Raw genomic sequence first — 57671 nt, 5'->3', positions numbered from 1 at the left:
CTGATGGTTCTCCTTGCAAATCTTTCACAATTCCTCGTCCAAAACGATCGTGAACAACAACTTGACCAACTTGCAAACCTTGTGCATTTGCTGTTGATGAAGCGTTACTTTTTGTTTGATTTACTGGTTTGAAATTTGACCTTGGTTGAGCTGGTTCTACACGAGCTCTTGGATTTGGTCTTGCAACTGATTTTTCTCGTTGTTGATAGTTTTGTGGTGTTGGTTCATCTCCAAATAAATCAGCCGATAATCCACTATTATTAGAAGCTCTTGCAGAAATATTCAGATTTTTCCATTCTAAGAAACTATCATCAATTTCTTCTAAGAAACGAGAAGGTTCACAATCGATAATTTTTCCCCAACGAAAACGTGAAACAGAATAGGTCATATAAGCCACTTTCTCAGCGCGTGTTAAGGCAACATAAAATAAGCGACGTTCTTCTTCTAATTCAGCGCGCGTGTTAACACTCATCATAGAAGGGAAAAGATTTTCTTCTAAACCTGCAATAAATACAACAGGGAATTCTAAACCTTTTGCTAAGTGGACCGTCATCAAATTGACCTTATTATCGTCATCTTCTTCGTTATCCGCATCAGTTGCCAAAGCAATATTTTCTAAGAAACCACCTAAAGAAGCATCTCCTTCGTCTAATTGTTGTTGTTCTTCGACATAACCTTGGATCGAATTTAACAACTCTTGAACGTTCTCTAAGCGAGAAACACCTTCTGGTGTAGAATCTTCTTTCAACGCATTCAACAATTGTGTTCTTTTAGCCATTTCCATTGTTACTTCATACACATCATGTGATTTTAGCATCACTTGGAAACGCTTAATCATCAACACAAAATCATTCAATTTGTTTGATGTTCCTGCATTTATTCCAATGGTTGGAGCATACATCGCAATATTTTCAATCAAAGAAAATAAACTAATTTGATGTTGATCTGCCGCAACCAAAAGTTTTGAAATAGTCGTTTGACCAATTCCACGTGCCGGATAATTGATTGTTCGCAATAAAGCTTCTTCATCATTTTGATTAATCAATAATCGCATATAACCAACCATATCCTTAATCTCTTTGCGTTGATAGAAAGATGTTCCGCCATAAACACGGTACTGAATTCCTCTTTTTCTCAAGGCTTCTTCTAACGCACGAGATTGTGCATTGGTACGATAAAGAATAGCAAAATCTTTTGGTTGAAGATGTTCATTTATCTGTCTTTCCCATATCTGCGTTGCAATATAACGCGCTTCATCAGCATCAGAAAGTCCACGATAAACGGCTATTTTTTCACCAGTTTCATTCGCAGTCCAAACATTTTTTTCTAATTGATCTTGATTTTGTTTGATAATCTGATTCGCAGCTTCCACAATCATTTGCGTCGAACGGTAATTTTGTTCCAATGGATACAATTTCGCATCAGGATAATCGGATTTGAATGATAAAATATTTCGAATATTTGCACCACGGAAAGCATAAATAGATTGCGCATCATCACCAACTACACATAGGTTTTCGTAACGAGAAGCCAATGCTTTTACAATCAAATATTGAGAATGATTGGTATCTTGGTACTCATCTACCATAATGTATTTGAAACGTTCTTGATATTTTGCTAAAACCTCAGGAAAACGCGTCAAAATTTCGTTGGTACGCAACAATAAATCATCAAAATCCATTGCACCAGATTTGAAACAACGATCTACATAAGCTCTGTAAATATCACCCATTCGAGGGCGCATTGCTTCATTATCTGCTTCAATTAAAGCTTGATTATTGTGATAAGCTCTAACTGTAATCAAGTTATTTTTGTATTGAGAAATACGTCCCAAAACTTGTTTTGCTTTGTAAATATCTTTATCTAAATGCATTTCGTTAATAATCTTTGTCATTACAGAAACTGCATCTTGTTGATCGTAAATTGTAAAATCTGATGGATAACCTAAAAGCGGAGCTTCAACACGTAGAATACGCGCAAAAACAGAGTGGAAGGTTCCCATCCAAAGTGCTTTTGCATTCGCTTCACCAACCACATGTCCGATACGTTCTTTCATTTCTCGGGCAGCTTTATTGGTAAATGTTAAAGACAATATATTGAAAGCATCAACTCCTTTATTTAGTAAATGAGCAATGCGATAAGTTAACACTCTCGTCTTTCCAGAACCCGCACCCGCAATTACCATTACTGGACCTTCGGTAGCTTCTACAGCCAAACGCTGTGGTTCGTTCAGTTTTTCTAAATAATTTTCTTCCATCGTGTGCAAAGTTAACCTTTGTGGTGTAAAGGATAAAATAATTTTGAAAGATTATACGTTTTCTTATATAGATATATTGTTAATTATACGTTGTTATAAAGATTTACTATCAAGAGATAGAAAAAACGTACGAATTGAAAGTTGTTTCGTTACATTGATAAGGAAATATTCTGTATATTTACACAAATTTTTTATATGACAGACGAATCAGTAAAATCAAGTAATTACGAAATAGTAAAGCAAGTGTTTACGAATTTTTTGGAAGACAATGGACATCGTAAGACACCTGAACGTTATGCTATTTTAGAGGAAATTTATTTTACAGATGATCATTTTGATATTGATATGTTGTATATCAAAATGAAAAATAAGAAATACCGCGTTAGTCGTGCTACTTTATACAATACTATCGAGCTTTTGATGGAAGCAAAATTGGTGCGTAAACATCAGTTTGGAGATCAACAAGCGCATTACGAAAAATCATATTTCGACAAAAATCATGACCATATTATTTTGTCTGATACAGGAGAAGTATTGGAGTTTTGTGATCCAAGAATCCAATCTATCAAACAAACGATAGAAGATATTTTTGATATCAAAATTGATAATCATTCATTATATTTTTACGGAACTCGTAAGAATAAATAACCTTGATTTTATAAAATCAAAAGACCTTTTACGATTTCGTAAAAGGTCTTTTTTGTTATTTTTAATTAGAAAATTGATCTAACAAATCAAAAGAAGGAACAAAAAATAAAGTTCCAGTTTTAGCTTTACTAAAATCTAATATTCGATCATAGTTTCCGATAGGTTCACCAACAAACATGCGTTCTAACATTTCTTCTACAATGCTAAACTTTCTAGCATAAGCAATAAAATAGGTTCCCATTTCATTTGTCGACATATTTCCAAAAGGCATATTATCGCGAACAATTTTTTTGTCATCTCCAACATTTGCTAATGCAGAATGTGAATTCGAGGGTTTTTCATCGTCATTCATTTCAATATCATCAACTTTAGATCTTCCAATTACTTTTTCTTGTTCAGAAATTGGTAAATCTTTCCAAGCTTGCATATCATGAATGTATTTTTGCACAAATAAATAACTTCCATTTGTATAAGCAGAATCTTCATTGCCAATCAAACCAAAATTTATTCTTTCGTTACCTTGTGGATTTTCAGTTCCATCAACAAAACCTAAAATACTACGACCATCCCAATATCTAAAACCATGAATTTCTTCTTGACAAGTAGCAACATCATTCAATAAATCAGTCAAATTAGAAACAATATCAACGCAATAGCTTTGTTGCGTAGAGCGGATATGAAAATGAATATCGCCTTTTGTAGAAACGGCTTCATGCTTTTCTCCTTTAATGGCAACAAAAGGTTTTAATTCTTTCGGCAAAGGTTTTGGTAAATTTAATTTTATCCAAGCATCGTAACTAATTCCTAAAATAACGCTCGATTGCGTTTTCGGAAAACGTGTATTGGCTGAATGATTGAGATTGATAATTAAAGCGCAAAGCTTTTTGAAAGCATCTTTGTAAGCAGTATTTTCCTTAAAATTCCAAACCATAAAAATAGTATTGGTGTTTGGACTGTCTAATACATTTTGATATTGAGGCATTTAATAGATTTATAAAATTGAATATGAAGTTAAGAATTTTAAAACTGAATTTGATGAATAATCGTTATTTTTTTAATTAAATTAAGACTTGAAAATCTATCATATTGATTAAAATATTATGAAAATTTTAAGTATTAAAGCACGTTTTAACGTAATAATTAATTTTTAGGACTAAAAAAATAATACTAATTTTGGCTAGCACTTTTTTGAAGTGAAATAGAGATTAAATAAAAATAATAAGTAATTGTTAATTAATTATATAAATAGAAATAAAACAGGCTTGAAAGTTGCTTTTTTACTTTCATGTTTTATGACGATAAGTGCTTTTGCGCAACAGAAACCTAAAAAAGAAAAAGTTAATCTAAGGCATGCTGATTTAGTAGAACATGATCCGAAACGTTTTGAGGGAAATGATTTTTTATCAGGAAATGTTGTAATCGAATATAAAGGTGATGTAATTTCGGCTGATAGTGCGGTTTTGTATCGTGATAAAAACTTGGCTGTTGTTTGGTCGAATGCACGTTTGGTGAGCAAAGACAAAACAATTACGGCGCATAAAATGGAGTATGACGGAAACACAACAATTGCAAAAGCTTTCAAAGATGTGGTGTTGACTGATCCAAGTTCTCGTATTACGGCAGATTATATGGATTATAATCGTACAACCGAGATTGCGACTGGTATTGGGAAAGTAGAAGTGAAGACACCTACGCAACAAATAAGTTCTGAGAAAATGATTTACGAACGATTGACAGGAAATATTATTGTAAATGATACTTACAAAACAATTGGTTCTGATGGAACTTTAGTCGAAGGACGAAATGTTGTGTATAATGTAAAGTCTAAATCGGCAAATTTTGGTTCAGAAGTTTTTATTACGAATAAAGATTATACGATTTATTCAAGAAAAATGACGACGAATGATATTACGGGAATTACAACTTTCCGCGATTATTCTAAAATTACACGTCGAAATGATCCATCACAATATATCATTACTTCGGATGGAGATTTTAATAAAAAAACAGGTGAAGCTTGGTTAAGAGGAAATTCAAAAGTTTATTATCAAAACAAAACGTTGACGGCTAAAAAACTTTATTTCAACGATAAAACAGGTTTTGGTAAAGGTGAAGGCGATGTTTTTTTGGATGATCCATTAGAAAAAAGATTTTTGAAAGGTGATTACGGAGAAGCTTTTAAATACTTAGATTCGGCTTTTGTAACGAAGAACGCGTATGCTGTGAAAGCGTTTGATAAAGATTCGCTTTACATAAGTGCTGATACTTTGTTGGCGGTAAAACGTCACGATGTTGATTCGACTTCATTGGTGAAAGCCTTTCATAAAGTGCGTTTTTACAAATCGAATGCGAATGGAAAAGCAGATTCTTTGGTGTACAATCAAACTAAAGGATTGATGCAATTTTACAAAGATCCAATTTTATTTTCTGGTGATAACCAAGTTACAGGAGATTATATCGAAGCGTATACAAATGCGAAAACAGAAAAATTAGACTCGATGAAAGTGTTTAATAATGCTTTTGTGATTGCTAAAGTGGATTCGCTTGTGGAAAATGAATATCATCAAATCAAAGGAAAATATTTAACTGTTCTTTTTCAGGATGATAAAATTGATTTTATAAATGTAGAAGAAAATGCTGTTGCGTTGACGTACATGGATGATACGGATCAAAAAACGAAAGTGAAAGAACGTTATGGAGTTAATATTTCTTATTGCGGAATTATAGAAGTTGATGTTGTAGGAAAAGATGTTGAATTGGTTGCATGTCGCATAAAATCGGACGGAAAAATGTATCCATTGTCTAAATTTCCTGAAGAAATGCGTTATTTACCCGATTTTAAATGGCGAATTTCTGAGCGATTAAATACTTGGCGAGATATTTTTATCGAATCGAAATAATCTTTTCATAAATTAATCGTTTAATTTCTAAAACTATAAATGAAAACTACATCTATCATATTATCTATTCTATTATTATCAAGTTGTTATACATACAAAGCTTTTGATCCTGAGGAATATGCTTTGGAAATGTCTAAAGGCAATAATCAGACGGCTAACTCTAATGAAAGAAGTCGTTCCAGAGCTGATATTGTTGAATTGAGAAGAGAACGCAAAAGTGCTAATGAAAATGCAATTAGTTCATCTCTTTCAGAAAGTAAAGAAGAATTAGCTGCATTAAAAGCTAAAAAACAAGAGAATAAAGAAGAGAAAGTAGTGATAGATCCTTCTACAATTAAAATTTCGGATGTTATCAAACCCGATCAATTTTATAAAGTAGATGCGCAAGGAAAAGAATATACAATAGAGGCAAAGCAATGGAAAGCTGATACCTTATATGCTGTTGTAAAAGGAACAGAAAAAGAATTGAAGTTTCATAAAAATGATATTTCATCGTTCAAAATAAGAAAATTTTCGAAAGGTAAATCAGATGCTCTTACTGTTGCAGCGTATGCAATGGGCGGTGCAGCTGTGCTTTTTTTATTAAAATAAAATGGGAACATTAAAAGAAGGATTTTTCAAATATCAGGCGCAAACAACAAATTTTGCATCTGGTTTTGAAGTCGATTACGCAAAGGGCTCTTATATCTATGGAAAGGATGGAAGAGCCTATCTTGATTTTGTGGCTGGCGTTTCGGTGAATACACTTGGACATAGCCATCCGCGTATCAATCAAGCGATTATAGATCAGGTAAACAAATATATGCATGTCGCTGTTTATGGTGAATATGCGCAAGAAAAACCAGTCGAATTATGCAAGCGATTGGTTGATTTAACACCAGAAGGATTGGATCAAGTTTATTTGGTGAATTCTGGAACAGAAGCGATTGAAGCTTCGCTTAAATTAGCGAAACGTTTTACAGGTCGTCGTCAATTGATTTCTTTTCGTAATGCCTATCATGGGAATACACATGGTTCATTAAGTGTTTCGGGTGATGAACGTAAGAAAGCTGCTTTCCGACCATTGTTACCAGAAGTTTATTTCATCGATTTTAATAACGAAGAAGATTTACAAAAAATTACCAAAGAAACGGCTGGTGTTATTGTAGAAAGTATTCGTGGTGCTTCTGGTTTTAGATTACCAGAAAATGATTTCTTTATCAAGTTGAAAAAGCGTTGCGAAGAAGTTGGTGCATTATTGATTATGGACGAAATTCAGCCAGGATTTGGACGTACAGGGAAATTGTTTGGTTTCGAGCATTTTGGTGTTGTGCCAGATATTGTGGCAATGGGAAAAGGTATGGCAAGTGGTTTACCTGTTGGTGCGTTTATGACTTCTGATAAAATTATGAGTTCTCTTAAGCAAAATCCTCAATTGGGACATATTACGACTTTCGGAGGAAATCCTGTGATTGCAGCTGCAGCTTTAGAATTACTAAATGTTATAGAAGAAGAGAAATTAATGGATGATATTGATCGTAAAGAACAATTATTCAGAGAAAATCTTCAGCATCCAAAAATTAAGAAAATTCACGGAAAAGGTTTGATGTTAGCTCCTGAGTTATCATCGCCAGAATATACGTTGCGCGTTCAGCAAGAATGTATGAATAGAGGCTTGATTCTTTTCTTTTTAATGTATAGCATCGAGAATTTACGAATTACACCGCCAATTAATATTTCGGATGAAGATATTATAAAAGGTTGTGATATCTTAAAATCTGTATTAGACGATTTAGATTAAATTGTATAAACAAAAGAGAATCATAATTGATTCTCTTTTTGTTTAACTCTTTCTTCCATACAACAATATTCTCTTAAAGGAATAAATTGCAGGAAAAGTCTTATAATATTTCTTAATTCTCGTTTTAAATTCTGTCGTAAATAATTCTTGTTGTTCAGTCGTTAAACGTTCCATATAAGGAATCAAGGCAGAACCAGAAATGAAATTATAAAATTCTGTTTCGTCATTTCCGTAAATTGGATAAACTTTCATGTTTATGCTCAAATCCTTCAATCCATTATCAAACATGATTTTCGCATAATCATCTATCGTTAACATAGGTGAATCTCGATGAAAATTATTCAAATAATCCGCAAAAGGTTTTTCTCGTGCTAAATCACTCAAAATAACATTCAATACATTATCTTTTTGACAAGGCATTTGCACTGCAAATTGTCCATTAACATTCAGTTTTGAGATTAATTTAGGAAACAATTCTTCATGATTATCCGACCATTGTAACGCTGCATTACTAAAAATTAAATCCTAAGTTGTATCTGAATTTGCAAAATTTTCAATCGTTTGTTGTTGAAATGTAAGATTGGCTAAATCAAATTCTTTTGACTTTTCAAGCATTTCCTTAGAAGAATCAATTCCTAAAAAATTAGCGTGTTCAAATTTATTAGCAAGAATTGCTGTTTGTTCGCCAGTTACACAACCTACATCTATGCAATTTTTCAAATTATTAGTAGAAATTAAATCCGCTAAATCATAAAAAGGTTGATAACGAATATTTTTGAATTGATTATATCGTTCGGGATTCCAAGGCATTTTATTAAGTTTTGAATGTGATTAAAGTTAATGAAATTTTATAATATTTATGATTAATATAGATTTTAACATATAATTATTCTAAAATGTCGTTTATTTGAATTTTGTAAGAATAAAGATGAGTCAAGAATTAGAAACTATTGCAGATTATTATAATAAAATTAGTTTAGAACAAGCCGAATTGATGAATTCTGCTAACTTTGAACACGATAAAGCGCATTTTAATATTTCTTTGCGCAAATATTGTAGTTTTAAAAGTCCATATAGTCGGCGAGATTATTACAAAATCAGTTTGTTGATTGGTGAAGGAATTTTTAAATATGGAAATAATGAAAGATATATTTCTAAACCAGTTTTATTTCTTCCATCTCCGCATATTTCTTATACTTGGGAATGTAAATCGAGTTTGCAAGAAGGTTATTTTTGTTTATTCAATCAACAATTTTTTTCTGAAAATAAAGAGTTTGACGTCTTCAAAAAAACATCTTTGTTTAAAGATTGGAGTTCTCCTTTTATTGAGATTTCGGATGAACAATTGCCTTTGATTTTGTCTTATTTTCAGGAAATGTATCGTCTTAATCAATCCAATTATCAATTGAGATATTTTAGTATTCGTAATCATTTATCTGCTATTTTTCATTATGTTCTAGAACAAAAAGTTGATGAAATACATGCGGTTGAATTGCCATCAAATGTGAGATTGTATAAGAAGTTTGATGAATTATTATATAAACAATTTCCACTAGATTCACCTGCTCATCCACTTATTTTGAAAACACCAGCTGATTTTGCAACGAAATTAAATATTCATGTAAATCATCTCAACTCATCTGTGAAATCTGTAACAAAACAAACAACGACACAAATTATTAAACAGAAAATAGTTGAAGAAGCTAAAAACCTGTTGTTGTACACTGATTGGGATATTGCGCAAGTTGGTTATACATTAGGTTTTGAGGAACCTGCTCATTTTAATAATTTTTTTAAAAAACATACTTTAACTTCTCCATTAAAATTTAAACAATAAAATTAATTTATTTGATTTTTGTAATTTTTTATTTGTCTTTTTTAATTCCTCAATTTCACATTCATTTTACTTTTGCATAGTAAAAAATGATTTATGTTGAGAGAAGCATCAGAAAAAAGGAAAAAAATTATAAGTATACTTGGTTTCTTTTCGATTCCAATTTCGGGATTTGTAACAGATATCTATTTGCCGTCATTTCCGTCGATGGCAAAATCGTTGATAGTTCCAGAAAGTAGTATTCAATTAACTCTGACTTGTTTTTTATTGAGTTATGGTTTATCTCAATTGTTTATTGGAAGTATTTTGGATGCAATTGGACGATATTATCCAAAAATTGTAGCATTATTTGTCGTATTAATCACAAGTTTAGTTATCGCGAGTACAGATAGTATTCTGTTGATTTGTTTTCTTCGAATTATTCAAGGAATTTCAGTTGCGATTATTGTTATTGCAACTCGAGCACTTTTTATTGATATTCATACACCAGAAAAGGCGAAACATTATTTAGGTTATTTTACAATTGTTTGGTCATGCGGACCTATTTTGGCTCCATTTTTAGGCGGATATTTAGAAAAGTTGTTCAATTGGCATGCAAATTTCTATTTTTTAGCAATTTATGCAGCTTTAATTTTAATTTTTGAATTGGTTTTTAGTGGAGAAAGTATTATTGAAAAGACTAAATTAAATATTAAAAACGTCATCGATACTTATAGAATGATGCTTAAAAATCAATTATTTATAGTTGGAATAATGATACAAGCAGTTGCTTATTCTATTGTGATGATTTTCAATATTATTGGTCCGTTTTTAATTGAAAATACTTACCATTTTAATTCTATTGTGATTGGTTATTCAACTTTAATTTTAGGCTTTTCGTGGATGATTGGCGGATTTGTCGGAAAGAAAAGAATGCATCTTGACTTTAAAGAAAGTATAGCTTTACCTATTATTGTACAATTAATTTTGATTTCTCTTTTGATTATCGCAGGTTTCTTTGTTCAAAATCTATTTGTTTTATTATTCTTTGCGTTTTTCATTCATATTTGTTCGGGAATTTTATTCACATCATTCTTTACTTCAAATATGATGGCTTTTCCTAAAAATGCTGGTGTTGCTGGTGGTTTGATGGGAGGAATGACGTATATTATTACTTCGCTTACAAGTTTTATTATCTCAAGTACTGGTAAAGTTGATACTCAAAATGGGTTAGCAATCCGATACTTTATTTTTTCATTTCTATTATCTGTAATTATTTACGTTATGTATAGAATGAAGAAATCTACACGAAAAAAAGCTATAATCGTATAATTAAATCCGAGCGAATGCTCGGATTTTTAACATATTATTTTCTTTAAATACTCTTTTAAATCTTAAAACCAAATTCTTAAGGTTTATTAAACGTTTAAATTTCTTGTAACTATTACCTTTTTTATGACTTTTAGTTAAAGCTTTCTTAATTATTAAGTAACACCATATTGTGAGGTAAAAAATAATTTTGGGTTTCAAATAAAACATATACATGAAACTTAATTTATTTCAACTATCAGCAGTTGTTTTTGTGATGGGAGCAACTACTGCAGTTTATGCACAGGGAGATTTAGCAGGTATATCGGGAAAAATTACTGATGCTAATGGTTCGGATTTGCACAATGTAACCATTGTTGTGAAAAATGAATCGACAGGATTTACAGCTTCTACGAAAACGAATGAAAAAGGAGAGTATAACTTAAAGCAGTTGCCATTAGGTTCTCCTTATACAGTTACTATTATTTCGGAAGAACATGGTGAGGAGATCTTAGAAGGATATAGTTTGAATCAAGGAGATTTAATTTGGGTTCCGTTCAAATTTACAAATGGAACGACTGAATTGAATGAAGTGATGGTAAGTGGGCAAACTTTAAAAAGTTCTATTAAACAAGTTGGTGCGTCTACTTCTGTATCGGCAAAAGATTTACAAACTTTACCTGTAAATGGACGAAATTTCACTTCTTTAATAGATTTATCTCCGTTGAGCAATGGAACAAGTATTGGTGGTCAATTATCTTCGTCTGTTGATTATACGATAGATGGAATGTCTAATAGAGGTACTATTGCAGGAGGTTCTACTTCGTCTTCTTATTCTATTTCGATGGAAGCGATTCGTGAGTTTAAAGTGGTAACAAATGAATATGATGTAACAAACGGGCGTGCTGGTGGTGGAACAATTAGTACTGTTACAAAGTCTGGGACGAATAAAATGCAAGGAAGTGCATTTTTGTATGGTCGTACAGATTGGCTTTCGAGTCCGTATGATATTCGTGGAAATAAACGAGATAATGAGTTCTCTACTTATCAATATGGTTTTTCTTTGGGAGGACCAATTAAGAAAGATAAAGCGCACTTTTTTGTTGCTTGGGATAGACAAGTTGATAAACGTCCATTATTCATTGCAAATATTAATAATGAAAGTGATGAAGCTTTATTTAATGTAACGCAATCTACTTTAGATCAATTTTTGAGCATTGCGCGTGAAAAATATGGTGTTTCGAATAATCCTCAGTTTGGATCATTTAATAAGAATAAAGATACAAATGCTGCATTTTTACGTTTAGATTGGCAGATTAATGCGAGAAATTTATTAACGCTTCGTAATAATTTTGTACATGAAAAAGATTTATTATCAGAAGGAGATAATACAACAATCAATATGTACGAATCGTATATTGATCGTAAGAAAACTGATAATAGTTTGATGTTATCGTTGAGAACTGATATTAATGATGATATTACAAATGAATTAAAAGTTCAGTATTTTTTAGAGAACCAATCTGTATTAGCATCAAAGGAATTACCAACTGCATCTATTCCGCGTGCGATTGTAGAAGGAATTAGTTCTACGATTAATGGTAAAAATCAGTTTACAAATATTCAGTTAGGTGGACAACGCTTTTCTCCAGAATGGTTTAAAGGAGATGTTGTGCAATTGGTGAATAATATTTATATCAACCGAAATAATATCAAATATACTTTTGGTGGAGATTTCTCGTATTACAGAATGGTAAATGTGTATGGTAGTGAAATGAACGGACGTTTTTATTTTACTGGTATGGACAATTTTAAGAACATGACACCTTATCGTTATGCAAGAGAGATTAGATTGACGGATGATCCTTCTACAGTTATTAATCAACTAAGTTCTGCGGTTTATGGACAAATGGAAACAGAGCTTTCTCCTGGTTTAGACTTAATGGCTGGTTTGCGTGTAGAGAATATGCAATACTTGAATGGTGCAAACTACAATGAAATTGCTGATAAACAATTGGGTGTTAGAACTGATAATAAGATTAATACGTGGCAAATTCAACCTCGTTTTCAATTGACTTGGGATGTTAATCAAAATAGAAAAGATTTCGTAAAATTTGGTGGAGGTATTTTTGGTTCTTCACTTAATCCTTATTCTATGATTAATAATATGTTGTTTGATGGGACCAAGGTTGCTGCGGTAGATATTGAAGGTGCTTTAGTGCCAACGCCAGATTTTATTGGTTATAGACAAAATCCTGATACTGCTCCGGGAAAAGATTTGTTCAATAATCCTAATATTGAAAAATTAATCACAATAAATGCGAATAGTAAAGATGCGAAAGTGCCAACGGTGTATAAGTTAAATGCTTCTTATAACCATTTTTTTAGTGATCGTTTGCGTGTAGGAATTAGTGCTTATGCTAACTGGGCGCGTAACAACTATATGTATGTGGATCGTAATATGGTTGATGAACCATTTTTTAGAATTGCAGAAGAGGCGAATCGTGGTGTTTATGTGCCAGCGTCAACAATAAACCCTACAAATGGAGCTGCCAATTGGGTAAATGGACGTAAAACGAAAGACTTGGGTCGTGTTTTAGAATTAATTAGTGATGGTAAAAAAGATCAATATGCATTTGTGTTAGATGGTACGTATCGTTATTTCAAGGATGGACAGATTTCTGTTTCATATACTTGGAATGATTCGAAAGATAATACTTCTTACAATGGTAATGTTGCGAATACAGCAACGTTGAGTTTGATGGTTGCAGAAGATCCTCGAAATTTAAGTAAAATGAATTATTCTGATACACATTTCCGTCATAAACTGGTTGTGTATGGACAATCACCAACTTTTTGGGGAATGACTGCTGGTATTCGTTTTAGTGGAATAGGAGGAACTCGTTATTCGTTGGCAGTGAATGGTAACATGAATGGAGATTTTGTGAATTCGAATGATTTGGCTTATATCTATGATCCAAATAGTGCATCAACACCAGATTATTTAAAGAAAGGAATTCAGGCAATTTTAGATAATCCAGAAGTAGAAAAACATACAAAAGATTATATCCGCAAAAGTTTTGGAAAAATAGCAGAAAGAAATGGAGGTATTAATGGGTTTGCTGGAACGTTTGATTTGCGTTTAACAAAGAAGTTCAATATTGTTGAGAAGCATAAATTTGAAGTTGGTTTTGATATTTTCAATGTAGCGAATTTATTGAGTAAAGATTGGGGTGTTGGTCCTCGTATTGGAAAGCAAAATATTTATTCAATTAAAAGTTTTGATGCGACAGAGAAGCATTTTGTATATAATGTAAATACTAATACAGGAAAAACAAGTTATGCGTTTAGTCCTTATCAAATTCAGATAGGATTTAGATATAGTTTTTAATTATCATTTTTATGAAAAGAATAATTAGTTTATTGAGTGTTTTAGCCACAGTTGCTGTGGCTAATGCTCAGTTGCATACGGTTGATATTAAGAGTTTTGATGAGTTGAAATCATATTTTGAACAAGATGAAAATAAACCTGTTATTATTTCGGGACATAGAGGAGGTATGATGCCTGGTTATCCTGAAAATAGTATTGAGGCTTTTGAGAAAACCTTGTCTATTATGCCTTCTTTTTTTGAGATAGATCCTCAACTTACAAAAGATTCTGTTCTTATTTTGATGCACGATGATACCTTGAATCGTACGACAAATATGCAAGGAAAGGTAAAAGATTATACCTATGCTGAAATAAAACATGCGAAATTAAAAGATAGGGAAGGAAAGTTGACTGATTTTAAAATTCCGACACTAAAAGAAGCTTTGGATTGGAGTCAAGGAAAAACTATTTTTCAATTGGATAATAAAGGTGTTCCGTATGCAACTTATGTGAAATTTCTGAAAGAAAATCCTTATCCTAATGTAGTTTTAGGTTTGCGAAAAGATGATGAGGTTGCTTATTATGCAAAACATCTTGAGTATGTAATGTTTATGAAACCTTTTCATTCGATGAAAGATGTTGAAAGTTTTGAGAAACTAAATGTTTCGTATGATAGAATGATTGCTTGGATTGGTTTGGAAGTGAAAGAAGAACAAAAAGAAATGATAGCTTATTTGCGTAAAAAAGGTGTTATGGTGATGATTGCCATTGCGCCTTTTACGGATAAATTGCCAACCGATATAGAAAGGGCAAGGGGTTATATTCAGCATTTAATTTCTCGACCAGATATTATTGAAACAGATTATCCTTCGCAATTCATTAACTACAAGTAATTTTATTAAAATATTTAGCAGAATACATCCTATTTGTTTCGAATAGGATTTTTTTTTGGTTAACTAAATTTATTTCAGTTGTGCATTTTTCATGTAAAAAGATTCTTTTCATTTTGTGATTTTAGAGTCTTGGATGATTACAGCCTTATTATCTTCTTGAGAGGCTATTTTCTTCATTTATACAACAAGCTTTGTGAGTTAAATGCTTAATATATGGTATTATATTTTATTTATTTGTAAATTAGTCATTATTAAACAATTACCAATGTGTATTGTTTTTATAAAAGCTGTAGTATGAAGGAAACAGAATTTACATTTTTGGAACTTCAGCAAATCTATGCGGAGTTTGTAGAACGTTATAGTACAAAGGATTTTAAATTGACTAAAGATGATTTGATGACGGATCAAGAGGTTGCTGAATTGTTTGGTATATCTGAAAAGACTCTGGATAGGTGTCGCAAAAAAGGTGAGATTAAGTTTTTTAGATTAGGTTCTAAGAACTACTATTTGAGGAGTTTATTGTTTTTGGATATTTTGAAGAGGTATAATGATTGACAATTTTATGTGGGTCATTTAACTTTAATATTCCTAAGGCTAAATATGATTAGATTATTTTAGCCTTAGGAATATGTTTTTAAGTACTAATGGCACCTAAATAAACTGAGTTTGACACTTGGTCTTCTGTTTGTGAACGGAAGGCAATCCAAAAGTGTAGGGTTTTACCTATTTGAAAGTTGGATAGGCTTAAAGTGTAAGTTTCGTTCATTCGTTCTGTTGCATTTTCAATAAAAAATGTATTGTTTTCGTTTTCTACTGCTACTAATATTTGCAACATATCTGTAGCTGTGTCTGATGTGGGTGAAGCATTGTTCTGCCAGTTTATCTCGACCATTGCGGCTGATACTAAAGTAATAGATAATGGAATGGCGGCTAATAATGCACCTTTGGAGAAACAAATATTTTGGTAATTTGGTGTTATAGTGGCTGTTGAATAGTCTATTACAAGGTTTGTTGTGATGTTGGTAAACGCTTGATTGTAAGAAGATCGCATGCCTGTACGATAACCATAGTGTTTGCAAGCATAGGCTCTGTATGAGGTCATAAAGTCTATGGCAAGTTTCATTCTTTGCTGAACGAGTAATTGTTTTTCTGATGGTGCTTTGGTTCTTTTTTTAGGTCTGATTCTTGAAATCTCGTGACCATTTACATTTGCTACAACTATACGCCCTGTGCGTCCTGAAGAGCCTGCTAAAAGTGAATCATAAATTTTTCCCATTGTTTTATTTTTTTAGGGGTTATTATGCTAAAGTTCAGCAATATATATTGACAAAAATTCTATTTTCTTAAAATTTCTCTAATTGTCAGGTTTTTTCCTTATTTTTCTTTCTTTTTCCTTGGTTATCTGTTTTTGTCTTTTCTATTAATTGATTATCAATTGATTATAAGTTATGTACTGTTTTTATGTGTTTGTTTTTTCGATGATTCTTCGATAGTTCTTCGATGGTTTTATATCTATTCTATATTTGTTCTTCGATGTTTGTTCGATGTTTGTTCGATGAAGTGGAGTAGAAGTTTTTATGTAGAAAATATGTAGAAAATTTTCATAAAGTTTGTTTTGATTGGCTTTGTTTACAAAAAAATATAAGTGCAAATGATGTTATATTGACAAAAAAGGTGCTGCTATATAACTAAAAAATCCGAGCTATGAGCTCGGATTTTTTATGTGTGAATGTATAATTATTTTGCTTGTTTATCAATTTCGTTTTGAATTATTTGCCAATCATAGATTTGGAATGTTTTTCCATTGCTCATAGCAACAAAGAAACCTTTTGGGAATTTAGTTCCAAAATTGAAGTTTATAGCATCAGCTCCGTCACATTCGATAGTAGAAACTGGGATTTTAGCAATCAATTTGTGTTCATTCGGATTTGAAGCTTCACCTTGTCGTTTGTATACATTAAAATAATTTGCTTGTTGATCCGAAATTAAGATATAGCCATCTGTTGCATTGGTTTTATAAATTGCAATTCCTTCGTGGTCGCGTTTAAAATCTTTTTGCCCAAAAAATGCAATTTCTTCGTTTCCTTTTTCTGGATCAGCATAATATTTTCTAATTCCTGCTGTTTCGTCAGCATAATAAATAAAGCCTAATTCTTCGTCAACTGCAATGGCTTCAATCTCTTTATTACCCGAATAATTTCCAAATTTGCGTACTAAAGTTGCTTCTATTTTTCCGTTCTTGTTTTCTAATGCATATTGATGTAGGTATTCGCCACTTACACCGTCTTTACGACCAACGATTGCATAAAACTTGTTGTTTTTGCTTTTGTAGAGCGCAATTCCCATTGGGTCTCGTAATGTTTCGTCTTTGAAAACTTCGACTCCGCCATTGTCAATCAATTTAAAATCTGGAAGCGAAACAATTCTAATTTTATTGTTTGCACGTTCGGTAAGCACTGCAATGTCAATGTTTTTTCCATTCAGAGGAAAACCGTACATTACATCTACATTATTTGGACGATTAAGTGGAACGATTTGGTTTACGATTTTACCATTCAAATCATAGGCATATAAACCGCCCGTCTCTTCTTGTTTGTCTGTTCCAATAATAAGTGATTTTTCTGGATTCTGATAATTGATCCAAATTGCAGGATCATCAGTATCATTTGGTGTTTGCTGTGTTGTAACAGTTGGTTTTACTGCATTTGTAGGAATTGGAGCCAGTTTAGAGGATTCACAAGAAAATAGAATAGTGAAGAGTGATAATGTGATGAATATTTTTTTCATAATTGTTTAGAAATCAAATTTTAGACCTAAAGTAAAACGTGGTTGATAATATTCGAGTTGCATTGTTTGACTCGAAACTCCTTGGTAGTAACGTAAAGGTTGATTTGTTAAATTGTTTGCTTCTGCAAAAATTCGTAATTGCTTCGTGAATTTATACGACGCATTTGCATCTAAAAATAATTGTTTGTCATAGTAACTATCCTCGAAAGCATTTCCACCAATCTCGTCTAAATAAGCGGCAGTATAATTAACCGAAACACGTGCAGAAAACTTTTTGTTCTCGAATGCTAACGAACCATTGAACATGTGTGGAGCTGTTTTAGGTAAATCAAGATCTTTTCTCAAATCACCATCTTCATTGGTAATTCCTTTCGCTTTTGAATCGGTGTATGTATAGTTAAGATAAATTCCCAAATGTTTGAAAAATTCGCCTGGAATAAAATCTAATTGACGCTGAAATGCTACCTCAAATCCGAAAACATTCACGTGATCTCCATTTCTAGCTTGTGTCATTTTCCAATTTTCTCCAGCAGGAACTGGGTTTGCTATGTCAGGAAAAAGCGTTTGGAAATCATTTGTTGTAAATGTATTGTTTTTGTAGGTATAGATGAAATCGTTTAATTTTTTGTAGAAAAATCCTCCCGAAACAATTCCGATATTTTCGAAATAGTTTTCAACCATCAAATCATAATTCATGGCATAGGTCGCTTTCAGATTTGGGTTACCTGCAAAAAGCTCTGCATCTTCTTTCAAAACACTTACAAAAGGCGCTAAACTGTAATAATTTGGTCGTGCAATACTTGTTGTGAAAGCTGCTCTCAGAATAAAATCATTTGTAAATTTATGTTTCAAAGAAAGACTTGGTAAAACATTGGTATAATCGTTTTTGTGCTTGATTTCTCCAATTAAATCTTCTTCATCTTGTACATAATTCCCTGTATAATCTATCGAAGTATTTTCGATACGAACACCAACTATTAAAGATGTTTTAGATGATAAATCTTGATCCCAACGAATATATCCTGCCGAAATATATTCTTTCGCTTTATAGTTAGAGGCTAGATATTCAGAAGGCTCTAAGTTAGATTTGAATAGATTTGTATTGTTTAAATCTAAATTTCCTAATTGATGATTTGAATAGAAATATCCAGCTTGATATTTTTTACCAGCATTGAAACGATTGCTTGACCAATTTACAGGATTTTGAGTACTCAAATTTCCCATTTCATCAATGCTTTCGTACGAATAGAAAATATTTTCGCGCACTTTGTCTTTCAATCGAAGGCGACCACCAAAACGTAAACGTCCTTTCTGATTTGGAATAAGACTTAAGGGAACTCTGAAATTAAGCTTTGCACCAAATTCTGTTTCATCTGTATAATCGTGTTGTTCTGATAATGATCCAACTTTGAATTTGGTCAAATCTTCTGCAGAAGTTGTTGTTACATTTGGATATTTTGCATCAGATAAATCTTCATTAAACGTAACACCTTTTGCACGATAATCAATGTAGCGCTCATTTGGTCTGTCTTCGCTCGCTTTTGAGTAAGAAACAGCCCAATCCATATCGATTTTTGGTGATAATAAATGCTCTCCTCGTAACGAAACATTGTAAACACGTTGATCTTCTAAACGCGTATTTTTATTGCGGTTATTATCAATTCCACCTTTTGTTTGGCGACGTATATTTCCTTTGTAAGTTCCTGTTTTATCATCAAATTCTAAATCGCGATAAGTTACTCTATAACGATTTTCTCGGTCGTCACGCCAATTGTAAATAGCAGAAAGATCAATTCTATTGTTTTCATTAAACTTATAATCTGCCGAAAAAGACGCACTTCTTCTTACGCGTTGAATGTCATATTTACGAATCTGAAATTGTGACAAATAGGTTTTATTTTCATCTTTGTCCCAAACTGCTTCGATATTATCCGAACCAAAATTTTGAACCTGATAACTTCCTGAAACAACCACACCTAATTTCTTGTCAAAGAATCTATTTCCATATAAAAAAGCTGAATTGTACAAGCCTTTTTCGCGAATTGGTGCATAACCACCAGAAGCCGTTATAGAAATACGCTCTTTGTTTGGAACAGCACGCGTAATCAAATTTACAGCTCCACCAATTGCGTCTGCATCCATATCTGGTGTCAAAGTTTTGTTCACTTCGATAGATGAAATCATTTCCGCAGGAATCAAATCCATTTGTACATTTCGGTTATCACCTTCGGCAGATGGAATACGATCTCCATTTAACATGACCGAATTTAATTCAGGCGATAAACCTCTAATGATAATGTTTCTGGCTTCACCTTGATCGTTTTGCATTGTAACTCCAGTCACACGTTTTAACGCATCTCCGATGTTAGAATCTGGAAAACGACCAACTTGATCTGAAGAAATAATATTGGTAATATTTCCGTTATTTTTTTGTTGATTCAATGCTTTTGCTTGCCCTTTTAAATAATCTCCAACTATAACAACTTCATTTAGTTCATTGTAACCTGCGTTTAGAGAAAAATCAATAACGGCTGTTTTATTTTCGGTAACTTCTATTTGTTTTGAAATGGTTTCGTATCCCAAATAATCAATATAAATGGTATAAATACCAGGCGTAAGATTTAGAAATTGATAATTACCATTTTGGTCAGATACAGTATATTTATTGGAATTCTCGATGCGAATTGTAGCTCCTGGTAACGAAAATTGATCGTTAGAATCTATAACTTTTCCTGAGATAACGCCGCTTTGAGCCAAAACGAATGGACCTAGAATGAATAAGGAGAGTTTTAAAAGATGTTTCATTAGAAATTAAATTTCGTCAAAAATACACTTGCTATATATCTTAATTGTTAAATATTTATTAAGAAATATTTAACAATTATAAAATTACTTCAATGATTAGTATGTAATTTGATATTTAATCTAGCTTTTTACTAATTTTAGATGCGTAGTAATTGTTACTTTTGCATGAAATAAAACTTCTGATGTCGATTGCTGAATATTTAAAATTCAATCAAAAAATAAATTATAAAAACGAAATATTAGCCGGCTTAACTGTTGCTATGACAATGATTCCTGAATCGCTTTCGTTTGCAATTTTAGCTGGTTTATCACCTTTAATAGGTTTATATGGTGCATTTATCATGGGAATTGTAACGGCGGTTTTTGGAGGAAGACCAGCGATGGTTGCGGGTGGAGCAGGTGCTACCGTTATCACTTTAATCGCGTTGAATGCTACGTATGGTGAGCAATATATTTTTGCTGCGGTTGCTTTAGCAGGAGTTTTCCAGATAGTAGTTGGTGTTTTCAAATTAGGAAGATTTGTTCGTTTAATTCCTCAACCTGTTATGTATGGCTTTCTAAATGGTTTGGCGGTTGTTATTTTTATGTCACAAATAGAACAATTCAAATCAACTACGAATGGAATAACGAGTTGGTTGAGTGGTACACCTTTTTATACGATGGCTGGATTGACGCTAATTACAGTTCTGATAGTTTATTTCTTTCCGAAATTAACGAAAATTATTCCAGCTTCTTTGGTTGCAATTCTTGTGACTTTTCTATTGGTAATTGGATTTCATATTGATACAAAGACTGTTGGTGATATTGCGAGTATCAAAGGAGAATTGCCAAGTTTTCATATTCCGAGTGTTCCGTTTACGTTAGAAACCTTGAAAATTATTTTGCCTTATTCGATTATTATGGGTTCGGTTGGGTTAATTGAAACTTTGCTAACGCTTACTTTGGTGGATGAGGTGACTGAAACGAAAGGTTCGTCGAATAAAGAATGTTTGGCGCAAGGTGCTGCAAATATTACAAATGGTTTTTTCGGTGGAATGGGAGGTTGTGCAATGATTGCTCAGACGTTTGTTAATTTAGATGCAGGATCTCGCTCGAGATTAGGACCAGCAATTGGCGCAATAACAATCTTGATTATTATTCTAATTGGCGCTCCAGTGATTGAGAAAATCCCAATGGCAGCACTTGTTGGTGTAATGATGATGGTTGCAATTTCGACTTTTAAATGGGGCTTTTTTAAATTAATAACAAAAATGCCAAAATCGGATGTGTTTGTGAGTTTTTTGGTGGCGATTATCACGATTGTGTTACATAATCTTGCTTTGGCTGTTTTTGTTGGTGTTATCGTTTCAGCTTTGGTTTTTGCTTGGGATAATGCAAAACGTATTCGAGCACGTAAATTTGTTGATGAAAATGGACGAAAAATATATGAGATTTATGGACCTCTTTTCTTTGGTTCGACTTCTACTTTTTTAGAGAAATTTGAAATTAATTCTGATCCAAGAATAATTGTTATAGATTTGAAAGAGAGTAGAATAGTTGATATGAGTGCAATTGAAGCTTTAAATATTATTACATCTAAATATGCACAACAAGATAAAATTGTAATTTTGCGACATTTGAGTAAAGATTCTATTCGATTATTAGAAAATGCTAAAAGCGTTATCGAAGTTAATATCGAAGAAGATCCGACTTATAATGTGATGCCAAAATAAAAAAATCAGCTTCTTAGAAGCTGACTTTTTTATAAATATCGTTCATTAATCACATTCATATGATGGATGGAATGACCAGCCATAACATAACCAATTTTCTCAACAGAAAACTCTCGATCACCAACTTTTCCTATTTTGTTTAATGTTTCATCATTAAAAGATTCAAACTGAAAGTAAGTTGCTTTCATCAAATTTGTCCATTCTTTTATCAACTCTTCAGGCTTTCTTTCATTTGCGTTCGAATTCAACACATAGGCATTTTCATCAAAGAAATTCAACGTTTGAGAATCTTCTCTCGCAATATGTTGCGCACGATAAGAAAAAATACGTTCACAATCTATACAATGTTGTATCATTTCTTTGATAGTCCATTTTCCATCTGCGTACGCATAATCCCATTTATCTAATTCTGTTACAATTATTAATGTTTTCTTGATATCAGCAATACGTGTCTGTAAAGCATCTACAACTTCTATTCCATCGTAAATAGAAGTATAATTGTCGTGGTTTATTGTATTCAATTTTCAGTAATTTTTTACAATTTAAGGATAATTTGACTGAGTTATTTTAAGTATTTGTTAAAAATAAACCTTCATTTTTTTGAATTTATTTCCGATTTTAATAAAAAAATACGATTCTTTTAGAAATTTAGAATCTTGTATCTGATAAATTTATTTTCCTGAAAATCGTTGCTAAGTTTGAGTTGGAAAGTAATTTTAAAAACATAGAATATAAGCACATGATTTCTAACTTATCATACTCAAGTGGGGCATCACAATATCCTCTTTTAGGAGAAACGATTGGCGAAAATTTACGAAATACAGTTGCAAAATATCCGCAGCAAGAGGCTTTGGTTTGCGTTGATCAAAATTATAGAGCGACGTACACAGAGTTTTATTCACAAACTGAACAAATTGCAAAATCATTGATTGCTATTGGTTTGCAAAAAGGTGATCGCGTAGGTATTTGGGCGCCAAATCGTGCAGAATGGACGTTGTTACAATATGCAACGGCTCGTGTGGGAATGATTTTGGTTAATTTGAATCCTGCTTATCGCGAAAATGAACTCGAGTTTGTATTAAATCAAGCGGAAATTTCAGCTGTTTTTGCTGCTTTATGTTTCAAAACAAGTGAATATAAAGTGATGTTGAACAATGTAAAAGACAATGCGAAATCACTAAAACATATCATCATTTTTGAAGAAAATTGGGATAATTTCTTGATCGAAGGAGAAGAAATTTCGACTTCAGAAGTTCATCAAATAGAGCAAGCTGTTCAGTTTGATGACGCTGTAAATATTCAGTATACTTCGGGAACAACTGGCTTTCCAAAAGGTGTAACTTTAACGCATCATAATTTATTGAACAATGGATTTTTTATCGGTGTTCGATTAAATTATACACATCGTGATCGTGTTTGTATTCCTGTTCCGTTTTATCATTGTTTTGGAATGGTAATCGGCAATATGGCTTGTACTTCGCATGGTGCTTGTATGGTGATTCCTTCGGATAGTTTTGATCCAGCAAAAACATTAAATGCAGTCGAAATCGAAAAATGTACATCACTTTACGGAGTTCCGACTATGTTTATTGCGGAATTAGAATTACCAAATTTTGATCGTTTCGATTTAACATCTTTGAGAACAGGTGTAATGGCTGGATCTCCTTGTCCGATTGAGATCATGAAGAAAGTGCAAGCTAAAATGAATATGAAAGAAGTTTCGATTTGTTATGGAATGACAGAAACTTCGCCAGTTTCGACACAAACCATTATCGGAACGCCTTTAGAAAAGCAAGTTTCGACGGTTGGAACGGTTCAAGATCATTTAGAAATTAAAATTATAGATCCACAAACAGGAGATATTTTACCTCGCGGAATTGCTGGTGAATTTTGTACAAGAGGTTATTCTGTAATGCAAAAATATTGGAACAATCCAGAAGCAACTGCGCAAGTTATTGACGAAAATAATTGGTTGCATACCGGTGATTTAGCGACAATGGATGTAGATGGATACATTAACATTACGGGACGCATTAAAGATATTATTATTAGAGGAGGAGAAAATATTTCACCAAAAGAGATTGAGGATTTTTTGTACGAACATGAATCAATTTCGGATGTTCAAATTATTGGTGTTCCAAGTATCAAATACGGAGAAGAGGTAATGGCTTGGGTGAAAGTGAAAGATGGTATTACTATAACCGAAGACGAATTGAAGGCTTATTGTTTATCCATCGCTCATTTCAAACGCCCTAAATATTGGAAATTTGTACAAGAATTTCCAATGACAATTTCAGGAAAAATTCGAAAAATTGAAATGAGAGAAGTTTCGATAAAAGAATTAGGTTTAGAAAATGCTCGAAAAGTGAAAACATCTTAAAAAAAGTATTAAAATCTATTTAAAAAGTAGACTTAAAAATAATTATTTCAATTATCTTTGAGTCTATTTTAATTTATAAAAATAAACGATCTAAACGATGTCAAATATCTTATTAATCGAAGATGAACAGGCAATCCGCAACGTTTTGAAAAGCATTTTAATGGACGAAAATCCAAAATGGAATGTGGATGAAGCTGAAAACGGAGCTGTTGGGCTTGAAAAAATAAAAGAAAAAGAATACGACTTAATTATAAGTGATATAAAAATGCCATTGAAAGATGGAATGGAGGTTTTATCGGAAGCGATGGAATATAATCCAGACCTAACAATGGTGATGATTACGGGGCACGGAGATGTTGATTTGGCTGTAGATGCGATCAAAAAAGGTGCGTACGATTTTATCTCAAAACCACCAGATCTTAATAAATTATTGACGACTGTTCGTAATGCTTTAGACCGTAAATCGTTGCTATCTTCGAACAAAGAATTGAAGAAAGAAAACAAAGCATTAAAGAAAAAAGTTGCTAAAAAATATGAAATGATTGGTGATGCTCCTGCAATTGCAGAAGTGAAACAAATTATAGATAAAGTGGCTGCTACAGATGCTCGTGTATTGATTCTTGGTCCAAATGGAACAGGAAAAGAGTTGGTTGCACATCATTTACACGAAAAAAGTAATCGTAATGTAAAACCTTTAGTTGAAGTAAATTGTGCTGCAATTCCAGCGGAATTAATTGAAAGTGAGTTGTTTGGTCACGTAAAAGGATCATTTACTGGAGCTGTTAAAGACAAACAAGGTAAGTTTGAATTGGCAAATGAAGGAACAATTTTCTTAGATGAAATAGGGGATATGAGTCTTTCTGCACAAGCAAAAGTTTTGCGTGCGTTACAAGAAGGAAAAGTATCGCCAGTTGGCTCTGAGAAAGAGATTAACGTGAATGTTCGCGTAATTGCTGCAACAAATAAAGACTTACGAAAAGAGATTGAAGAAGGTCGTTTTCGCGAAGATTTATACCATCGTTTGGCGGTAATTATTATCAATGTTCCAGCGCTTAATGATCGTAAAGATGATATTCCTTTGTTGGTAGAACATTTTGTAAAAGATACGACAAGTCAAAAATCTTTTGATAATTCGGCTTATGATGCGTTGAAAGAATTGGACTGGACAGGTAATATTCGTGAGTTGAGAAATGTTGTTGAACGTTTATTGATTTTGGGTGATAATCCAATTTCGAGAAAAGACGTTGAGCAATTCGTGAAAAAATAATTCATCTCAGATGAAAAAAATTGTCTTTCTTCTATTTATCAGCCAATTCTTTTTATTTTCATGTAAAAAGGATAATGTAGAAGTTGATAAAAGTTCGGATGGTTTATCGCATGAAGATGTATTGTCTTTAGAGAAAAATTCTGTTTTTACGAGCGAAACGCTTATTTACAAAGGAGTTTTTGAAGGAAAATATTTTGGAGATAAAATCGTTTTGAAATTAGCAGATGACAAATTTACTGCTGAATATAAAGGTCAATCTTATGATGGAGAATTGTTCAAAAAGGATGATGGATCGTTGATGGAAATCGATTCGAAAAAGAAAAAATTACCTTTTCAATTTTTACGTTGGTCAGACAATTCGGAGATTATGATTCTCAACGAAGATGGAATGGCTGATGATAATGGTGAAAATTATTTAACAAGAATTTCAGACAAATGAAAATAAAATTTACGTGGATTTTAAGTCTTATTGCAATTACTTTTTTAGTAAGTTGTAATTCTTCTTCAGCCAGTAAAAATGATGAATTAGGAAAACGTTTTTTCGAAAATTATTCATCTCGAAAAGATTACAAAAAAATGTTATCTTTTTACAATGATAGTTTGCTGTACGAAAACGTGGCGCAATATTCAGGAGGTTCTACGGTAGATCCGCGTTATTTATTGAATGATATTATTCGTTGGAGTGATCAAACAATGCAATATGAAAACAATAAATTATTGAAAGTAAATGAATTATTTTCTAACGATTCGATGATTATTGCAAACGGAGAATTTTCGCCTTATACCTATAATGGAATGAAGTTTCCAGCGATGAAATTCACGACATATTTGTATTTAGATCAAAATTCGAAAATCAAAAAACAAGTTGATTGGTTTAATTATCCAATTGAGGATATTATAGAGTTGTATCAATTGCAACAAGGTCAAGACAAAATAAAACTAGATAAACAATAGTTTTTAGTAAATCCAGTTAGAGTTTTTTAACTGGATTTTTTTATTTTTAGATATGATAAGAATTGCCGTAGAAAATGATATTCCTGAACTGAAAAGAATGATGATAAAATTGTTACAACATCATCAAGAGTTTAATGCATTGTATCAAATAGATTTGACCTACAAACATGATATTGATGATTTTTTCAAGGGAATTTTACATCAACAGAATATAAAAATATTTGTAGCCGAAATAGAAAATCAGTTGACGGGATATATTATTTGTTCGAAACATCTTCGTCCGAAATATTTTGTGATTAAATCAAAAGGAAGAATAGATTCGTTGTATGTTGATGCAAATTATCGCAATCAAAACATCGCTTCTAAATTGGTTAAAGAAGCGATAAATTTCTTGAACGATCAAGCATATATTGAATTAGAATTTACAGCTGAAAATCAATTTGCAAAAGGTTTTTGGCTGAAAAATGGTTTTGAGATTTTGAATCATCAATGTATTTTGAAATTGAATTAATATCAAATAAAAAAGCTCCAAAATTTTGGAGCTTATAATTGTTATTTAGCTATTATTGTTCTGAGTTAAAGTAGACTTTATAATAATACATTTTCTTTTCTTCGTCAAAACCGCGCTCCAAATATTCTTCGGCTGCATCAGGATTTGTCAAATCTAATTTGATGTTAATCTTTGTATCTAGTTTTATTTCACTTTTAATTTTCTTTGATTCTTTCATCAAAGTTGGAACTGAAACTTCGAAAGCTTCCACAAATTCAACACGATTATTTTCGCTATAATCTTTCTTATATTCTTTGAATTCGTCAATAATTTCGAAAGGTTTCAAAACTTGATCCTCAAAAATTTCATTCGTTACAACTTCATTTGAATTCAATACATTTATCGAATTTGAGATAAATTCGGCTTGTTGTTTTTTGTCCGTTTTATCCAAAAGAAAATCATTCGAGAAATCTGTAATCAACTCCATATATTTCTTTGTATGGTAATTGTTATCCTTAATCAAATCAATTTCCAAGAAATTTTTCTTCCAATATTCTGACTCCACATTTTTATCATCGATAGAGTAGACGCGGAAACCTTCGTCGCGATAAGCATCAAGAATAAGACAGGCTTTGTCGATTCCTTCTAACTTGTAACCTTTCCAAATGTTGTAATCTAAACCACGCGATTCGTCGAAACGCAAGAATTTTTTCTTATTCTCTAATTTATAAATTCCAATTCCACGACAAGGAATTCCGTCGAACATCATATTCTCGAAAAGCGCAATAAAAACTTCACCACTTTTGATCTGCGGATGCAATGATTTCTCGTATAAATGACTTAAAACTTCTTGCGAAAAATCGATAAAATCTGTTTCTTCATCAAACATTTGCTTGCATTGATTATACAAAACATTAAATTCTAACTTTTCTGTATAATGCGTGAAACGATTAATTTCGAGCGTTTTTTTGAACGGACTTAATAAGAAAGGAACCAATTGTTCTTCCTTAGATTCGTCGTATTCTAGTGTTTTATCGGCAAAAATGTTAGCTTCTTCTCGAACTTTATGTCCAACTTTTTGTAAACTAATAAAGGCGATGTAAGCATTTTTAACGTCAATCATTTTATATAATTTCTTAAAAACAAAAGTAATCAATTCACAAATCAATACAAACGATGTCAGGAATAAAAATATTTAACAAAATTGTCAAACAAAATTGTTAATGCAATTCCTTGAATTTGAATAGCTTATAAATTATTTTGATTATTATAACATTTTCTATGGTTTAAACTTATAATTATGGCACGGAAATAGTATTAGGAGAAATGTCTTAATTTATTAAAAAGTTGGATGATGAAAAAAATTAGATTTACACTTTTAGGAGTAGCTTTTACAGCCATGTTAGCTGTTGGTGTAAATGCTCAAGATAGAGGTCAAAGAGGTGGTGAGAGAAGTTCTTCTTCAAGAGAAGCAACTTCAAGAAGTCAAGGAAATGGACGCTCTGAAATGGCTAGAACAGAAAATAGAACTAGTCGTATTGAAGGAAATAGAACAGAAAGAATAGATCGCGGTAATTCTACGAATGAATCTTGGAAAAACTCTACAAATAGAACAGAAGGTGAAACTAGTACACGTATAGATAGAAATAATACTGCTATTGTAGGTAGCAGACCAAGTTCTAATAAAGATTGGAATAATAGTAGAAAATAGCCAAGGAAATCAAGGCAATAGATCTGAGAGTTTAAAAAACAGAGATTTCTACAACAATCCAGTTCGTATAAATTCTAGCTCATACAACAGAGGAAACCGACCAGTTTCTAATGTGAATGTAAGAAACTATAACAAGTATTCGTATAACAGTTATAACTTCTACGGAAACAATGGTATTTACTATCGTCCTTATAACAATGGATATGTGAGATATATGCCATATGTAGGATTTAGAATTAATATTTTACCAGTAGGTTATGTAACAATTAATATTGGTAATAGAAATCCATATTATTTCTACGAAGGTGTTTATTACAGCCCAAATAGAAATTATTATGAAGTAGTTCAAGCTCCACTAGGTGCTATCGTATATGCGTTACCAGCAGGATATGAAAGAGTAGATTATGGAGGAGAATATCTGTATGAATTTGGAGGTGTTTTGTACCAAAAAATTTACAATAGAGGAACAAGAGCTTATCAAGTAGTAGGTTATTTAGATTAGTATAGGTTTTAGTAGTTAAGTAAAAGCCCAAACAGATTGTCTGTTTGGGCTTTTTATTTGTAGCGAAGAGCAGAATCGAACTGCCGACCTCAGGGTTATGAATCCTGCGCTCTAACCATCTGAGCTACCTCGCCTAAATTTTAATTTTTGCAAAGGTAATTTTTTTTTGATTTTATAACAAAACTTATTTTGATTTTCTTTGGTAGATACAATTCATTTTATATCTTGCGACTTCAATAAAATAGAATTATGCCAAAAAAGAAATATCAAGTAGAATTTTCAATCAAGTCTTCACCGTCTTTGCTATATAACTATATTTCAAACCCTTCTGGTTTATCAGAATGGTTTGCAGATAACGTAAATTCTCGTGGAGAAAAATATACTTTTATTTGGGATGGACACGAAGAATCTGCATTTTTGATGAAATCTAAGCAAGATGGATACGTGCGCTTTCAATGGGAATATGATGAAGATACAAAATATTTCTTCGAATTAACAATTGTAGAAGACGATTTAACGAACGATGTATCATTAGTTATTACAGATTTTGCTGATGAAGACGAAGTAGAAGAATCAAAACAATTGTGGGAAAGTCAAATTGAAGATCTAAAAAAAATCTTAGGATCTGTTTAAAATCTATTATTTTGAAAATTAACTTAGGTGGCGTTATTGTCGAAAAAGCAAATGCAGAAATAGGAATTCAGAACAGAGCTTTTCGTAATGGTGATGCTGTAAAAGAAATTTTGCGATTTGTAAATGGTGAAATTATTGATTGGGAAGATCATTATTTCAATTTAATGGCTTCTATGCGTATTTACCGCATGAATATTCCGTTAGATTTTACACCAGAATTTTTTCAAGAACGAATCAATTTATTAGCAGAAGCAAATCAGACCAAATCAGGGAAAGTAGAATTTTTTGCGTTCAGAAATGATGAGGAAGATTATCTAAAAGCATCCATCAATTATTTGATTTCCATTGAAAATAGTGAAAATGATTGGGAGTTTTTACAAGCTGAAAACGAAATTGATGTTTACAAAGATTATGCGATCAATACTGCATTTTATTCACTCGTGAATACGTATCGTCCAGAAGAAAATATTGCAGAAATCTATCGTTTAGAGAATGATTATGCTGATATTATTTTGGTAAATGCAAACAAAAAAATGGCGCGTTCTTTACGAGGAAATATTTTTGTTGTGAATGGAGAAACGATTCGTACACCGAAAAAAGAAGAAGGTGTTATTACTAGTGTTTTGAGAAATAATTTCATTACAAAAATTAATAAAGCCGAAGAATTTAAAGTAGAAGAAGTCGAAATTTTTCCATTTGAAATTCAGAAGGCAGAAGAAGTTTTCATTTTGATTGATGGAATTGGAATTTTACCAATTACCAAAAATCGTAAAAAAGAATACACTTTAGACAAAACAAAATCGATTTTTAAGTATTTATAATTGATTAATTCATAGAAGGATCAGCGGGGGTGTTTAGCCAAATTAAGTTCTCACCTCCAAGCTGTTTCATCAATTTTTTCCACAAATCAGCATCCCAACGCTCAAAAATATCAAAATCCAAATCCGTTACAGCCCACGAATTATTGTTTAATTCATCTTTGATTTGCTTTGGTGCCCAACCACAATATCCAATAAAAAATTTGATTTCTTCTTGAGTAATCAAATTCTGATTTACTGCATCACGCACATCTTCATATACGCCAGACCAATATAAATTTTTAGTAATTTTTTCACTATTTCTGATTAAATCAGGTCGTTTGTGAATATAATAGATGTTTTCTTTATCGACAGGTCCACCTTCAAAAACAATAGATGCAGACTCCATTTCAGATACAAAAATACTAATCGGAATATGAGAAGAATGATTAAGAATAAAACCAATACTTCCAGATTCTAAGTGTTCTGTAATTAAAATTACACTTCTCTGAAAAATATCGTTACTTAATGTTGGTTTTGCGACCAAAATAACTCCTTTTTTTATACTTTTGATAGACATTTTTGTTTCGGTTTTGTTACGTGAAATCTTAACGAAATATACAATTAGCTGTTTAAAAATATAAAATAATCATTAATGAAACAAGATTTAAGTTATAAAAGAAAAGTTTACGAAAAACAGTCGATGAATTTTGATTCGTTAAGAGAAAATCCGATCGAACAATTTCGTGATTGGTTTCTGCAAGCTGAAGAATCGGATGGAGTGGATGAAGCAAATGCGATGTCTGTTGCAACGATTGGTGAAGATGGATTTCCGAGAACGCGTGTTGTTTTATTGAAAAGATATACGGACGAAGGTTTTATTTTTTATACGAATTACAACAGTCAGAAAGGAAAAGCTTTATTAGAAAATCCGAAAGTTTGTTTGTCATTTTTTTGGCCATTTCTAGAAAGACAGATTATTATAAAAGGTGTGGCTGAAAAAACTTCGGATAATAATTCGGATGGATATTTCGAAACACGTCCAAGAAGTAGCCAGTTAGGCGCTTGGATTTCGGCGCAAAGTTCTGTGATTGATGAGCACGAAGATTTAGCGACAGAGGAATTGGAATTAGAAAAAAAATACGAAGGAAAAGAAATTCCTCGTCCAGCACATTGGGGAGGTTTCTTGATTCGTCCAACTGAGATAGAGTTTTGGCAAGGACGTCCAAGTCGTTTACACGATAGAGTTCGTTATGTTTTACAAGACGATTTTGATTGGAAAAAAGAGCGTTTAGCACCTTAAGATATAAAACAAAAGCCTCTAATTAAGAGGCTTTTGTTTTTGATGTATAGTCTAATAATGGTTCGTATTCTTTTAGGAAAGCAGCTTTTTTTTGAAACAATAAGTTATTTGAAACTTGATCTACAAAGTATAAATTTTCGATTAAATTTTCAAAAGCATTGTTGTTATAACCTGTAGAGTCAAAAAAGAAAATCCAATCTTCATCTATAAAATATTGTGCATTTTCAATTTCTCGAATAGTTATTTTTTCCTTTGCGATTTCACTTTGTAGAATATCTTTTGTTACATTTTTAAGTTGCTCTATTTGATTATTCAAAACTGTTAAAGCTTCGATTCTTAGCTTTTCATGAATGGGTTTTGTTGCAAAATTAATATGAGTTCTAATTTCATTTACCAATTGAATATTTGCTGATAAATCTGCTTCAACTTTGATGCAATCTTCTAACAAAATAGTTTTTTGTTCATCTAAATTAGATTTGAAAAATATTTTGATATTGTCTAAATATTCTGAGAACTCAGCTTCTTTTTCCTTATTTATTTGCTCTAATTCTTCTTTAACTTTCAGTACATCTTGTTTTTTATTGTAAACAACATTGTTGTATTTGAATGGTTGCGGCTTTTTTTGACCAGTAAAAAAATCTAATTGAAGTAAATCAATTTGTAAAGCTAAATATTGTTTTGCAACTAAAATATTTTCATCCGAAAACAATTCATTCGTAGGAATATTTTGTTGTTTATTCGTTAAATCAACTTCTTTAATTCGATCAAAAGGTAAATCATAATTTGTAAAAAAATGATTGTAAACTTTAGGGTAATTGTATTTATTATAAATGGTTTTAAACGTTTCAATAAATTCTGAATTATTTATTTCATTAACACGGTATAAATTTAATTGAAAGAAAAAATTGAATGTAAATTCTTCTTCAAATTCATTATTTTTTTGAAGTAATGTAATTGCTTTTGGAGATTTATCTATTTCAGAATGATGATTTGTAGACGCTATATTTGCCAAACGTTTGTCCATTTCTGGATGTGTCGACCATAAATCTTCAAATTGTAGTAAAGAATGATTTTGATTAAATTCATTAATTCCAACAATAGCTAAATTATTTTCTAAAAAAAGTTCGTAATCATCGATATAAAAGTCAACTAATTGATTCATGTTTTGATAAATATTAGTCGAAAACTTTTTATCATCTTGTAAATTTGTATAAAAATTAGCTAATTCTTGGTAAACAAATTGATACAATTCTATTCTCAATAATGGTTTGCTCATCGTCTCAATTCCCACAACATTTGTTGCAATTTGATCAGCATGAAATTCCATTTCTCGACTTAATTTTAGATAATTGAATTCTAATTTTTTGTGAATTATTTTCAAAATAGATTCAATCATTTTATTGTAAGCAACAGCGCCCATTGAAATAAAACCAACAATTCCATTAATTTGGCCTAAATTATCAACATCAAATTTTAAGGTTTGATTACTGTATAAAATATCTTCCATAATTTTGGTCGCATTTCCAACATGGCTACCAATTGTCATTGATTTTTGAGAAAAATGCCCAAATTCGTGCGCAATAATTCCTTTTAACTCATTTTGAGAAATACCATGAAGCAAACCAACGCCAATGGATAAGTTTTTTCTTGTTGGAAAAACTAAACTTTGCAAATTGTTCGAATAGGAAACATATGCATTTACATCATCAATAATAAATACTTTTTTGGGATGTTTTGTGCCAACTTTATCTGCGGTTGCTTTTATTAATTTGAATAATTCTGGTTGATCCGTTTCAAAAATTTCAATTCCATTTGTAGCTGTTTTTTTGAAAATATTTAGAATAAATTTAATATTATAGTAAACGATTAAACCTCCTAAAGCCAACAGTCCCAAACCTAAAAAAATGGTAATCCACATTGGTTTAGCAATGACGATAGCGATTCCTCCACAAACACAAATTATGAAAATGATGATGCTCAAAATTGTAGAAAAGAAGAGAGTAATCAAGAAAAGAGCAATCCATACTGCCGATTTTTTTTGCGCCTTTTTGTACGTTTCGGAAACGTTTATTTTAAAAGAATTCATAGTGTTAATTAAAGTTTCGAATATAAAAAAACCTGATGAAATTTCATCAGGTTTTTTCTATATCATTTTATTGTTGATTATTTATTAAACTCTTGTGCAGTTTTACGAATAATCGCTAAACATTCGTGTAATTGTTCTTCGTTCATCACTAAAGGAGGAGCGAAACGAATGATGTTTCCGTGTGTAGGTTTGGCTAATAATCCGTTGTCTTTCATTGCAACACAGAAATTCCATGCTGTTTCAGATTCTGGTGTATCGTTGATTAAAATTGCATTTAATAAACCTTTTCCACGAACTGATTTGAATAATGGAAATTCTTCAGCCATTTTCGTGATTTCTGTTCTAAAAATTTGTCCTAATTTTTCAGAATTTTCAGCTAATTTTTCGTCCAAAACAACTTGCAAAGCTTCTGTAGCAACAGCCGCAGCTAATGGATTACCTCCATAAGTAGAACCGTGTTGTCCTGGTTTGATGACATTCATTATTTCATCATTTGCTAAAACTGCAGATACTGGATAAGCTCCACCTGAAACGGCTTTACCTAAGATTAAAACATCAGCATCAATATTTTCGTGATCGATTGCCAACATTTTTCCTGTACGTGCGATTCCTGTTTGAATTTCGTCCGCGATAAATAAAACATTATGTTGTTTACATAATTCTTCACAAGCTTTCAAATATCCTTCAGAAGGTACATTAACACCAGCTTCTCCTTGAATTGGTTCTACTAAGAATCCACAAATTTTATCTGCTTTTTCTTCTAAAATTTGTTTCAAAGCTTCAACATCATTGTATTCTACAGCTTCGAAACCACTTGTGTAAGGATTGAAATTTTTACGTGCATCTTCATCATTCGAGAAAGAAATAATAGTAGTTGTACGACCATGGAAATTGTCTTTACATACTACAATAATCGCTTCACCAGTTGGAATTCCTTTCTTTTCGTAACCCCATTTACGAGCAATTTTTAGCGCTGTTTCTACAGCTTCTGCACCCGTATTCATTGGCAATACTTTATCGAAACCGAATAATTCTGTGATAAATTTTTCGTATTTTCCTAATTCCGCATTATAAAAAGCACGAGAAGTTAACGTTAATTTTTCGGCTTGATCTTTCAACGCTTTAATAATTCTAGGATGACAGTGACCTTGATTAACAGCTGAATAAGCTGATAAAAAGTCGAAATATTTTTTTCCATCAACATCCCAAACGTAAACACCTTCACCTTTTTCCAATACAACTGGAAGTGGGTGATAGTTATGCGCTCCGTATTTTTCTTCTAATGCAATTAATTCTGCTGATTTTTCCATGTAATGATTTGTTATTGTTTGTTCGTAATATTTTATAAAAAAACCGACAAATAATGGTCGGTTCTATTTCGTTTCTAAATTTTTCTCAATTAATTGAATATCTTTTCCAAAGAATTTTTTTGCCACTTTTATAATATTATCTGTATTGTCAGAAATATAAAATGTATAGTTTGCAACAGTATCTTTCGCAGCCAATTTTCCTTCTTTTGCCAATTGATAAATTACTTGATTCACGACAATTAAAGGTGAATTTACGATATCAACTTTTCCTTCAAATACTTGATTGATTTCTTTTTCCAGATGTGTATAATGCGTACATCCTAAAATAATCGAATCAATTCCTTCTAATTTTTTGTTCAATAAATACGTTTCTAAAACTGCTTTAGAAATCGTAGAATTTGTAAAACCCTCTTCGATAACAGGTACTAAGAGAGGAGTAGCCATTTCAATAACCGTAATATGTTTATTTCGACGACGAATTGCTTTCTTGTACGCGCCCGAATTTACAGTTGCTTTTGTTGCAATAACACCTATCTTTTCTCTTAATTCGAACGAAACTTTCTCCGCAACAGGCGAAATAACATCGATAACAGGAACATCTTTTCCTGCAGCTTCTCTAATTTCTTTCAACGAATTAGCGGTTGCAGAATTACATGCAACTAAAATCGCTTTACAATTATTGTCTATTAAAAAATTAGTAATGTCTACCGAAAATTGTGTAATCGCTTCTTTCGATTTTTCTCCATAAGGCAAATTTTGAGTATCGCCAAAATAGATCAAACTTTCGTTTGGTAGCAGACGTTTTATTTCTTTTGCAAACGTCAAACCACCAACTCCAGAGTCGAAAACACCAATTGGTCTGTTATCATTCATATCGCAAATTTAACAAATTAATTGATGTAAAATAATCTAGAAGCAATTCCGTCTGCGAAAAATTTTGCTTCGGGTTTCAAAATAATTTTATTTTCTTTCTTTTCGACTAAATTTTCGTTGATTAATTGATTGAGTTCTTGATGAAAAGAATTAACTAAAGGTTGAGAAAATTCTGAATTAATTCGATTTAAATCTATTCCATAAATTGTTCTCAATCCTATCATTATCATTTCATTAAATTTTTCTACTTCATTTAAAACTTCAATTTCTTGAGGTAGATTATTTTCGTTGATAGCTTGTATGTATTTAGAATTATTTGCAATGTTCCAAGCACGAGTTTTTCCGTTATAAGAATGCGCAGAAGGTCCAATTCCTAAATAATGAATTCCTTTCCAATAATTAGAATTGTGTAAAGAAAAATACTCTTCTTTTCCGAAATTGGAGATTTCATATTGAATAAAATCATTCGAAGTTAAAGTGTCAACTAAAAGTTGAAATTGTTCGTTTTGACGATCTTCATCAACCGGTTTTGTGATTCCTTTTTTGATTTGATGATCTAAAATTGTTTTTTCTTCGACTGTTAACGCATAAGAAGAAATATGTGGAACATTCAGCTCAATTGCTTTTTGCAAATTTTGCTTCCACATTTCGTTGGTTGTGGTCGTAGAACCATAAATCAAATCAATAGTGATATTTTCGAAACCAAAATCTTGCGCCAATTTTATCGAAGTTTCAGCTTCTTGTGCATTATGTGCGCGATTCATTAATTTCAAATCTTCTTCAAAAAATGATTGAACACCAATCGAAAAACGATTAATCGGAGTTGATTTTAAGAAATTAAGTTTTTCTTTATTCAAATCATCAGGATTCGCTTCGAGTGTAATTTCCTTTAAATTTTTGGTTGAATAATTTTTATAAATCGTTTCGAAAATACTTTCTAATTCAATTTCGGACAGGATAGAAGGTGTTCCTCCTCCAAAATAAATCGTTTCTAAAGGTGTTGAAATTTCATCTTTTCTGATCTCAAGTTCTTTATTAATTGCTTGAATTAAATTTGATTTATGTTGAAGATTTGTCGAAAAATGAAAGTCGCAATAGCTGCATTTTTGTTTACAAAACGGGATATGAATATAAATTCCTGCCAAAATATTATGATTTGAAGCAAAATTATAATGAAATTATAGGCTAAAAAAATTGTTATAAAAAAAACTAAAAATTAATATTGGTTTTGTAAATAAATCTTATATCTTTATCAACGAAAATAAAATACTATGAATAAAGGAACTGTAAAATTCTTTAATGAAGAAAAAGGATACGGATTTATTAAAGATGACGAATCAGGAAAAGAGTACTTCGTACACGTTTCTGGTTTAACAGACAAAGTAGCTCAAAACGATAAAGTATCTTTTGACTTAGAACAAGGAAAAAAAGGCATCAACGCCGTTAATGTGAAAGTAATCTAATTAATATATTATCTCAACATATTTCTTGTAAGCGACCTATTTAGGTCGCTTTTTTTATTCTTTGATTTCGTCGCTATTTTGATAAAACTCTGCATCACGAAGCAATTCATTCACGAAATGATACAATCTTCCTAGCTGATATTTTGCCAAATAATGACCATATAAACTCGCTAAATAGGTTCCTAAAGTAATCAATAATGCAATAGGAATACTCCAAATCCATACACTATTTCCTTGTACAATATATTCGGAAACCGCATAAGAGCCTAAGGTGATAAAAATAGCTCCGCTCAAACCATACAAAAATGCGAAAAATGTCCAAACATTAGAAGGCGGACCAATAATTCCTCTTACAACCAAATAGTTAGGATGATCATCGTCATCTTCAATTCTGATTTGTAATTGCGGGTGCCAATATTTATCCTTGTCTTTGCGGACACGAATCATCGCAACTTCCTGATTGGCATAACCTCCGTATTCAGTAGAATTTGTTTCAAGGTGTTTTTTGATTAAATCAATAAATTCTTGTTTTGATAAATGCGTAAAAACCTTAAAACGTGGTCGGCTTAAAAGAGATTTAATTGGAACTTTTTGGCTCATATTCTATTACTTTCTTTAAATTTACAATAAATGTTTAGATTATGACAAAAATCATTTCTGATACTTATGAGAAAATTTATGAAATAGTTCGTCAAATTCCCGAAGGACGTGTTTCTACTTATGGTTTGATAGCAAAATATATAGGAGAAAAATTTTCTGCGCGTGTGGTTGGCTATGCGATGAATCATGCACATAATCGAGAAGATGTTCCTGCGCATCGTGTTGTAAACAGAAATGGTTTGTTAACTGGAAAACATCATTTTAATCCTTCGAGTTTGATGCAGCAATTGTTAGAGAATGAAGGTGTGGAGATTATAAATGATAAAGTGATTAATTTTAAAGAAATTGTATGGGATCCGAATGAATCTCATTAAAATCTGTAACAAAATTTACTTTCTTCTTACTAATTTTACAAATCAAATGATATAGAAAATGGAATTTTTATTGCAAGCTCAAGGCTTAACAAGAAAATATAAAGATAAAGTTGCGCTTAATAATTTTAGTATCAATATTCCACAAGGTTCTATTTATGGACTTTTGGGACCAAATGGTGCTGGAAAAACGACTTTTATTCGTATTGTCAATCAAATTACAGCGCCAGATAGCGGGACAATTTTGTTGAATGGAGAACCTTTGACGAAAAAATCAATCGGTCAAGTTGGTTATATGCCAGAAGAACGTGGTTTGTACAAGAATATGAAGGTTGGAGAACAGGCACTGTATTTTGCAAAACTGAAAGGTCTTTCTTCTGCGGAAGCTAAAAAACGTACCGAATATTGGTTCGAGAAACTTGATATGATGTCTTGGTGGAACAAGAAATTGAGCGAGTTGTCGAAAGGAATGGGACAAAAAGTTCAGTTTGTGATTACAGTTATTCACAATCCTTCTTTGCTGATTTTTGATGAACCTTTTAGTGGTTTTGATCCTGTAAATGCACAAATTATTGCGAATGAAATTCTTGAATTAAGAGATAAAGGAACGACAATTATTTTTTCGACGCATCGTATGGAATCTGTAGAGGAAATGTGTGATCATGTTGCTTTGATTAATCAATCGAATAAAGTATTAGATGGAACAATTGAAGAAGTTAGAAATCAATTTAAGACAGGGAAATTTTCGATTCAATTGAATGAAATTCCCGCTGATTCTCTTCAAAATTTAGCGAATGAATTTGAGATTTCGGATGTACGAAACGTTAATCAACGAACTGAATTTAATTTGTTGTACAATAAAGAAACACCAACCAATGTGATTTTAGATAAATTGATGCAAGTGGGGCAAGTTCATCAATTCAAAGAAATTATTCCTTCGATGAATGATGTGTTTTTGGAAGCCGTCAAACAAAGTTCAATTCCTAATCTTTAAGCTAATTTTCAAATGAAAAATATATTTTTAGTTGCACAACGCGAGTTCTTTTCTCAAGTAAAAAACAAAGCGTTTATTGTTATGACTTTTCTTTCGCCTTTGTTGATTGTTGGAGCAGGAGCGGTGATTTTCTTTTTGAGTTCTGCAAATAATTCCGAAGTGAAAAACATTGCAATTGTAGATGAAAGTACAGAGTTTGTAACCTCGTTTAAATCGACTAAACAAATGATGTTCAGTATTTACACGCCTCAAGAATTGCAATCAATCAAAGATACACTGAAAGGAAGCGAATATTTGAATGCGATTCTTCATATTCCGAAAAATACAGATGGAAATTATGATAATATTGAGAAAAATACTGAATTAATCACAAATGGAAATCTTGGAATTACTGATCGTGAAAAACTTTCGAGAACGATTAGTGATAAAATAGTAAAAGAAAAACAGGCAAAATCTGGTATTGACAAAGCGGCTTTAGAAGCTTCTAAGGCACGTGTTAACCTGAATGTTTTTAACGTTACAGACGGAAAAGAAGATAAAGGAATGGAGTTGAAAATCGGATTATCGATGTTTTTAACTTACATTATTTTCATGTTTGTGATGATTTATGGTGTAAAAGTAATGCGTTCTGTGGTTGAAGAAAAAAATAATCGCGTTGTAGAAATTATCATTTCTTCTGTAAAACCTTTCGAATTAATGATGGGTAAAATCTTAGGAACGACAATGGTTGCAGTCACGCAATTTGCTATATGGATTGGAATGACAATGGGGTTATTGATTTTATTTCCAACAATTGCTGCTTCAAGAATGGATATGTCGCAACAAATGATGAATCAAGCACAATTAGCTGAGACTAATCCAGATATGATGCAAAAAGTAACAGAAATTAGCGAAGTATTGTTAACGTTTAATTATCCGTTAATCATTTTTGCTTTTATTGCTTATTTTATCTTGGGATATTTGTTCTACAGCTCTGTTTTCGCGGCAATTGGTTCTGCGGTTGACAATGACACAGATACGCAACAATTTACATATTTTCCTTTAGTTCCGATGATGATTGGACTTTACGGAAGTATGACAACTTTCGAAAATCCTGATGGTCCAGTTGCTTTTTGGTTATCAATGATTCCATTGACTTCTCCCATCTCAATGATTACTCGAATTCCGTTCGATGTTCCGATTTGGCAATTAGCTTTATCCTTATTTTTGCTGTTAATCAGTACAATATTTATGGTTTATATTGCTGGAAAAATCTATAGAATTGGGATTTTAATTTATGGTAAAAAACCAACTGTGAAAGAAATGATTAAATGGGTTTCTTATAAAAACTAATTTTACACAACTTATAAAACTAAAAAAAGAGCTTGATTTATCAAGCTCTTTTTTTAATCGTCTATCGTATCTTTTTTGATGATTTTCGTATTATTTGGTACTTTTCCGTATAAAAAGTCGAGGTATATTTTACTGTAAGAATTAAATAATTGAAGTAATTTGAAATAATTTACATCATTCAATTCTATTTTAGATTCGGTATTTGTTAATGCATTTTCAATGAAATCTCTGATTTTGAATTTCGGAATTTTTAAATCATTTGTGAAATAATCTTCACCAAAATAATTCTTAATTTTTGTAATTTTATCGTATTTATCTTCATAATCAAGCAATGCTTTTCGTTGTTTGGCTTTACCAGAAAAAACATCATAAATACGCCCAATATCCAATCTCGTCAACGTAATATCTCCACTCAAAAATCCAGCTTTCAACGAAGATGTGTCTTTTATAGGTTTGATATCAGGATTAACACCAAGACTTTTATAAAGTTTTGTTACAACATCAGCTTTTTTTCCATTTTTGACATCTTTTTCAAGAATTCCTGTCAATTTTTGACCAATATATGCGGTATTCAATTGAATTGTCTGTACAGCTAAATGCACTACAATTGTTTGTTTATTGAACAAATTTGGTCTTAAGATAATTAGTCGATTTTCGTACCAATCAGATTGTATTTTTAGCGTGTCATTTACTTTTGCTTGAATAAGAAAAGTTCCTGTAAAATTAGAAATTGTTGTATGATTTGTTCTCAGATTTGTAACGTAAACTCCTTCTGCTGTATCGTCAGAATCATCAATGATAATGTTTCCCTGAATCCATTTTTCTTGTGCGAAAATAAAATTCGACAACAGCAATATTAGAATGGTAAATAGTGATTTCAATTGTTCGTGATTATACGTTTAATTATTTGTACGAAGATAAGTCTTAATAAATTAGCATCAATTTTGTTAACGTTTATTGGCTAAATTTTAAAAATCTATTAAGAATTATTGATTTTTGTTTTGATTTAATTCATTCAAATAATCTTTCGCATAAGATTCTAAATCAATCATTATCGTACCAAATTGTCTGCTCAAAACTTTTTCTTGAAGCGGATAACGCGCATTAACATAATATAAAAATTCTTCTATTTTATATTCAGGAATTTGTAATTGATTTGTATAAAAATCTGTAGGATAATAATGTTTAACTTCTTGAACGAGAGAAAGTTTTGTTTCGTAATTACGTACACGACGTTGCTCACGATAAAATCCATTCATATGACCAATTAATCGAACAGGATTTAAAACATCCATTGGTTTGAACTTCGCAATATCTCTTTTAGGTTCCAAATCTCGTAAACGTTGATCAAGACCCATTTTATCGTACAAATCTGTTTTATTATCCTTGTGATATTTAGGTTGTAAAGGACCTTTACCAATTGTAGCACCGCTTAATTCAATCGTTTCAATATCCAAATGTGCTTGTAAAAAACCTTTGTTGTAAATGTTTTGATTGACTACAATTTTTCTTGGAATCAAAAAATCTGCTTCAAACAAAATCGTGTCACCAACATTTGCTTGAATAGAATAATAGCCTGAAGGACTTGTATATGTCTTACTTTCTGACGTCAGATTTTCTATACGAGCACCAGAAACTGAGGAAATATAATCGTTTCCCTCGTCTACAACCACAGAACCAGTAATCAACTTATTTTGCGCAAAGCTGATGAATGGAAAGATAAATAGCGTGTATGTTAACCAATATCGCATGGTAAGATTTAACCTTTTATTTTTTGTTTCATTTTCGACCAACGATAATTTCGGATAAATTTCTCTTGATCTCGATTTACCATTTTTTTTGTACCATTAATTTTAGCTTCAAAAAAACCTTTCAAATAATACAAAATATATGTGGGTTTCTTTTTACGTAAAGCCAATTTTGTGCCAGCAATTAATGTAATCCAAAATCCATAACCTAATGCATAATAAGCCGCACCTTGTTTGTAAAGCGCCGATTTATTGTAACTCGCGCCAGTTGGTTTTAGATGTTTGATGTGTAAAGATTCGTCTGTAACAACTTTCCAACCATAATATTTACACAACAATTCGTCTACTGTATCCCAACCCATATGTGCGCGTAATCCACCAATTTTTTCGTAACAATTTTTTCTATACGCCTTAAATGCGCCACGAATATGGTCTTTATCTGTCAGATTTTCAAGAATCCATTTTCCGTCCTTATCAATATACGCAAAACCACCAACCATTGCAATATCTTCCTCATGATTAAAATGAGTTAAAATAGTCTCAAAATAATTGAAAGGAATATCTAAATCAGCATCCAATTTAACAATAATATCATAATTAGGATCAATGATTTCGTAACCTTTCAAGAAAGCTTGTATCACTTTGCTTCCTGGCTGATGTTCACCTTTTGATAAGATATTTCTTAATTTGATGAACGGATATTTAGCTGTAAATTCTTCTACAATTTGTTGTGTTTTATCGGTTGAATGATCATTTACAACAATCACTTCATATGGTAAAACAGTTTGATTAACGAGAGAATTTAGCGTAATCGCAATAAAATCTTCTTCGTTATGTGCAGGTATAACAATAGAGTATTTAGTAAGTAAAGTCTTTTTTTCGTTCTGCGTAGACAGCATAATATCTTGGTGTAATTCTTCTTAATAAGGGTCTTATTCCCAGTTTGTTTGATGGATGCGTCCATTTGTGACGATGTATTACATTCCATCCAGCTTTTTCCATTAACATGTCAAATTGCCAATCTTCAAATTCGTGATAATGTACATCTCGCGCATCATTTTGATTACGATAAGCAGGCGAAAACCACAAACGCATCGGAATTGAAGCTAATAATTTATCTCCAGGCAAATTTCTTAGCACTTCCATTGGATTTACCAAATGTTCTAAAATTTCTAAAGCCGTTACAAAGTTAGCATCATAATTTTGCAAATCCTTATAATAATAGTCCAAATCGTCGCCATTTGTATTTTTTACATCAAAACCATTTTCCAACATCACATCTGTAAAAGGATTTTTGATTCCTAAATCAAGAATTTTATCAGTAGGTTGAGCAAATTGTTTCAGCAAAGCTAAGGTTTCATTGTATCTTTTTTGTGGATATATTTTGTACATTGTGTTAGTTGTTTTCGGATGATAAATTTAATCATCTATTTTAATATTGCTCGTTTCTATTTTAAATTTTTTTATTGCAAATTTGCCAGATGAAAACGATTGGATATTATCGATTACGAAACAAAAATAAAGTAGAAGGTTTTGCGAAGGAGATAGATGGAGTGACCTATTTTAAAGGTTATAACGAGTTTTCTTGGCACGAAAATGCTTTACAATTTGATACCATAGATATTGGAATAGATATATTGGATAAACGAAATCGACGATTATTTACCAATGATATTGTGTTGTATAAAGTCTCTAAAAAACCATTCTTGCGTACAGGTTTTGTCGTTTACGAACCAAAACTGAAAGAATTTGGAATCGTAGATCAACAAAGTTTTCATTTTACACCTTTCTATGTTGAAGGTTTGTGTTTATTCGATCATGATAAACTCGAAGTAATTTCTCATTTATTTACGAAGAAAGAGGTTTCTAAGTAAGTTTAACGAGATTTTTCCATTAATTAAATTTGAAAGAAAGCAAAATTGACTGTACATTTGGGTCGTGAAACTATGGGCAACTAAAATTTTTATTTTTTTTTATATAACGACTTCAACTCAATTTTGTCAGTTATATAAATTGCCTGTGTTTATTTCTCATTTTATTGAACATGATAAAGGAGGAGATTTTTTGGATGAAATGAAAACTTTTTTAGTTCATCATTATGGAGGACATGAGGTTGATGCGGATTGGGAAACTGACCAAAAATTACCTTTCATGAAAGTTGAGTTTGTTCATATCGACTTTTTTTTCTCTCCTATAAAACTCTTTGATATTTTACACTTAGATAAAGAAATTTCTACCACTTCAATCAAAATATTTGATGAAGATTTCTTATATACTCATTATTTAGATTCTATCTGGCAACCGCCAAAACAAGCGTGATTTTTTTTAGATTTATGATAGATTGATTCTTTCAATTTATCCAATTTCAGCTATTTACAACTTGTATTTAGCACATTTTTAATCTATACAATTTTACGATGTTAAATAAAATTATTGATTTTTCAATCAAGAATAAATTTATCGTGGGTTTGTTTACGTTGGCTTTGTTGATATTTGGTATTTACGATGCGACAAAATTACCCATTGATGCACAACCTGATATTACATCTAATCAGGTTCAAATTATCACTGTAGCGCCTTCTTTTAGTGCAGAAGATATTGAGCGTTTAGTGACTTTTCCTATCGAACAAGCTAATTCTAATATTGGTGGGATTACCGAAATTCGTAGTTTTTCTCGTTTTGGATTATCATTGGTAACCATTGTTTTTGATGACAATACAGATGTTTATTGGGCGCGACAACAAGTAAGTGAACGATTGATTCAGGTTCAAAATGAGATTCCCGAAGGTATTGGAGAACCACAACTTGGTCCAATTTCGACAGGTTTGGGCGAAATCTATCAATATGTTGTTCGTCCCGCCGAAGGTTACGAAGATCAATATGATGAAACTGAATTAAGAACAATTCAAGACTGGATTGTTCGTCGTCAACTTTTAGGCGTTCCTGGTGTGGCAGATGTGAGTAGTTTCGGAGGAAAATTGAAGCAATACGAAATTGCAATTGATCCGCAACGTTTACAATCTTTTAGTCTGACAATTAATGATTTATTTGATGCACTGAGTGAGAATAATCAAAATACAGGTGGAGCTTATATCGAAAAAGGTCCTACTTCTTTATTCATCCGTTCTGAAGGTTTAATTGGTAACATCGAAGATATCGAAAATATTTTGGTCAAACGTTCGCAAAGTGGAACACCTATTTTATTGAGAGATGTTGCAGACGTAAAAACTGGCTTTGCTACGCGCTATGGTGCAATGACATATAACGATACAGGTGAAGTTTCTGGTGCAATTGTTATGATGTTGAAAGGAGCAAATAGTAACGAAGTGGTTAAGAATGTACAACAACGTATCGAAGAAATCAAAAAGACATTACCTGATGGAGTTGTTATTGAACCTTTCTTAGACCGTAAAAAAATGGTTGACAATACTATTCATACGGTTGAAACGAATTTACTTGAAGGAGCCTTAATCGTTGTCTTTATTTTGGTACTTTTCTTAGGTAATTTACGTGCTGGTTTTATTGTAGCTTCTGTCATTCCTCTGGCCTTATTATTCGCGATTATTATGATGAATATTTTTGGTGTAGGTGGAAACTTGATGAGTTTAGGCGCATTAGATTTCGGATTGATTGTCGATGGTGCTGTGATTATTGTAGAAGCGGCGATGCATCAGTTAGCACACAACAAAAAATTTGGGTTGAAGAATAAATTAACGCAAACTGAAATGGATCAAACAGTTGGTTCTTCAGCTAAAAAAATGGTGAATTCGGCTGTTTTTGGTCAAATTATTATTCTAATCGTTTATTTACCAATTTTTACTTTACAAGGAATAGAAGGAAAGATGTTCAAACCAATGGCGCAAACAGTTGCTTTTGCTCTGATTGGTGCATTTATTCTTTCGTTGACTTATGTTCCGATGATGACTACTTTATTCTTAAGTAAAAAGAAGAAAGTCAAACCAAATTTATCGGAACGTGTAATGGCTAAAATTGAGATTTTCCATAAGAAATATTTAATCAAAGCCTTAAAAGTTCGTACTCTTATTTTAGCAATTGTGCTTTCTCTATTTGCTATTGCTGTTTTTGTGATATCTCGTTTAGGAGGTGAATTTATTCCAGCTTTAGAAGAAGGCGATTTTGCTGTAGAAGCACGTATTTTACCAGGAAGTAATATTACGACAACAATAGAATACACAAATAAAGCAGCTAAAATATTGAAAGATCGTTTCCCTGAAGTTGAAATGGTTGTGACAAAAATTGGGAGTGGAGAGATTCCTACCGAGCCAATGCCAATGGATGCAGGAGATATGATTATTGTATTGAAACCAAAAAAAGAATGGACTTCTGCTACAACTTTTCCAGAATTATCGGATAAAATGAGTAAAGCTTTGGAAGATGTTCCAGGACTTTCAACAGGATTTCAATTTCCTGTTCAGATGCGTTTTAACGAATTAATGACAGGAGCACGACAAGATGTGGTGGTGAAAATATTTGGTGAAAATTTAGATAGTTTAGCCAATAATGCAGATAAATTAGGAAAAATAATCAATACTGTAAAAGGAGCGCAAGACTTATATATCGAACCAATTAATGGAATTCCGCAAGTTGTGATTGAGTTTGATCGCGCTTTATTAGCGCAATATGGATTGAGTATTGGAGAAGCAAATCGAATTATTAATATGGCTTTTGCAGGACAATCTACTGGAATGGTTTTCGAAGGTGAAAAACGTTTTGATATGGTGGTTCGTTTAGCAGAAGATAAACGCGAAAATATCGAAGATATTCGAAATTTATTGATTCCTACTGCTTCTGGAATTCAGATTCCATTGAATCAACTGGCAAAAGTAGATTATAAAAATACGCCAAATCAAATTCAGCGCGAAGATGCAAAACGTAGAATTGTTGTTGGATTTAATGTAAAAGGACGCGATATAGAGAGTGTTGTTCAAGAGTTGCAACAAAAGGTTGATGCTCAAGTCAAACTTCCTACAGGATATTATGCGACTTATGGTGGAGCTTTCGAAAATTTGAATCATGCAAAAGCTCGCTTAGGTATTGCTGTTCCAGTCGCCTTGGTTTTGATTTTTGTGTTGTTATTCTTTGCATTCAAATCAATCAAAGAAAGTTTATTAATTTATACAGCCATTCCGCTTTCTTCAATCGGTGGAATACTATTCTTAGCTGCGCGAGATATGCCTTTCAGTATTAGTGCTGGAGTTGGATTTATCGCCCTTTTTGGAATTGCAGTTCTAAACGGAATTGTATTAATCTCAGAATACAATCGACTACGTGATAACGGGATTAAAAATACAACTCGAATTGTTATTATGGGAACACGAACTCGTCTTCGTCCCGTCCTAATGACAGCCGCTGTAGCCTCTTTAGGTTTCTTACCAATGGCTCTTAGTAATGGTTCGGGTGCAGAAGTTCAACGTCCATTAGCAACTGTTGTTATCGGAGGATTAATGGGTGCAACTTTTCTTACCCTTTTTGTTTTACCAATTTTATATGTTATGTTCGAAAATATTCATTTTAAAAAGAAATCAACTCATCATAAATCTATTCCTACAGCTATTTTATTCGTTATAGCTTTGTTTGGATCAACTGCCAATGCGCAAGAGCGTATGAGTTTTGATGAGGTTGTTAAATTAGCTGACGCGAATAACCTCGAAATTAAACAAGCAGAATTGACTACTGTTTATCACGAGAAAAATGTATTTACCAATCGTTCGCTTTCACCTTTAGATATAGCTGCGGAATTTGGACAAGTGAATTCGGGTGAATTTGATAACAAATTTACTATTTCGCAATCGTTTCAATTTCCTGTGGTTTTTAAACGCCAGAAAGCTTTGAACGAACAAATGATCAGTACTTCTAAAGCAAATGAACAATTGACGAAAGTTGAAATTAAACAACGATTAGCCAATTTGTATGTCAATATGCAAAATACAGAATATCAACAAGATTTATTGAAAGAAAATGAATTGATTTACCAAGAGTTTTTGAAGAAAGCAAATTTACGTTTGAAGAAAGGTGAATCAAACCGAAGTGAGGTTTCAACGGCTATTATTCAGTTGAAATCGATTCAAAATCAATTGAGATTAGTTGAGAATGAATTAGAAAATGAATCAAGACAAATTCAATTTTTAACCAATTCATCATTCAAAATTTATCCAACAAAAGATGGTGTAAATTGGAATGAAATTGCAGGATTATCTGTTTCAGGTACACATCCAATGTTAAAATTAGCGGAAGAAAATATTCAGACTTCAACGTTGGAAACTGAAGTTGAAAAATCGAAAAAAGTTCCAGTTTTAACAGTTGGATATTCAAATCAAAGCTTTTCTGATTTGGACAAAAATCGATACAATTCTTTTCAAGTAGGAGTTGGCTTACCTTTGTTTAATAGAGGAATTAATTCGTCAATCGAAGCCTCAAAAGTTAAAACTGATCTTGCAAAACAAGCGTATACTTTACAACAATCGAAGTTGCAACAAGATTTTGATGTATTAAAAAATAAAGTAAATGCTTACGAAGAAATAGTAGGGGATTTTGAACAAACGCAACTTCCTGCTGCGAATGATTTACAAAAAACAATTAATCGTCAATTACTAGAAGGAGAGATTAATTTTTTGGATTGGGTGATTCTGAATAATCAAATCATCGAAGTGAAAACAAAGTTTTTAGAAGCAAAGAATCTACGTAATCAGGCTTATGCCGCAATGACTTTTTATACTGCACAATAATATGAAAAAATATATCTTAATGCTTTGTACATCTCTTGTTGTGATGAGTTGTAACAAAGAAGAAACAAAACCCGAAGTAGAGCAAAAAGCAACTATTTCTACCTCAATTTTAAAGTTGACAGATGCTCAATTAAAGAATTTTGAAATTGATACGACCTCTTTACGTCATCAGAATTTACCTACAACTATCCGGTTGAATGCAAAGACGGCTGTAACCCCAGAGAATACTATTTCTATCACCAACGCTTTTGGTGGTTATGTGAAACGAATTGCACTAATTCCAGGAAATTATGTGAATAAAGGACAAGTTTTAGTGGTTTTAGAAGATCCGCAGTATATTCAAATGCAAGAAGATTATCTCACAACAAAAGCTTTGTTAGAGCAGGCTAGTGCAGATTATGTTCGTCAAAAGGATTTGAATGCAGAGCAAGCAGCAAGTGACAAAGTGATGCAACAAGCGAAAGCGACACGTCAATCGTTGATGGTAAAGAAAAGTTCCTTGGAACAGAAACTAAGATTAATGAATATCAATCCTTCCTCAGTTTCGTTGAGTAATATCCGACGTACCATCAATGTTTATGCACCGATTAGCGGAATGGTGAGTCAGGTTTTTGCGAATACAGGACAATATATTTCGCCAGCAGATGCGATGTTAGAAATTATTAATCCAGATCGTTCTTTGTTGAATGTAAAAGTATTTGAAAAGGATCTGAGTAACATTCAGATTGGTCAATTTTTGAAAGCTTATACCAATGCAAAACCAGATCAAAAGTTAGATGCGCAAATCACCTCAATTTCAAATCAAGTGAATGAAGATGGAACGGTTGATGTTTTTGCACGAATTACGAATGCGAATGGTACGCGATTAACAGCGAATATGTATTTCAATATCGAATTGCAAGTGAATTCGCTTGACGCGAATGTTTTACCAGAAGAAGCTGTAATTCAGTTTGAAGGAAAAGACTATGTGTTCGAAAGACAAACTAAAAATCAGTTTCGATTAGTTCTTGTAGAAATAGGAGGTTCTGCGAATAAAATGATTGAAATAAAATCTCCTCAAAATTCAGGAAAAGTCTATGTTTCGAAAGGAGCATATAATCTTTTGACTGCGATGAAAAATAGTGGAGAAGGAGATTAGACTTCGAATTATTGAATATAAAAAACGAGCAATTTATTGCTCGTTTTTTATTGAATTTTGTTCTTTTTAAATTAAAATCCAATTAGAAAATTTGCTATATTCATCTCATCTTGATCAATTTCATTAATTTTGGAAAAATGGAAAGTATATGCAAATTTTAGTAATCGAAGATGATAAGCGAATTAGCGATTTTTTAATCAAAGGATTAGAAGAAAATGGACATTTGGTTACGCTTTGTAAAGATGCGGAAACTGTTTTAGATGAATTTCTTACGATTCAGTTTGATTTGATTATTTGTGACATTATGTTACCAAAAATGGATGGAATTCAGCTTGTACAGACACTTCGTTACAAAAAAATATTCACTCCAATTTTGATGTTAAGTGCATTAAATACAGTTCAAGATAAAGTTTCGGCTTTGGACTATGGTGCAGATGATTACATTACAAAACCATTTCATTTCGACGAATTATTATCGCGAATCAAAGCTTTAACGCGTCGTAATCAGTTTCGTTCACAAGAAATTCCTGAAAATAAATTGATTTTTGATGACTTAGAAATCGATTTGGATCAATACAAAGTTTTTGTCAATCAAGAAGAAACAGAGCTTTCTCCTCGTGAATTTAAGTTGTTGAATTATTTAATCGAAAATATAGATAAAACCGTTACTCGTATCCAAATTTTAAATGCTGTTTGGGGAATAACATTCGATAATCACACCAATGTTGTGGATGTTTACATTTCGTATTTGCGTAATAAAATAGAGAAAAATGGTATGAAATATATTCATACAGTAAAAGGCGTTGGTTATATGTTTAAAGCTTAAATTATGAAATTAAAACACCGATTAGCGCTTTATTCAGTCGTTATTTTCAGTATCATTATTCTGATTGTTTCTACAATTATTTACTTTTCTTTTTATACCGAAATGGAGAAAAAAGAGATCAAATCATTGCAGAATAAGACGCTTTTGGCTTCTATTTATTATTTGGAAAAGGACGAATTACCTGTTTTAGAACACAATAATATAAAAAGTCAATTAGAGAAGACGATTTCACGAAAAAATATTTTAATTGTTGATCATAACAACAAAAAGTACAAAGGAAATATGTCTTCAAACAATGATATTTCAACCAATTTTATAGAAAGTATTCGTGCCAATAAATCCGATTTTTTTACAAGTAAAGATTTCTTTTATAACGGAATTTTTTATCATGATAACGAAGGTGATTTTGTTGTAATCACGCGTGAATCTAAACAAGAATTTAATGAACAAATGCAATCGTTACTTCAAATTTTGATTTCGGTTTCATTGGTTGGGTTGATTTTTATTTATCTATTTTCTAATTTTTTAGGAGTGATTGCTTATGAGCCGATTACAAAAATTATTGAACAAATAAAAGAGCGTGATGCGAATAATTTTACTGAACCTTTAAAGCTCAATAAGTCGTATGCTGAGATTGAGGATTTAATTAAAACTTACAATCATTTTATTGATCGAATAGCGCAAACTTTTAATGTACAAAAGAATTTTATCGATTATGTTTCGCACGAGTTACGAACGCCAATTACTGCATTATTAGGAACTTTAGAGGTTACAAATCATAAAAAAAGAACGCTCGAAGAATACGAAAACGTGATTGTGCAACTGAAACAATATACCAATGATTTGCAAGAAACGTTAGACCAAATGATGTTACTTTCGGGAGCAAAAACGAGTTTTGAATTTAGTCAAATTCGAATTGATGAAGTAGTTTGGCAAGTGATTGAAAATGCAATTTTGTATCATCAAGCGCGCATAAATGTGGATTTACAAGTCGTAAATAATCTATTGTTAACCATTCAAGGAAACGAAAAATTATTAGAAGTTGCGTTGAATAATTTAGTAAGTAATGCAATAAAATATTCGAACAATCAACCGATTTTAGTACAGTTTTTGGAAATCAATCACCGTTTACAAATTCATATTTCCGATTTGGGAATTGGTATTTTAGAAACCGATATCAAACAAATTAAACAAAACTTTTTTCGAGGAAAAAACACGCAAGATTTTCAAGGAAAAGGTATTGGACTTTCGATGGCGAATATTATTTTTACACTTCATCAAATTGATATCGAAATTGTTCCAAATAAACCTAAAGGAACGATTGTTAAACTCATTTTCTAATCTACTTTTAATCTAACTTAAAACTCGCCTTAATCTTACACTTTTACTTTTGAATTTTCAAAAAGAGTAGAAGTGAAGAAGATCTATTATACTGCAATTCCAATTATTTTTGCGATGCAAACACAGGCGCAAAACGTAACGTTGGACAATTTAGAAGCCGCGTTTTTACAAAAAAATTATGCGCTAATTGCGAATAAATTCAATGTTGACAGAATTGATGCTGAAATTATTCAGGAGAAATTATGGCAAAATCCAACGTTGAGTATTTCTGAGGTTAATCTTTGGAAAACTTATAATGTAGAAGAACAGCCTTATTTATTCGGTAGGTACGGGAAAAATCAACAAATTTCTGTCGAATTAGAGCAATTAATTGAAACGGCAGGTAAACGAAAAAAGCGTGTTGCGATTAAAGAATTAGAAAAGAATTCGGCACTTTTTGAGTATGAGGAATTGTTGCGTGAGCTGAAAAAAGAATTGAGACAAACATATTTTTCGTTGGCGCGTATTCAATCTGAAAAGAAAGAATTGCAAAATAGTATTGATTTATTTGAACAGATGATAACGCAATATCAGCGACAAGCTGATTTAAAAAATGTTCCGAAAGCTGATTTTTACAGACTTCAAACAGAATTAATCGGTTTACAAAAAGATCAAATTGAGCTAGAAAATCAAGAAATTGAATACATTAATAAACTTCGATTGTTAACGCAAAACTCAGATTTAAATGTAAATGAAATCGATTTTTCAAGATTCAATTCTCATTCCAAATCAATCCCATTCAATGCTAAACAATTAGCAAAAGAGCAAAATATAGCGTTAAAAAAACAAGAAAATGAAATCAATTTAGCTGAAAAACAATTGATTTTAGAAAAAGCGCAACGTACACCAGATTTGGCTTTTCAGGTAAATTATGATCGTGGTGGAAATATTATGCGCGATTTTGTAGGTGTAGGTGTAAGCATTGATTTACCGATTTTCAATACGAATAAAGGAAACATCAAAGCTTCAGAAATTGTACTGAATCAACAGCAAATTACGAAAAATGCGCTACATTCTGAATTAGATATTTCGATCGATCGCATTCAAAATCAAATTAATCAATTGAATAAAGCACTTATTCAGTGGAAAAAATTGAACAATCAAGAGCAACTAACCATGATTGACAATTATAAAAAACATCTCCAAAATAAACAAATCACTTTACTAGAATTTATTGATTTTACGCAGGCTTATCGCGAATCTCAAAAAGCTTATTTGGATTTATTGGAAAATTATCAAAACACATTCGAAGAACTAAATTATATCGTTGGACAAGATTTATAAAATGATGAAAAAAACTTTTTATTTTTTAGCTGCTTTTACTTTGGTTTTAAGTAGTTGTAACAAGCAAGAGGCCCCGAAAGAAGCGGTAAAAGAAGACAAATTTTGTTTGAACGAGCAATTGAAAAAGTCAACTGAAATTGTAGCTGTTTTAGAGCAGCCGATTCACGAACAATTAACCTTGTCAGGAAAAATTGAATACAACGAAAATGACTTGGTTGGTTTTAAAAGTTTGCTACAAGGTGTGGTAGATAAAGTGAATTTCGAGCTAGGAGATTATGTGCGTCAAGGTCAAGTTTTGGCAGTTGTAAAATCGAACGAAGTGTTGGATTTGGTACAGCAAAAGCGTTATCATCAAAATCAAATGGATTTGATTCGAAAACAAATCAAGTCGAAAAAAGAATTGTTGAATGATGGAATGGCTTCTCAACCCGAAGTTACAGAGGCAGAACACGAATTACAATCAACGCAAATTGAAATTGATAAAATCAATGCAACCTTGAGAATGTATCGTGCGGTTGGCAATGGTCAATTCCAGATTTTATCACCTAAAAATGGTTATATCGTTCAGAAAAACATGAGCGTTGGTCAATCTATTATTTCAGATTCAGAAGATAATTTATTTTCTATTTCTAATTTGAAACAAGTTTGGGTAATGGTAAATATTTACGCCAATAATCTGCAATATGTAAAAAAAGGAGATGCTGTAAAAGTGAAATCTATGGCGTATCCTGATCGAATTTATGTTGGAAAAATTGATAAAATATACAATGTGTTTGATGAAAATGAACACGTTTTGAAAGCGCGTGTTGTGTTAGAAAATCAAGATTTGAACTTGATGCCAGGTTTGAGTGCAGATATTATTATCGATAAACAAAATATTGTAGGAAATGCATTTGCGATACCAAACAAAGCCAAAGTTTTTGAGAACAACAAGGAATATGTGGTGGTATATAAAAATGATTGTACAATGGAAATTCGAAAAATTACGACGATTGGTCAGAATGAAGAATTCACATTTGTTAGCGAAAAGTTTGCTCCAAATGAGAAAGTTATTTCTCGAAACGCTCTAATGATATTTGAGGAATTAAATAAATAATAAATGAAAAAGTTAGTACAATCAGTCGTAACTTTTTCGTTACGAAATACAACCTTTGTTTTATTTGCTGTATTTGCATTACTCTTTGCAGGTATATTTTCTTTAAAACATACACCAATAGAGGCATTTCCGGATGTAACAAATACTAGAGCTCGTATTATAACACAATGGCCAGGAAGAAGTGCTGAGGAAATGGAAAAATTGGTGACTCTACCAGTTTCAAAAGTAATGAATAGTATTCCGCATAAATCTAATATTCGTTCAATTTCTCTTTTCGGATTATCTGTTGTAACGGTTCAGTTTGAAGATGGAGTAGATGATTTTTATGCACAACAATATGTATCGAATAAATTGAGTGGAGTTGATTTACCAGAAGGAGCTGATGCAGATATTGAACCGCCTTCTGGTGCTACAGGAGAGATTTTTCGTTATGTGATCAAAAGTGATTTACCGATCAAGGAAGTTACCGCGATACAAGATTGGGTAATAGAACGTGAATTGCTTTCTGTATCAGGAGTTGCAGATGTTGTAAGTTTTGGTGGAGAAGAAAAAACGTATGAAATTAAAATTAATCCAACAGAATTAAAGAATTATAATTTATCGCCTTTAGATGTTTATGAAGCAGTTTCTAAATCAAATATAAATGTTGGTGGAGATGTGATTCAGCAAGGAGATCAAGCTTATGTAGTTCGTGGTGTTGGTTTACTAGATAAGATAGAGGATATCGGAAATATTACTGTCGCTCTAAATGGTTCTACACCAATTTTGATCAAAAATGTGGCAGATGTTGTCATTTCGAATAAACCACGTTTGGGGCAAGTTGGTTACAATAAGCATGATGATATGGTAGAAGGAATTGTTGTGATGTTGCGTGGTGAAAATCCATCCGAAGTCATTGAAAATCTGAAAGCGAAGATTGAAGAATTGAATACAAGAACTTTACCAGATAATGTGAAAATTGAAACAGTTGTAGATCGTACCAAATTGGTGGATAATACAGTACATACGGTTTCTAAAAATATTATTGAAGGTATTTTATTGGTTTCACTAATTGTTTTTGTTTTTTTATATAATTGGAAATCAACACTTATTGTAGCTTCGGTTATTCCGCTTTCTTTTTTGTTCGCAATTATTATGTTGAAAATACAAGGATTACCAGCGAATTTAATTTCAATGGGGTCACTGGATTTTGGATTGTTGTTAGAAGGAACTTTGGTAATTGTAGAAACAGTTTTTGTTGCTTTAGCTACAATGCAACATAAAGTAGGAGCAGAACGTTTCGCGAAAATGAGTAAAATGGGCGTTATAAAGAAAAGTGCAGGAAGTGTAGCTTCTTATATTTTCTTTGCTTTACTTATTCTTATTGTTGCTTTATTACCGATATTCTCATTCCAAAAAGTGGAAGGTAAAATGTTCTCTCCTTTAGCATTTACATTAGGATATGCATTATTAGGATCTTTAATATTAAGTTTAACTTATGTTCCTGCAATGTGTAAGTTGCTTTTTAAGAAAAATATGGAAGAGAAAGAGAACTTTATTACTCGATTTTTTCAGAAAACTATTTTCGGATTATATGAAACCGCATTTCGTTATAAAAAAGCAACAATAGGAATCTTTTTAGGAATTTTAGCTCTTTGTTTGTTTAAATTCTCACATTATGGATCAGAATTTCTTCCGAAATTGAATGAAGGAGCAATTTACATTCGTGCAACTTTACCAAATAGTGTCAATTTACAAGAATCAACTCGATTAACAAAAGAGATGAAAGAGTTGATGCAGAAAGATTGTGATGAAATTGATTTTATTTTAACACAAACAGGTCGTCCAAATGATGGAACAGATCCAACAGGATTCTTCAATATTGAATTTAATGTTCAATTAAAAGATGAAAAAGATTGGAAGCGCAAGATTTCAAAAGAAGAGATTATTCAAGAGATGCGAGATAAACTAAATCATTATCCAGGAATTGTATTTGGATTTTCGCAACCCATTCAAGATAATGTCGAAGAATATGTAGCTGGTGTAAAAAGTTCATTAGTTATTAAGATTTTTGGTGATGATTTGTATGATTTAGAAAAATATGCAAACAAGGTCGCTACTTCTATCGAAAAAGT

The 57671-nt window shown here is 31.8% G+C and carries 52 protein-coding genes and 1 tRNA gene (2 of these 53 running past the window's edge); 33 read left to right on the top strand and 20 right to left on the bottom strand.

What is annotated here, in order from left to right; genetic code table 11:
* Window positions 1-2257 carry the 5' portion of an ATP-dependent helicase gene (locus HXZ69_RS02500; protein WP_286494898.1) on the bottom strand. Its footprint begins 86 nt before the window's first position, so 2257 of the gene's 2343 nt are visible here — the first part of the coding sequence; it begins with the start codon at window positions 2255-2257; its stop codon lies beyond the left edge, outside the window.
* Between the two features lie 195 nt (window positions 2258-2452).
* On the opposite strand from HXZ69_RS02500, the gene HXZ69_RS02495 reads away from it, so the two are divergent.
* The gene (locus HXZ69_RS02495; protein WP_038331681.1) at window positions 2453-2905 is read left to right on the top strand and encodes a Fur family transcriptional regulator; all 453 of its coding nucleotides are present in this window, start codon (window positions 2453-2455) and stop codon (window positions 2903-2905) included.
* 61 nt (window positions 2906-2966) lie between these two features.
* On the opposite strand, the gene HXZ69_RS02490 is transcribed toward HXZ69_RS02495, so the two are convergent.
* Complete coding sequence (locus tag HXZ69_RS02490) at window positions 2967-3887, bottom strand: Dyp-type peroxidase (protein ID WP_115000647.1); 921 nt, start codon at window positions 3885-3887, stop codon at window positions 2967-2969.
* Window positions 3888-4131: 244 nt separating this feature from the next.
* Here HXZ69_RS02490 and HXZ69_RS02485 point away from each other — a divergent pair, with 244 nt between their 5' ends.
* The 3 genes from HXZ69_RS02485 to HXZ69_RS02475 are packed head-to-tail and all read left to right on the top strand — an operon-like array spanning window position 4132 to window position 7585.
* Entirely contained in the window at window positions 4132-5805 is a 1674-nt protein-coding gene (locus tag HXZ69_RS02485) for an OstA-like protein (RefSeq protein WP_286494897.1), read from the top strand.
* Window positions 5806-5844: 39 nt separating this feature from the next.
* Window positions 5845-6396, top strand: coding sequence for a hypothetical protein (locus tag HXZ69_RS02480; protein ID WP_125349463.1), 552 nt, complete (start codon window positions 5845-5847; stop codon window positions 6394-6396).
* Window position 6397: 1 nt separating this feature from the next.
* Window positions 6398-7585, top strand: a complete 1188-nt coding sequence (locus HXZ69_RS02475; protein ID WP_221856827.1) for an aspartate aminotransferase family protein — start codon at window positions 6398-6400, stop codon at window positions 7583-7585.
* Between the two features lie 42 nt (window positions 7586-7627).
* On the opposite strand, the gene HXZ69_RS15290 is transcribed toward HXZ69_RS02475, so the two are convergent.
* Together HXZ69_RS15290 and HXZ69_RS15285 are read right to left on the bottom strand one after the other, a co-directional pair.
* Window positions 7628-8059, bottom strand: a complete 432-nt coding sequence (locus HXZ69_RS15290; RefSeq protein WP_314543334.1) for a hypothetical protein — start codon at window positions 8057-8059, stop codon at window positions 7628-7630.
* A 51-nt stretch (window positions 8060-8110) separates the two neighbouring features.
* Window positions 8111-8395, bottom strand: coding sequence for a class I SAM-dependent methyltransferase (locus HXZ69_RS15285; protein ID WP_353655960.1), 285 nt, complete (start codon window positions 8393-8395; stop codon window positions 8111-8113).
* Between the two features lie 118 nt (window positions 8396-8513).
* Between HXZ69_RS15285 and HXZ69_RS02465 the strand changes: the two genes are divergently transcribed.
* The 5 genes from HXZ69_RS02465 to HXZ69_RS02445 all read left to right on the top strand — a co-directional run bounded on the left by HXZ69_RS02465 (window position 8514) and on the right by HXZ69_RS02445 (window position 15524).
* Entirely contained in the window at window positions 8514-9422 is a 909-nt protein-coding gene (locus tag HXZ69_RS02465; RefSeq protein ID WP_286494896.1) for a helix-turn-helix domain-containing protein, read from the top strand.
* Between the two features lie 93 nt (window positions 9423-9515).
* A complete protein-coding gene (locus tag HXZ69_RS02460) occupies window positions 9516-10730 on the top strand; it encodes an MFS transporter (protein WP_286494895.1) in 1215 nt (404 codons plus the stop codon).
* Window positions 10731-10941: 211 nt separating this feature from the next.
* Window positions 10942-14097: a TonB-dependent receptor gene (locus HXZ69_RS02455; RefSeq protein WP_286494894.1), complete on the top strand. Its 3156-nt coding sequence runs from the start codon at window positions 10942-10944 to the stop codon at window positions 14095-14097.
* Window positions 14098-14108: 11 nt separating this feature from the next.
* Window positions 14109-14969, top strand: a complete 861-nt coding sequence (locus tag HXZ69_RS02450) for a glycerophosphodiester phosphodiesterase family protein (protein ID WP_286494893.1) — start codon at window positions 14109-14111, stop codon at window positions 14967-14969.
* A gap of 294 nt (window positions 14970-15263) precedes the next feature.
* On the top strand, window positions 15264-15524 hold the full coding sequence (locus tag HXZ69_RS02445) for a helix-turn-helix domain-containing protein (RefSeq protein WP_286494892.1): 261 nt from the start codon (window positions 15264-15266) through the stop codon (window positions 15522-15524).
* Window positions 15525-15603: 79 nt separating this feature from the next.
* On the opposite strand, the gene HXZ69_RS02440 is transcribed toward HXZ69_RS02445, so the two are convergent.
* The 3 genes from HXZ69_RS02440 to HXZ69_RS02430 all read right to left on the bottom strand — a co-directional run bounded on the left by HXZ69_RS02440 (window position 15604) and on the right by HXZ69_RS02430 (window position 20561).
* Window positions 15604-16245 (bottom strand): DUF6266 family protein, encoded by a 642-nt coding sequence (locus HXZ69_RS02440; RefSeq protein ID WP_125349470.1) that lies wholly within the window; start codon window positions 16243-16245, stop codon window positions 15604-15606.
* A gap of 461 nt (window positions 16246-16706) precedes the next feature.
* A complete protein-coding gene (locus HXZ69_RS02435; RefSeq protein ID WP_286494891.1) occupies window positions 16707-17756 on the bottom strand; it encodes a phytase in 1050 nt (349 codons plus the stop codon).
* Between the two features lie 6 nt (window positions 17757-17762).
* Window positions 17763-20561, bottom strand: a complete 2799-nt coding sequence (locus tag HXZ69_RS02430; protein WP_286494890.1) for a TonB-dependent receptor — start codon at window positions 20559-20561, stop codon at window positions 17763-17765.
* A 182-nt stretch (window positions 20562-20743) separates the two neighbouring features.
* On the opposite strand from HXZ69_RS02430, the gene HXZ69_RS02425 reads away from it, so the two are divergent.
* Window positions 20744-22273 (top strand): SulP family inorganic anion transporter, encoded by a 1530-nt coding sequence (locus tag HXZ69_RS02425; protein ID WP_286494889.1) that lies wholly within the window; start codon window positions 20744-20746, stop codon window positions 22271-22273.
* Between the two features lie 29 nt (window positions 22274-22302).
* Here the strand turns inward: HXZ69_RS02425 and HXZ69_RS02420 are convergent, their stop codons facing one another.
* Window positions 22303-22794 carry a DinB family protein gene (locus HXZ69_RS02420; protein WP_280061532.1) on the bottom strand — a complete coding sequence of 164 codons (492 nt, stop codon included), beginning with the start codon at window positions 22792-22794 and terminating at the stop codon, window positions 22303-22305.
* Window positions 22795-23012: 218 nt separating this feature from the next.
* Between HXZ69_RS02420 and HXZ69_RS02415 the strand changes: the two genes are divergently transcribed.
* The 5 genes from HXZ69_RS02415 (at window position 23013) to HXZ69_RS02395 (ending at window position 27385) form a co-directional block, all read left to right on the top strand.
* The gene (locus tag HXZ69_RS02415) at window positions 23013-24653 is read left to right on the top strand and encodes an AMP-binding protein (RefSeq protein ID WP_286494888.1); all 1641 of its coding nucleotides are present in this window, start codon (window positions 23013-23015) and stop codon (window positions 24651-24653) included.
* A gap of 97 nt (window positions 24654-24750) precedes the next feature.
* A complete protein-coding gene (locus tag HXZ69_RS02410) occupies window positions 24751-25920 on the top strand; it encodes a sigma-54-dependent transcriptional regulator (protein ID WP_286494887.1) in 1170 nt (389 codons plus the stop codon).
* A gap of 10 nt (window positions 25921-25930) precedes the next feature.
* The gene (locus tag HXZ69_RS02405) at window positions 25931-26359 is read left to right on the top strand and encodes a hypothetical protein (protein ID WP_280048904.1); all 429 of its coding nucleotides are present in this window, start codon (window positions 25931-25933) and stop codon (window positions 26357-26359) included.
* Window positions 26356-26874 carry a hypothetical protein gene (locus HXZ69_RS02400; RefSeq protein WP_280061529.1) on the top strand — a complete coding sequence of 173 codons (519 nt, stop codon included), beginning with the start codon at window positions 26356-26358 and terminating at the stop codon, window positions 26872-26874. Before HXZ69_RS02405 ends, HXZ69_RS02400 begins: the two co-directional genes overlap by 4 nt.
* A gap of 52 nt (window positions 26875-26926) precedes the next feature.
* Window positions 26927-27385 carry a GNAT family N-acetyltransferase gene (locus HXZ69_RS02395; protein ID WP_038330524.1) on the top strand — a complete coding sequence of 153 codons (459 nt, stop codon included), beginning with the start codon at window positions 26927-26929 and terminating at the stop codon, window positions 27383-27385.
* Between the two features lie 52 nt (window positions 27386-27437).
* Here the strand turns inward: HXZ69_RS02395 and HXZ69_RS02390 are convergent, their stop codons facing one another.
* Window positions 27438-28487, bottom strand: a complete 1050-nt coding sequence (locus tag HXZ69_RS02390; RefSeq protein ID WP_280045571.1) for a nucleoid-associated protein — start codon at window positions 28485-28487, stop codon at window positions 27438-27440.
* A 231-nt stretch (window positions 28488-28718) separates the two neighbouring features.
* On the opposite strand from HXZ69_RS02390, the gene HXZ69_RS02385 reads away from it, so the two are divergent.
* Both HXZ69_RS02385 and HXZ69_RS02380 read left to right on the top strand, forming a co-directional pair.
* On the top strand, window positions 28719-29075 hold the full coding sequence (locus HXZ69_RS02385) for a hypothetical protein (protein WP_286494886.1): 357 nt from the start codon (window positions 28719-28721) through the stop codon (window positions 29073-29075).
* Window positions 29076-29187: 112 nt separating this feature from the next.
* The gene (locus HXZ69_RS02380; protein ID WP_280035869.1) at window positions 29188-29577 is read left to right on the top strand and encodes a DUF6515 family protein; all 390 of its coding nucleotides are present in this window, start codon (window positions 29188-29190) and stop codon (window positions 29575-29577) included.
* A 60-nt stretch (window positions 29578-29637) separates the two neighbouring features.
* Here HXZ69_RS02380 and HXZ69_RS02375 read toward each other — a convergent pair.
* Window positions 29638-29711, bottom strand: a tRNA-Met gene (locus tag HXZ69_RS02375).
* A gap of 115 nt (window positions 29712-29826) precedes the next feature.
* Here HXZ69_RS02375 and HXZ69_RS02370 point away from each other — a divergent pair.
* Both HXZ69_RS02370 and HXZ69_RS02365 read left to right on the top strand, forming a co-directional pair.
* Entirely contained in the window at window positions 29827-30210 is a 384-nt protein-coding gene (locus HXZ69_RS02370; protein WP_038330532.1) for an START-like domain-containing protein, read from the top strand.
* An 11-nt stretch (window positions 30211-30221) separates the two neighbouring features.
* A complete protein-coding gene (locus tag HXZ69_RS02365) occupies window positions 30222-31031 on the top strand; it encodes an aminotransferase class IV (protein WP_286494885.1) in 810 nt (269 codons plus the stop codon).
* A 4-nt stretch (window positions 31032-31035) separates the two neighbouring features.
* Here the strand turns inward: HXZ69_RS02365 and HXZ69_RS02360 are convergent, their stop codons facing one another.
* A complete protein-coding gene (locus tag HXZ69_RS02360) occupies window positions 31036-31587 on the bottom strand; it encodes a YqgE/AlgH family protein (protein ID WP_286494884.1) in 552 nt (183 codons plus the stop codon).
* Window positions 31588-31662: 75 nt separating this feature from the next.
* Here HXZ69_RS02360 and pdxH point away from each other — a divergent pair, with 75 nt between their 5' ends.
* A complete protein-coding gene (pdxH, locus tag HXZ69_RS02355; protein ID WP_221855228.1) occupies window positions 31663-32310 on the top strand; it encodes a pyridoxamine 5'-phosphate oxidase in 648 nt (215 codons plus the stop codon).
* Window positions 32311-32332: 22 nt separating this feature from the next.
* Here the strand turns inward: pdxH and HXZ69_RS02350 are convergent, their stop codons facing one another.
* The 4 genes from HXZ69_RS02350 to hemW all read right to left on the bottom strand — a co-directional run bounded on the left by HXZ69_RS02350 (window position 32333) and on the right by hemW (window position 37724).
* Window positions 32333-34396 carry a M48 family metalloprotease gene (locus HXZ69_RS02350; protein WP_221855226.1) on the bottom strand — a complete coding sequence of 688 codons (2064 nt, stop codon included), beginning with the start codon at window positions 34394-34396 and terminating at the stop codon, window positions 32333-32335.
* Window positions 34397-34473: 77 nt separating this feature from the next.
* Entirely contained in the window at window positions 34474-35706 is a 1233-nt protein-coding gene (rocD, locus tag HXZ69_RS02345; RefSeq protein WP_115000400.1) for an ornithine--oxo-acid transaminase, read from the bottom strand.
* Window positions 35707-35769: 63 nt separating this feature from the next.
* Window positions 35770-36579, bottom strand: a complete 810-nt coding sequence (murI, locus tag HXZ69_RS02340; RefSeq protein ID WP_125349482.1) for a glutamate racemase — start codon at window positions 36577-36579, stop codon at window positions 35770-35772.
* A gap of 17 nt (window positions 36580-36596) precedes the next feature.
* On the bottom strand, window positions 36597-37724 hold the full coding sequence (gene hemW / locus HXZ69_RS02335; protein WP_115000397.1) for a radical SAM family heme chaperone HemW: 1128 nt from the start codon (window positions 37722-37724) through the stop codon (window positions 36597-36599).
* A 126-nt stretch (window positions 37725-37850) separates the two neighbouring features.
* Here hemW and HXZ69_RS02330 point away from each other — a divergent pair, with 126 nt between their 5' ends.
* Complete coding sequence (locus tag HXZ69_RS02330) at window positions 37851-38042, top strand: cold-shock protein (protein WP_038330556.1); 192 nt, start codon at window positions 37851-37853, stop codon at window positions 38040-38042.
* A 54-nt stretch (window positions 38043-38096) separates the two neighbouring features.
* Here the strand turns inward: HXZ69_RS02330 and HXZ69_RS02325 are convergent, their stop codons facing one another.
* Window positions 38097-38642: a hypothetical protein gene (locus HXZ69_RS02325; protein ID WP_115000395.1), complete on the bottom strand. Its 546-nt coding sequence runs from the start codon at window positions 38640-38642 to the stop codon at window positions 38097-38099.
* Between the two features lie 41 nt (window positions 38643-38683).
* On the opposite strand from HXZ69_RS02325, the gene HXZ69_RS02320 reads away from it, so the two are divergent.
* Genes HXZ69_RS02320 through HXZ69_RS02310 form a run of 3 tightly spaced genes read left to right on the top strand, consistent with a single transcriptional unit; the run spans window position 38684 to window position 41339 of the window.
* The gene (locus tag HXZ69_RS02320) at window positions 38684-39016 is read left to right on the top strand and encodes an MGMT family protein (protein ID WP_115000393.1); all 333 of its coding nucleotides are present in this window, start codon (window positions 38684-38686) and stop codon (window positions 39014-39016) included.
* Between the two features lie 58 nt (window positions 39017-39074).
* Complete coding sequence (locus HXZ69_RS02315) at window positions 39075-40007, top strand: ABC transporter ATP-binding protein (protein ID WP_280035614.1); 933 nt, start codon at window positions 39075-39077, stop codon at window positions 40005-40007.
* Window positions 40008-40019: 12 nt separating this feature from the next.
* On the top strand, window positions 40020-41339 hold the full coding sequence (locus tag HXZ69_RS02310) for an ABC transporter permease (protein WP_286494882.1): 1320 nt from the start codon (window positions 40020-40022) through the stop codon (window positions 41337-41339).
* A gap of 53 nt (window positions 41340-41392) precedes the next feature.
* Here HXZ69_RS02310 and HXZ69_RS02305 read toward each other — a convergent pair whose 3' ends face one another.
* From HXZ69_RS02305 to HXZ69_RS02290, 4 genes are all read right to left on the bottom strand, one after another.
* Window positions 41393-42187, bottom strand: a complete 795-nt coding sequence (locus HXZ69_RS02305; RefSeq protein WP_260392525.1) for a hypothetical protein — start codon at window positions 42185-42187, stop codon at window positions 41393-41395.
* 138 nt (window positions 42188-42325) lie between these two features.
* Entirely contained in the window at window positions 42326-43090 is a 765-nt protein-coding gene (locus tag HXZ69_RS02300; protein WP_286494881.1) for a hypothetical protein, read from the bottom strand.
* Window positions 43091-43098: 8 nt separating this feature from the next.
* Window positions 43099-43986 (bottom strand): glycosyltransferase family 2 protein, encoded by an 888-nt coding sequence (locus HXZ69_RS02295; protein ID WP_286494880.1) that lies wholly within the window; start codon window positions 43984-43986, stop codon window positions 43099-43101.
* Window positions 43946-44479: a class I SAM-dependent methyltransferase gene (locus HXZ69_RS02290; protein WP_125349489.1), complete on the bottom strand. Its 534-nt coding sequence runs from the start codon at window positions 44477-44479 to the stop codon at window positions 43946-43948. The genes HXZ69_RS02295 and HXZ69_RS02290 overlap by 41 nt, the downstream gene beginning before the upstream one ends.
* Window positions 44480-44568: 89 nt before the next feature.
* Here HXZ69_RS02290 and HXZ69_RS02285 point away from each other — a divergent pair, with 89 nt between their 5' ends.
* The 9 genes from HXZ69_RS02285 to HXZ69_RS02245 all read left to right on the top strand — a co-directional run.
* Window positions 44569-44961, top strand: a complete 393-nt coding sequence (locus HXZ69_RS02285) for a hypothetical protein (RefSeq protein ID WP_125349490.1) — start codon at window positions 44569-44571, stop codon at window positions 44959-44961.
* 139 nt (window positions 44962-45100) lie between these two features.
* Window positions 45101-45406, top strand: coding sequence for a hypothetical protein (locus tag HXZ69_RS02280; protein ID WP_286494879.1), 306 nt, complete (start codon window positions 45101-45103; stop codon window positions 45404-45406).
* 98 nt (window positions 45407-45504) lie between these two features.
* Window positions 45505-49833, top strand: coding sequence for a CusA/CzcA family heavy metal efflux RND transporter (locus HXZ69_RS02275; protein ID WP_286494878.1), 4329 nt, complete (start codon window positions 45505-45507; stop codon window positions 49831-49833).
* 1 nt (window position 49834) lies between these two features.
* On the top strand, window positions 49835-50971 hold the full coding sequence (locus HXZ69_RS02270; protein WP_219033929.1) for an efflux RND transporter periplasmic adaptor subunit: 1137 nt from the start codon (window positions 49835-49837) through the stop codon (window positions 50969-50971).
* 148 nt (window positions 50972-51119) lie between these two features.
* Window positions 51120-51797: a response regulator transcription factor gene (locus HXZ69_RS02265; protein ID WP_125349494.1), complete on the top strand. Its 678-nt coding sequence runs from the start codon at window positions 51120-51122 to the stop codon at window positions 51795-51797.
* A gap of 3 nt (window positions 51798-51800) precedes the next feature.
* On the top strand, window positions 51801-53138 hold the full coding sequence (locus HXZ69_RS02260; protein ID WP_286494876.1) for a HAMP domain-containing sensor histidine kinase: 1338 nt from the start codon (window positions 51801-51803) through the stop codon (window positions 53136-53138).
* A gap of 72 nt (window positions 53139-53210) precedes the next feature.
* Entirely contained in the window at window positions 53211-54461 is a 1251-nt protein-coding gene (locus tag HXZ69_RS02255; protein ID WP_286494875.1) for a TolC family protein, read from the top strand.
* Between the two features lie 4 nt (window positions 54462-54465).
* Window positions 54466-55557, top strand: coding sequence for an efflux RND transporter periplasmic adaptor subunit (locus HXZ69_RS02250; RefSeq protein WP_221854547.1), 1092 nt, complete (start codon window positions 54466-54468; stop codon window positions 55555-55557).
* A 3-nt stretch (window positions 55558-55560) separates the two neighbouring features.
* On the top strand, window positions 55561-57671 hold the 5' portion of the coding sequence (locus HXZ69_RS02245; protein WP_286494874.1) for an efflux RND transporter permease subunit. Its footprint extends 997 nt past the window's final position; only the first 2111 of its 3108 coding nucleotides appear in the window; the start codon lies at window positions 55561-55563; the stop codon falls past the right edge of the window.

Source organism: Empedobacter sp. R132-2, assembly GCF_030324375.1.
Taxonomy (GTDB): domain Bacteria; phylum Bacteroidota; class Bacteroidia; order Flavobacteriales; family Weeksellaceae; genus Empedobacter; species Empedobacter falsenii_B.
Note: the sequence above shows the minus strand (reverse complement) of the source record. Positions and strands in the feature narration are given on the sequence as shown.

Coding starts and splice junctions, on each gene's coding strand:
- HXZ69_RS02495 (WP_038331681.1), top strand. CDS start 2,453: ATGACAGACGAATCAGTAAAATCAAGTAATTACGAAATAGTAAAGCAA.
- HXZ69_RS02490 (WP_115000647.1), bottom strand. CDS start 3,887: ATGCCTCAATATCAAAATGTATTAGACAGTCCAAACACCAATACTATT.
- HXZ69_RS02480 (WP_125349463.1), top strand. CDS start 5,845: ATGAAAACTACATCTATCATATTATCTATTCTATTATTATCAAGTTGT.
- HXZ69_RS02475 (WP_221856827.1), top strand. CDS start 6,398: ATGGGAACATTAAAAGAAGGATTTTTCAAATATCAGGCGCAAACAACA.
- HXZ69_RS15285 (WP_353655960.1), bottom strand. CDS start 8,395: ATGCCTTGGAATCCCGAACGATATAATCAATTCAAAAATATTCGTTAT.
- HXZ69_RS02465 (WP_286494896.1), top strand. CDS start 8,514: ATGAGTCAAGAATTAGAAACTATTGCAGATTATTATAATAAAATTAGT.
- HXZ69_RS02460 (WP_286494895.1), top strand. CDS start 9,516: ATGTTGAGAGAAGCATCAGAAAAAAGGAAAAAAATTATAAGTATACTT.
- HXZ69_RS02455 (WP_286494894.1), top strand. CDS start 10,942: ATGAAACTTAATTTATTTCAACTATCAGCAGTTGTTTTTGTGATGGGA.
- HXZ69_RS02450 (WP_286494893.1), top strand. CDS start 14,109: ATGAAAAGAATAATTAGTTTATTGAGTGTTTTAGCCACAGTTGCTGTG.
- HXZ69_RS02445 (WP_286494892.1), top strand. CDS start 15,264: ATGAAGGAAACAGAATTTACATTTTTGGAACTTCAGCAAATCTATGCG.
- HXZ69_RS02440 (WP_125349470.1), bottom strand. CDS start 16,245: ATGGGAAAAATTTATGATTCACTTTTAGCAGGCTCTTCAGGACGCACA.
- HXZ69_RS02435 (WP_286494891.1), bottom strand. CDS start 17,756: ATGAAAAAAATATTCATCACATTATCACTCTTCACTATTCTATTTTCT.
- HXZ69_RS02430 (WP_286494890.1), bottom strand. CDS start 20,561: ATGAAACATCTTTTAAAACTCTCCTTATTCATTCTAGGTCCATTCGTT.
- HXZ69_RS02425 (WP_286494889.1), top strand. CDS start 20,744: ATGTCGATTGCTGAATATTTAAAATTCAATCAAAAAATAAATTATAAA.
- HXZ69_RS02415 (WP_286494888.1), top strand. CDS start 23,013: ATGATTTCTAACTTATCATACTCAAGTGGGGCATCACAATATCCTCTT.
- HXZ69_RS02410 (WP_286494887.1), top strand. CDS start 24,751: ATGTCAAATATCTTATTAATCGAAGATGAACAGGCAATCCGCAACGTT.
- HXZ69_RS02405 (WP_280048904.1), top strand. CDS start 25,931: ATGAAAAAAATTGTCTTTCTTCTATTTATCAGCCAATTCTTTTTATTT.
- HXZ69_RS02400 (WP_280061529.1), top strand. CDS start 26,356: ATGAAAATAAAATTTACGTGGATTTTAAGTCTTATTGCAATTACTTTT.
- HXZ69_RS02395 (WP_038330524.1), top strand. CDS start 26,927: ATGATAAGAATTGCCGTAGAAAATGATATTCCTGAACTGAAAAGAATG.
- HXZ69_RS02390 (WP_280045571.1), bottom strand. CDS start 28,487: ATGATTGACGTTAAAAATGCTTACATCGCCTTTATTAGTTTACAAAAA.
- HXZ69_RS02385 (WP_286494886.1), top strand. CDS start 28,719: ATGAAAAAAATTAGATTTACACTTTTAGGAGTAGCTTTTACAGCCATG.
- HXZ69_RS02370 (WP_038330532.1), top strand. CDS start 29,827: ATGCCAAAAAAGAAATATCAAGTAGAATTTTCAATCAAGTCTTCACCG.
- HXZ69_RS02360 (WP_286494884.1), bottom strand. CDS start 31,587: ATGTCTATCAAAAGTATAAAAAAAGGAGTTATTTTGGTCGCAAAACCA.
- pdxH (WP_221855228.1), top strand. CDS start 31,663: ATGAAACAAGATTTAAGTTATAAAAGAAAAGTTTACGAAAAACAGTCG.
- HXZ69_RS02350 (WP_221855226.1), bottom strand. CDS start 34,396: ATGAATTCTTTTAAAATAAACGTTTCCGAAACGTACAAAAAGGCGCAA.
- rocD (WP_115000400.1), bottom strand. CDS start 35,706: ATGGAAAAATCAGCAGAATTAATTGCATTAGAAGAAAAATACGGAGCG.
- murI (WP_125349482.1), bottom strand. CDS start 36,579: ATGAATGATAACAGACCAATTGGTGTTTTCGACTCTGGAGTTGGTGGT.
- HXZ69_RS02330 (WP_038330556.1), top strand. CDS start 37,851: ATGAATAAAGGAACTGTAAAATTCTTTAATGAAGAAAAAGGATACGGA.
- HXZ69_RS02325 (WP_115000395.1), bottom strand. CDS start 38,642: ATGAGCCAAAAAGTTCCAATTAAATCTCTTTTAAGCCGACCACGTTTT.
- HXZ69_RS02320 (WP_115000393.1), top strand. CDS start 38,684: ATGACAAAAATCATTTCTGATACTTATGAGAAAATTTATGAAATAGTT.
- HXZ69_RS02315 (WP_280035614.1), top strand. CDS start 39,075: ATGGAATTTTTATTGCAAGCTCAAGGCTTAACAAGAAAATATAAAGAT.
- HXZ69_RS02310 (WP_286494882.1), top strand. CDS start 40,020: ATGAAAAATATATTTTTAGTTGCACAACGCGAGTTCTTTTCTCAAGTA.
- HXZ69_RS02300 (WP_286494881.1), bottom strand. CDS start 43,090: ATGCGATATTGGTTAACATACACGCTATTTATCTTTCCATTCATCAGC.
- HXZ69_RS02295 (WP_286494880.1), bottom strand. CDS start 43,986: ATGCTGTCTACGCAGAACGAAAAAAAGACTTTACTTACTAAATACTCT.
- HXZ69_RS02290 (WP_125349489.1), bottom strand. CDS start 44,479: ATGTACAAAATATATCCACAAAAAAGATACAATGAAACCTTAGCTTTG.
- HXZ69_RS02285 (WP_125349490.1), top strand. CDS start 44,569: ATGAAAACGATTGGATATTATCGATTACGAAACAAAAATAAAGTAGAA.
- HXZ69_RS02275 (WP_286494878.1), top strand. CDS start 45,505: ATGTTAAATAAAATTATTGATTTTTCAATCAAGAATAAATTTATCGTG.
- HXZ69_RS02270 (WP_219033929.1), top strand. CDS start 49,835: ATGAAAAAATATATCTTAATGCTTTGTACATCTCTTGTTGTGATGAGT.
- HXZ69_RS02265 (WP_125349494.1), top strand. CDS start 51,120: ATGCAAATTTTAGTAATCGAAGATGATAAGCGAATTAGCGATTTTTTA.
- HXZ69_RS02260 (WP_286494876.1), top strand. CDS start 51,801: ATGAAATTAAAACACCGATTAGCGCTTTATTCAGTCGTTATTTTCAGT.
- HXZ69_RS02250 (WP_221854547.1), top strand. CDS start 54,466: ATGAAAAAAACTTTTTATTTTTTAGCTGCTTTTACTTTGGTTTTAAGT.